The organism is Streptomyces solicavernae (assembly GCF_029968095.1).
Lineage (GTDB): Bacteria > Actinomycetota > Actinomycetes > Streptomycetales > Streptomycetaceae > Streptomyces > Streptomyces solicavernae.
The window spans coordinates 1-57,671 of sequence record NZ_JASCIR010000023.1; the positions used below are offsets into that span (position 1 = coordinate 1).

The following is a 57,671-nucleotide window of genomic DNA, read 5'->3' on the forward strand; positions in this document are numbered from 1 at the left end:
CCCCCCCCGGGCCGGCCTACGGCACCCGCACGGCCGTACGTTCTTCAGGGTGCGGGTTGGTCATGTCGGCGGTGCGTCGGCGCCGTTGCCGGTGTGTTTCCCCGGCAACTGACCGGCTCAGACCGCCGAATGAACGACGTCCTTCTCCTCCGCGAAGTGGCAGGCCGACTCGTGCGCCGCCGGAGTGTCCGAGCTCTTGAACCGCTCGGGCACCGCGAGCAGCGGCACCTCGCTGGCGCACTTGTCCTGCGCCTTCCAGCAGCGCGTACGGAACCGGCAGCCCGAGGGCGGGTTGGCCGGCGAGGGGACGTCCCCGGTGAGGATGATCCGCTCCCGGCCCTGGCGCGCCTCCGGGTCCGGCACCGGCACCGCGGAGAGCAGCGCCTGCGTGTACGGGTGCGTCGGGTGGTCGTAGATCTGCGTGTCCGTGCCGATCTCCGCCATCTTGCCGAGGTACATCACGCCGACCCGGTCGGAGATGTGCCGCACGATGGACAGGTCGTGCGCGATGAAGAGGTACGACAGGTTGAACTCGTCCTGCAGCTTCTCCATCAGGTTCACCACCTGCGCCTGCACCGACACGTCGAGCGCGGAGACCGGCTCGTCGCAGATGATGATCTCCGGGTTGAGCGCGAGGCCGCGGGCGATGCCGATGCGCTGGCGCTGGCCGCCGGAGAACTGGTGCGGATAGCGGTTGATGTACTCCGGGTTGAGGCCCACGACGTCCAGGAGCTCCTGGACCTTGCGGCGGCGTTCGCCCTTCGGGGCGGCCTCCGGGTGGATGTCGAAGGGCTCCCCGATGATGTCGCCGACCGTCATCCGCGGGTTCAGCGAGGTGTACGGGTCCTGGAACACCATCTGGATGTTGCGGCGCACGGCCTTGAGCGCGCGGCCCGACAGGCGGGTGATGTCCTGGCCCTTGTAGAACACCTCGCCGGAGGTGGCCGTTTCCAGCAGCATCAGCAGCTTGGCGACGGTGGACTTGCCGCAGCCGGACTCGCCCACGATGCCCAGGGTCTCGCCCTGGTACAGGTCGAAGGAGATCCCGTCGACGGCCTTGACCGCGCCGATCTGCCGCTTGAAGAGGATGCCCTGGGTCAGCGGGAAGTGCTTCACCAGGTTGCGCACCTGCAGGATCGGCTCGCCCCGCTCGACCGGCGCCTGGATCGCCTCGACCGACTCGGTCCCGGTGGCGGCGTCGGCCCCCTCCACCTCGGAGACGTTGGGCGTGGCGTCCACCGGCTCGCCCTTGTTCAGCTCAGCCATGGATCGTCTCCTTCCAGAAGTGGCAGGCGCTGCCGCGGCCGGCGATCTCGCCGCCGCCCTGCTCGGTCACCTGATGCAGGACCGGCAGATCCGTACGGCAGATGTCGTCCGCCTTCGGGCAGCGCGGGTTGAAGGCGCAGCCGGACGGGATGCGCGTCAGGTTGGGCGGCAGGCCCTTGATCGCGTACAGCTCCTGGCCCTTCTGGTCCAGGCGCGGGATCGAGTCGAGCAGGCCACGCGTGTACGGGTGCGCCGGGCGCGCGTACAGCTCGTGCACCGGCGCCGTCTCCACGATCCGGCCCGCGTACATCACGGCGATCTTGTCGGCGACGTCCGCGACGACGCCCAGGTCGTGGGTGATGAGGATCAAGCCCATGTTGTACTCGCGCTGCAGCTCGGCCAGCAGGTCCATGACCTGCGCCTGGACCGTCACGTCGAGGGCCGTCGTCGGCTCGTCCGCGATGATCAGGTCCGGTTCGAGGGCGAGCGCCATGGCGATCATGATGCGCTGGCGCATGCCGCCGGAGAACTGGTGCGGGTAGTCGTTCACCCGCTGCTTCGCCGCCGGGATACGCACCCGGTCCATCAGCTCGATGGACTTGGCCTTGGCCTCCTTGCGGCTCAGGCCCTGGTGGACGCGGAACATCTCGCCGAGCTGGTAGCCCACCGAGAGCACCGGGTTGAGGGCGGACAGCGCGTCCTGGAAGATCATGGCGATCTTCGCGCCGCGGATTCTGCGGCGCTCCTCCGGGGACATCTTCAGCATGTCCTGACCCTTGAAAAGGATCTCGCCCTTCGGGATCTTGCCGGGCGGCATGTCGATGATGCCCATGACGGCCTGGGCCGAGACGGACTTTCCGGAGCCGGACTCGCCGAGCACGGCGAGCGTCTCGCCCGGTTTCACCGAGTAGTTGACGCCGTTCACGGCCTTGGCGACGCCGTCCCGGGTGTGGAACTCCACGTGCAGGTCGCGCACTTCGAGCAGCGGCGTGTTCGCGTCGCCGGGGCCGTGCGGCCCGGGGACGTCCGCGGTTTTGTCGAGGATGGTCAACGTACGCCCTCCTAGCGCATCTTGGGGTCGAGGGCGTTGCGGACCGCATCGCCGAACATCAGGAACGCGAGCACACACAGCGACACCAGGATCGAGGGCATGAGCAGCGTGTGCGGAGCGATGCGCAGCTGGTCCTTGGCGGTCGACACGTCCACACCCCAGGAGATCGTGGGCGCGGAGATGCCGATGCCGAGGAACGACAGCGTGGCCTCGGCCGCGATGTAGCCGCCGAGCGCGATGCTCGCGACCACGATCACCGGGGCCGCCGCGTTGGGCACGATGTGCTTGAGCAGGATCCGAGTTGTGGAGGCGCCCAGGGCCTTGGCCGCCGTCACGTAGTCGGACTGCTTGACGGTCATCACCGCACCGCGCGAGACGCGGGCGATCTGGGTCCAGCCGAGGAAGGCGAGGGCCAGGACGACGACCCACACCGAGCGGTTCGGGAAGGTGGTCAGGATGACCATGGCGCCGAGCAGGAACGGGATGGCGAAGAACACGTCCGTGAGCCGCGAGAGCAGCGCGTCCACCCAGCCGCCGAAGTACCCGGCGAGCATGCCGACGAGGCTGCCGAAGAGGGTGACGAGCAGGGTCACGCAGATGGCCACGGTGAGCGAGGTGCGGGTGCCGTAGACCATGCGGGCCCAGATCGAGCGGCCCTGCACGTCATAGCCGAGCCAGTCCGCCTGGAAGACGTGTGCGAAGTGCGGTGTCTGCAGGTACCGGTTGGCGGGGTCTCCGCTGCTCGGATTTGCGACGTCGGTGAACAGCCCCGGCGCGACCGCCATCGCGACCAGGAACACGATGAGCGCCGCGGAGATGACGAAGAGCGGGTTGCGCCGCAGGTCGTACCAGGCGTCCGACCACAGGCTGCGCGCCTTCTCGGGCTTCGGCTCGCCGGGCGCGGCGGTGTCGGGCGGCGTGGCGTCCTTGACGGTGAGTGCCTCAGGCATAACGAATCCTCGGGTCCAGGACCGCGTAGAGCAGGTCGACGATCAGGCTGGCGGCGAGGTAGACGAGCACGAGCAGCGTGACGATGCCGACGACCGTCGATCCTTCGCGGCGGATGAGCGCCTGGAAGACCGTGCGGCCCACGCCCTGCACGTTGAAGACGCCCTCGGTGACGACGGCGCCGGCCATCAGGGTGCCGATCTCGACGCCGAGGAAGGTGACCACGGGGATCATCGAGTTGCGGACCAGGTGGACGCCGATCACCCGGTGGCGCGGCAGGCCCTTGGCGATGGCGGTACGGACATAGTCGGCGCGCAGATTCTCGGCGACGGACGTACGGGTCAGCCGGGTGACGTACGCCAGGGAGAGCGCGGCCAGGACGATCGCCGGGAGCAGCAACTGCCCGTAGTTCGTGGAGTCCTGGACGTTCGGCTCGGTCCAGCCGAGCTGGAAGGCGAAGACGTACTGCGCGAAGTAGCCGAGGACGAACGACGGCACCGAGACCAGCAGCAGCGCCACGAACAGCAGCGTCCGGTCGGTCACCGTGTTGGGACGGAGCCCGGCGATGACGCCGAGCGGGATGCCCACGGCGACCAGGAAGACGAACGAGAAGAGGGCCAGCCGGACGGTGACCGGGAACGCGTCCGCGATCACGTCGGCGACGGGACGCTGACTGGCGATCTGGGTGCCGAAGTCACCCTGGAACAGGCCGGTCAGATAGTCCCAGTACTGAACCATGAACGGCTGGTCGAGGCCGAGGTTCTGCTTGATCTGCGCGACCTGGACGGGGTCGATGTGCTGCTCCCCGAAGAGCGCTTTCACGGGATCGCCGGGCAGCGCGAACATCATCGAGAAGATCAGGAAGGTTGACCCGATAAAAACCGGGATCATCTGGAGCAGTCGCCGTGCGACATAACGCCCCATGTAGCGCCTCCGTGTGGGGGTTGCTACCCGGAAGGGCCGCCCTCCCAACGGGAGGGCGGCCCTTCCGGGGTGCCCTGCGTGGCGGTGCGTGTGTCCGCGCCACCACCGGGCGACGGCCGAGAGGGTTTCAGGCCCGAAGGCCCCGGGGTTACTTGACGGTGATGTCGGTCATGATGAAGTCGCCGCGGAAGTCGAGCTCCACGTTGTCGACATTCTTGCTGTGACCGCCGTTCGCCGCGTAGTACCAGAGCGGGATCGCCGGCATCTTCTCGACGAGGGCCTTCTCCGCCTCCTGGTAGGCCTTGATGGACTCTTCCAGGGTCTTGGCGTGGTCGCCCTTCTTGAAGAGCGCGTCGATCTCCTTGTCCCGGAACTGACCGTCGTTGGCCTCGGCGGTGGAGCCGTAGAGGTCGTGCATGAAGTTGACGTTCAGCGGGTAGTCCGCGACCCAGCCACCCCGGTAGAAGCTCTTGACCTTGTTGTTGTCACGAGCGTCCAGGGCGGTCTGGAAGTCCGGCTTGGCGTCCGCCACGCACTTGATGTCGGTGGCGTTGTTGATGGAGTTGCAGACCGCCGTCACCCACTCCTTGTGGCCGCCGTCGGCGTTGTACTGGATCCACATCTTGCCGCCGGGAAGGCCGCCGCCCTCCTTGATGAGCTGCTTGGCCTTCTTCGGGTTGTACGTGAAGACGTCCGTGTCGAGCGACTGGCCGCCCTTGACGCTCTTCGGCGCGAAGCCCTCGGCCGGGACGCGGGAGCCCTGCAGCGTCTTCTCGGTGATGGTCTTCCGGTCGATGGCCATCGAGATGCCCTGGATGACCTTGGGGTCGATGTCCTTCAGTTCCTTGTTGTAGAACGTCGGGACGATCGACTGGACGGCCGCGTACGGCTCGTTGATCGCGCGGTCGCCGAGGTCCGAGTTCAGCTTCGGCAGGTCCTTCGGGCCGACCTGGCGGATCAGGTCCAGGTTGCCGGAGAGCAGGTCCTGGTAGGCCGCCTCAAGCGTGGTGTAGTTCTTGAAGAGGATGCCCTTGTTCTTGGCCTTGTTCGGACCCTTGTAGTCCTTGTAGGCCGAGACCTTGATGAGCTTGTTGTGGTCCCACTTCTCGAACTTGTAGGGGCCGTTGCCGATCGGCTTCTGGCCGAACGCCTTCGGGTCCTTGTAGAAGGCCTTCGGGAGCGCGGCGAAGGTGTAGTAGCCGAGCTTGTAGTTCCAGTACGGAATGCCCTCGGTCAGCTCGACGGTGAAGGTGTTGTCGTCGACGACCTTCAGGCCGGACATCTTGTCGCTGGTGGGCTTGGCGCCCTCCTTGGACGGGTGGACGTCCTCGTAGCCCTCGATGCCCTCGAACCAGAAGGAGTTCTGCTGGTTGTTCTCGATGTTGGCGTACCAGTTCCACGCGTCCACATAGGACTTCGCGGTGACCGTCTCGCCGTTGTGGAACTTCCAGTCCGGCTTGATCTTGATGGTCCAGGTCTTGTTGCCGTTCGACGGCTCGATCGACTCGGCATGGGCCATCACCATGTTGCCCTGCTTGTCGAACTCGGCGAGGTTGGTGAACACCGCCTGAATGACGTACGAGCCGAGCTGCTCATTGGTGTTGGCCGGGATCAGCGGCTTCTGCGGCTCACCGACGTCTACCGAGATGTATCCCTCGGGCTGGCCCCCCGTCGTGCTGTCACCGCCGTCGCCACCGCCGCAGGCGGTCGCGGTCAGGGCGACGACAATGGCACCGGCGACCCATTTGGCGCTCTTGGCACCGCGCATGGGTTCCTCCTCATGAGTCCACTTTGTTCACTGCAAGAGAGGGCACGCGACGTCCCACCGACACCCCTGACGGCGAGAGTTGAGTGCCCCAGTGTGCTCGTGAGCCGGCGCTCCCCACAGCGCGTGACCCATTGACCCGAGCTCTTCGCGCTCAACTATTAGCCATGGGCTCCTACCCGGCCACACCCTTTAGGTCTCGGTTCGATCACACCTGACGTGTACATCTTCCGAAATCTGGACAAACCGATCCGATATAGATGGCCGCGAAACGGACTCGTTACCCATCTATCGGTCAGCGATGTCCGGAATCCGGACGACTGGTGAGACAAAACCAGTTGCGCGTACGGGCATCCGCCCCGCAGCGTTCAAGGCGCGTAGATCCTTGGCACGGGCAACGCCCCTGCACAGCCACGGACAACACCCCCGCCAGCCACGGAAAACACCCCCGAAAACGCCGACTGGCCCGACTCTACGCCCAGTTGGGGCGCGGAGACGGGCCAGTTGCGGGAACGGTCAGTTGTGCTTGGCGCGGGAGGCGGCGCGGGCGCGCTCGGTCTTGTCCAGGTTGACCTTGCGGATCCGGACGGCCTCCGGGGTGACCTCGACGCACTCGTCGTCGCGGCAGAACTCCAGGGACTGCTCCAGGGAGAGCTTGCGGGCCGGCACCACGTTCTCGGTGGTGTCCGCGGAAGCCGCACGCATGTTGGTGAGCTTCTTCTCCTTGGTGATGTTCACGTCCATGTCGTCGGCGCGGGAGTTCTCGCCGACGATCATGCCCTCGTACACCTCGGTGCCGGGCTCGGTGAACAGGACGCCGCGCTCCTGCAGGTTGATCATCGCGAACGGCGTGACCGAACCGGCGCGGTCGGCGACGAGCGAACCGTTGTTACGGGTCGTCAGGGTGCCGAACCACGGCTCGTGGCCCTCGTGGATGGAGTGCGCGATACCCGTACCGCGGGTGTTGGTGAGGAACTCCGTACGGAAGCCGATCAGGCCGCGGGACGGGACGACGAACTCCATGCGGACCCAGCCGGAGCCGTGGTTGGACATGTTGTCCATGCGGCCCTTGCGGACACCCATGAGCTGGGTGACGGCGCCCATGTGCTCCTCGGGCACGTCGATCGTCATGCGCTCGACCGGCTCGTGCGTCTTGCCGTCGATCTCCTGCGTGACCACCTGCGGCTTGCCGATGGTCAGCTCGAAGCCTTCGCGGCGCATGGTCTCGACGAGGATCGCCAGGGCCAGCTCGCCGCGGCCCTGCACCTCCCAGGCGTCGGGGCGCTCGGTGTCCAGGACGCGGAGGCTGACGTTACCGATCAGCTCGCGGTCCAGGCGGTCCTTGACCTGGCGGGCGGTGACCTTGCGGTCCTTGACGGCGGCCTTGGCGTCCGCGCCCTTGCCGGTGCCGCCGCGGCCGACCAGCGGCGAGGTGTTCGTACCGATGGTCATGGAGATCGCGGGCTCGTCGACCGTGATCAGCGGCAGCGCGACCGGGTTCTCCGGGTCGGCCAGGGTCTCGCCGATCATGATGTCCGGGATACCGGCGACGGCGCAGATGTCACCGGGGCCGGCCACCTCGGCGGGCTTGCGGGTGAGCGCCTCGGTCATCATCAGCTCGGAGATGCGGACGTTGGTGATCGAGCCGTCGCGCTTCATCCAGGCCACGGTCTGGCCCTTGCGCAGCTCGCCCTGCTCGACGCGGAGCAGCGCGATACGGCCGAGGAAGTTGTCGGCGTCGAGGTTGGTGACGTGGGCCTGCAGCGGGGCGGCGTCGTCGTACTCGGGGGCGGGGACGTGCTCCAGGAGCGTGGAGAAGAACGGCTCCAGGCTGGTGGAGTCCGCGGGGACGGTGCCGTCGTCCGGCTTGGTCAGCGAGGCGATGCCGTCACGGCCGCAGGCGTAGACGATCGGGAACTCGATCTGGTCCTCGTCCGCGTCCAGGTCCAGGAACAGGTCGTACGTCTCGTTGACGACCTCGTCGATCCGGGAGTCCGGGCGGTCCGTCTTGTTGATGCAGAGGATGACGGGCAGCCGCTGCATCAGGGCCTTGCGGAGCACGAAGCGCGTCTGCGGCAGCGGGCCCTCGGAGGCGTCGACGAGCAGCACGACCGCGTCGACCATCGACAGGCCGCGCTCGACCTCGCCACCGAAGTCGGCGTGGCCGGGGGTGTCGATGATGTTGATCGTGATCGGGTCGCCACCGTCCTTGGGGTGGTACTTGACCGCGGTGTTCTTCGCGAGAATGGTGATGCCCTTCTCGCGCTCCAGGTCGTTGGAGTCCATGACCCGGTCGTCGACGGAGTCGAGCTGGTGCGCGGCGAAGGCACCCGCCTGCTTGAGCATGGCGTCGACGATGGTCGTCTTGCCGTGGTCGACGTGGGCGACGATGGCGACGTTACGAATGTCGTGGCGCGTGGGCATACTTGCGGCGCTTCTCCCGGGAAGAGTGGTCGGCTGGCGCGTACGGTCCGGTACACGAGCCCTGCCGGGCTGGACACGCCACGGCCTTACCCCATCCTACGGTGACCTCGGGGAAGCGGCACGGGCGGGGCCCGGAGGCCGGCCGCTGCCGCTCCTCCGGGCCCCGCCCGACCTGCCTACTTGTCCTTCTCGGGCCCCTTGTTCTTCTCGGGCCCCTTGGCCTTCTCGGGCCCCTTGTTCTTCTCGGGCTCCTTGGCCTTCTCGGGCCCCTTGTTCTTCTCGGGCCCCTTGCCCGCGGCCCCTCGCTTGAGGAAGCCGATGTCCTCGTAGTCCGGCGACTCGAAGCCGAAGGCCCCGGCGTTCGCGAGGTTCGGCCGGGCCGCGTACAGCTGCGGCCGCTGGTAGAGCGGGATGGAACCGGCCGCGGCCCAGATCCGGGCGTCGGCCTTGCGCACCAGCTCGCGCGCCTTCACCTCGTCCAGCTCGGACACGGCCTGCTCGAAGAGCTGGTCGATGTGGTCGGTGCCGACGCGGGTGTAGTTCTGCTCGACGTTGAGCGAGCCGTCGGCCGCGGGCACCGGCTTGGCGAAGATCGGCCGGCCGTCGGTGGCCGGGTACGCGGAGGCGGGCCAGGAGTAGAGCGCCAGGTCGTACTGGCCGGAGGCGATGTGGTCCTTGAAGTAGCTGTCGTCGTCGACCTTCTCGATCTCCGTACGGACGCCGATCTTCTCCAGCATCCGGGAGATCTTCTCGCCGACGGTGCGCAGCGCCTCCGAGCCGGGGCCGGAGGGCAGGACGAAGCGGAGGGTGAGGGCCTTGCCGTCCTTGGCGAGCGGGCCGGAGGCGGGCTTGGCGCCGGAACCCTTGGCGCCTTCCTTGCCCTTCTTCTTGCCCTTCTCCTCGTCACCCTTGCCCTTTTTGTCCTTCTCCTTGGCGTCCTTGTCCTTGCCGCCCTTGTCCTTATTCTTCTCCTTGGAGTCTTTCCCCTTAGATTCTTTCTCCTTGGAGCCTTTCTTCTTGGAGTCCTTCTCCTTGGCTTCTTCCTCCTTGGAGTCCTTCTTCTCGGCCTTCTCGGCCTTCTCGTCCTTCGGGGCCGCCGTGCCCTTCGGGGCGTACGCGCCCGGGACTGCGTCCCTGCTCTTCGCCTGCTGCCGGTCCTCGGTGTCGCCCGGCTTGTCGTCCTGGCCGACGATGTACGTGCCGTCGCCGGACTCGGCGTCCTTCTCGGACTTGTCCTTCTTCTTGGCGGCCTCGGAGTCCGCGCTCTTCTCCTCGATCGCACCGCCCCGCTCCCAGCCCGCGTCGGCGAGCAGCGCCTGGGCCTCGGCGGTGTCCTGCTTGCCGAGGACCTTGCTGTTGTCGGCGTACGCGTACTGCCCGGCGAGCGCGAGGTGGCTGCCGACCGGCTCGGCGGGCAGGCCGAGCGGCTTCAGCACGGTCTCGGCGATCTCCTTGCGGTCGATGGCGCGGGCCACGGCACGGCGGACCCGCTCATCGGCGAGGGGGCCCTCGGCGCCGTTCAGGGCGAGCTGGGTGTAGGCCGGTTCGAGGGACTTGCGGACCCTGAAGGCGCGCAGGCCGTTCTGCTGCTCCGCGTACCGCTTGATCGCCTTGCGGTTCTTCTCGCGGGCCTCGATCTCTTCCTCCGCCTCCTCCTCGCCCTTCGCGCCGTGCGCGATCGCCCAGGAGCGCAGCGCCTGCGCGGGCGTGCGGTCGGCGCCGGGGCCGTGGGCGAGCGGGCCCTTGGACCCGGACTCGCGGCGGGCGAGCTCGATCCGCTCGGCGTCGGCGGCGCCGATCTCGGCCAGGTCGACCTTGCCCGCGGCGAGCGCCTCGGCCCGCTTCGCGCGCGGTACGGCGCGGAAGACCAGCTTCTCCAGCTTGGCGGTCTCACCCCACCAGCGCGGGTTGCGGACCAGCGTCATCTCGCCCGCCTTGCGGTCCGTCTTCGCGATGCTGAACGGCCCGGCCGACACCTTGAGCTTGGTGCGCGCCCCGTCGTTGAAGCTGTCCGGTGTCCCCATGACCTGCTTCGGGTACAGCGGCGAGAACAGCGAGCGCCAGTCCGCGTACGGCTTGGCGAAGGTGACCCGCACCTCCAGGTCGTTGGCGCCGCGCTCGACCTTCTCGATGCGGTCGTAGCCGGCGTTGCGGGCGGTCCAGTACGCGTTGTCCTTGCCGGAGAGCGCGCGCCACTGGGCGGCGAAGTCGGCGGCGCCGATCTCGCGGCCGTCGCTCCAGACCGCCTGCTGGTTGAGCTTGTAGAGCACGACCTGCTTGGGCTCGCGCTCGATGATCTCGGCCTTCTCCAGGAAGTCCGGGTCGGCCTGCGGGCGGCCTTTCTCGTCGAGCGTGAACATCGACGGGAGTACGGCACCGGCGACCCGTCTGGTGGCCGGACTCGCGTCCGCCTGGAAGGTGTTGAGGGTCTGCGGCAGTGCGTCCACGGCCCAGGTGACCTCGCCCCCGTCGGCGACCAGGTCGCGAGCGGCGGGCGCGATGTCCTGGGCGGCGGCGGGGGCGACGGACTCGTCGCCCGAGCCGCAGCCGGCCAGGGCGGGCACGGCGAGGACTCCCGTGGTGAGGAGGGCGGCAGCTCTGCGGACATGACGCTTTCTGACGCCGGCCGAATCGATTCGGGCCATGGCTTGGTACCTCCGGGGCTCGCCCGGCCGCCCGAATCCGGTTTGGGCCGGGTTTGTTCACGTTTGGCGGTATAAGGAGTTGATCACACCTATCTCCCCCACTGAAGGTGACCGGCGCGCGCCCGCGCCACAGACACGACGACACGCCGCCCGAAGGCCACCCGCCCGGCCCAACGCCGCCCCGCCGGTCGACGGTGACGCATACCTACGGGGCGTAACGTCAGAGAAAAGCGCAAGGGACCGGCCACTCGTCGCACCGAAGCGTTCAATCCGCGCGTATCCCTTCACAACCCAGGATGTGACGCGCGACACTCGCAGGCGCATGAGCGTGCCACCGCACCACCGCGGAAGTGAGGGCAACCATGTCTCTTCAAGACGATCTGAAAGCGGCCCAGCGCTGTCTGGACGAGCTCGGACGCTCCGTCGACAGCCTGGAGCAGCACGTAGGCGACACACTCGACGTACGCCGGGTGCGGGCGGACACCGACCATCTGCGCGCCAGCCTCGCCCAGCTCCGCGAGGCCGCACCGGCCGAGGGGCCCGTCGCCCAGCCCGAGGTGATCCGGATCCCGGACAAGCCGTACGACGACTCCCTCTGGTCGGACGTGGACGACGAGGGCCTGGGCGCGAAGGACCGGCACGCACCCTGACACCGGGCTGAACCCTGACACCGGGCTGCACCCTGACACCGGGCTGCATCCTGACACCGGGCCGCACCCTGACACCGGGCCGCACCCTTGACGGCGGCACCCACCCGTCCCCCACCGACGACCGGTAGCTCTCCCCACTGGAGATCCGTTGGCCACTGGCACCGAACCCGACCTCGATCCCGCGGGCGGTGTGCGCGGCGCCTCGCGTGCCGCGATCACCGCCCCGCATCTGCGCACCGACCGCTGGTGGCTGTCGCCCGCCCTGACCGCCGCCGGGCTGCTCGCCTTCGTCGTCTACTCGACCTGGCGGGCCTTCGCCAACGCGGACTACTACGCCGCCCCCTATGTCTCGCCGTTCTACTCGCCGTGCCTGGCGGAGAACTGCGTACCGATGAAGGGCGGGCCCAACTGGGAGATCTTCGGCAGCTGGTGGGGGCTCTCGCCCGCGCTGCTGATCCTGATCTTCCCGCTCGGCTTCCGGCTGACCTGCTACTACTACCGCAAGGCGTACTACCGGGGCTTCTGGGCCTCGCCGCCCGCCTGCGCGGTGGCCGAGCCGCACAAGAACTACAGCGGTGAGACGCGGTTCCCGCTGATCCTGCAGAACATCCACCGGTACTTCTTCTACGCGGCCGTCCCGGTCGCCGCGATCCTCACGTACGACACCGTCCTCGCCTTCCGGGACGCGTCCTACGCGTGGGGGCACATGGGGCTCGGGACGCTCGTCTTTCTCGTCAACATCGGGCTGATCTGGGCGTACACGCTGTCCTGCCACTCCTGCCGGCACATCGTCGGCGGCAAGCTGAAGCACTTCTCGAAGCATCCGGTGCGGTACCGGATGTGGCAGTGGGTGGGCAGGCTCAACGCCCGCCATATGCAGCTGGCCTGGGCCTCGTTGATCAGCGTGGCCGCCGCCGACCTGTACGTGTACCTGCTCGCCACCGGCGCCTTCGCCGATCCGCGGTTCTTCTAGGAAGGGTGCCCCGATGACTCAGGTGGAGCGGCAGCAGTGGGACGTGGTCGTGGTGGGCGCGGGCGGCGCCGGGCTGCGGGCCGCGATCGAGGCGCGCGAGCAGGGGGCGCGTACGGCCGTGATCTGCAAGTCGCTGTTCGGCAAGGCGCACACGGTGATGGCCGAGGGCGGCATCGCGGCGGCCATGGCCAACGCCAACGAGCACGACGGCTGGCAGGTGCACTTCCGGGACACGATGCGCGGCGGCAAGTTCCTCAACCAGTGGCGGATGGCCGAGCTGCACGCGCAGGAAGCCCCGGACCGCGTCTGGGAGCTGGAGACCTGGGGCGCGCTCTTCGACCGGACGGCGGACGGCCGGATCTCGCAGCGGAACTTCGGCGGCCACGAGTACCCGCGCCTCGCGCACGTCGGCGACCGTACGGGACTTGAGCTGATCCGCACCCTCCAGCAGAAGACCGTCGCGCTGCAGCAGGAGGACTTCCGGGAGAGAGGGGACTACGAGAGCGGGTTGAAGGTCTTCCAGGAGTGCACCGTCACGCGGATCCTGAAGGACGAGGACGGGCGCGTGTCCGGGGTGTTCTGCTACGAGCGGGAGTCCGGGCGGTTCTTCGTCATCGAGGCGCCCGCCGTGGTGATCTCGACCGGCGGCATCGGCAAGTCCTTCAAGGTGACGTCCAACTCGTGGGAGTACACGGGCGACGGCCACGCCCTGGCCCTGCTCGCGGGCGCCCCGCTGCTCAACATGGAGTTCGTGCAGTTCCATCCGACGGGCATGGTCTGGCCGCCGTCCGTCAAGGGCATCCTGGTCACCGAGTCGGTGCGCGGCGACGGCGGGGTGCTCCGGAACTCCGAGGGCAAGCGGTTCATGTTCGACTACATCCCGGACGTGTTCAAGGAGAAGTACGCGGAGACGGAGGCCGAGGGCGACCGCTGGTACGACGACCCCGACCACAACCGCCGCCCGCCCGAACTCCTCCCCCGCGACGAAGTCGCCCGCGCCATCAACGCCGAGGTCAAGGCGGGCCGGGGCTCGCCGCACGGCGGGGTGTTCCTGGACGTGTCGACGCGGATGCCCGCCGAGGTGATCCGGCGCCGGCTGCCTTCCATGTACCACCAGTTCAAGGAGCTGGCCGACGTCGACATCACCGCCGAGGCGATGGAGGTCGGCCCGACCTGCCACTACGTCATGGGGGGCATCGCGGTCGACTCGGACTCGGCGGCGGCGCGCGGGGTACCGGGGCTCTACGCGGCCGGTGAGGTCGCCGGCGGCATGCACGGCTCCAACCGGCTCGGCGGCAACTCGCTGTCCGACCTGCTTGTGTTCGGGCGGCGGGCCGGACTGCACGCCGCGCAGTACGCGGGCGGGCTCGGCGAGGGCGGGCGGCCCGCCGTGGACGAGGACCAGGTGGACGCGGCGGCGGCCGAGGCGCTGCGGCCGTTCTCGGCGGAGGGGCCGGTCGAGGGCGAACCCGACGAGGGCCGGCCGCCGGAGAACCCGTACACCCTGCACCAGGAGCTGCAGCAGACCATGAACGACCTGGTCGGGATCATCCGCCGGGAGCCCGAGATGGGGCAGGCCCTGGAGAAGCTGGGCGAACTGCGGGTGCGGGCGCGGCGGGCCGGGGTCGAGGGGCACCGGCAGTTCAACCCGGGCTGGCACCTCGCGCTCGACCTGCGGAACATGCTGCTCGTCTCGGAGTGCATCGCACGGGCCGCCCTGGAGCGCACCGAGTCGCGCGGCGGCCACACCCGCGAGGACTGGCCGGAGATGGACCGGCAGTGGCGCCGCGCCAACCTGCTCTGCCGGCTCGCCGACCCGACCGGCAATCTCGCGGCCACCGACCCGGTGCGCGGCCAGATCCGCCTGTCCCGGGAGGAGACCGAACCCGTCCGTCCCGACCTGCTCGCCCTCTTCGAGAAGGAGGAGCTGGTCAAGTACCTCAGCGAAGAGGAGCTTCACGAGTGAGTTCGTACGAAGCGGGCTTCAGGGTCTGGCGCGGGGACACCGAGGGCGGTGGCCTGGAGGACTTCAAGGTCGAGGTCCACGACGGCGAGGTCGTGCTCGACATCATCCACCGGCTGCAGGCCACGCAGGCCCCCGATCTGGCCGTGCGCTGGAACTGCAAGGCGGGCAAGTGCGGTTCGTGCTCGGCGGAGGTCAACGGGCGGCCGCGGCTGATGTGCATGACGCGGATGTCGGTGTTCACCCGGGACGAGGTCATCACGGTGACACCGCTGCGGGCGTTCCCGGTCGTACGGGACCTGGTGACGGACGTCGGCTTCAACTACACGAAGGCGCGGGAGGTCCCGGCGTTCGTCCCGCCTTCGGACCTGGGGCCCGGCGAGTACCGGATGATGCAGGAGGACGTGGACCGCTCGCAGGAGTTCCGCAAGTGCATCGAGTGCTTCCTGTGCCAGGACACCTGCCATGTGGTGCGCGACCACGAGGAGAACAAGGGCGCGTTCGCCGGTCCGCGGTTCCTGATGCGGGTCGCCGAGCTGGACATGCACCCGCTGGACGCCGCCGACGCCGAGGGCCTGGACCGCAAGACGACGGCCCAGGACGAACACGGCCTCGGCTACTGCAACATCACCAAGTGCTGTACGGAGGTGTGTCCGGAGCAGATCCGGATCACCGACAACGCGCTGATCCCGCTGAAGGAGCGGGCCGCCGACCGCAAGTACGACCCGCTGGTGTGGCTGGGCAACACGATCCGGCGGCGCGGGCGCTGAGCTCCGGGCCCGTTGGGCCCGGTCGCAACCAGGCATAACGGGACATACGCTCCCCCATGTGACGCCTTCCCGTTCGCTGCCCCGCAGGGCGATCGTCGCGGCAGCGCTCGCCGCGACAGCGCTCGCGGCGTTCGGCCTGCTGCTCCTGCCCCCGCAGGGGAACGCGCGCGCCGACGACCCGGTCAGGCTCTTTGGCGACGGGCGGATCACCGACGAGGTGGGCGCGCTCGGCGACCGCGCGGGCGCCGTCGAGCAGGCGCTCGACCGGCTCCACGACGACCGCGGCGTGCAGCTCTTCGTCGTGTACGTACGGGACTTCTCCGGCCGCTCCGCGCGGAGCTGGGCCGACGCGACGGCACAGCGCAACGGCCTCGGCGCGGACGACGCGCTGCTGGCCGTCGCCACCGGGGACCGGCAGTACGCCACCTCCGTCGGCCAGGGCTCCCCCCTCACCGACGCCGGGCTGCGGGAGGTCTCCCGTACCGCGATCGTGCCCGCGCTGCGGCAGAACGACTGGGCGGGCGCCGCGATCGGGGCGGCCGACGGCTACCGGGCCGTGCTCGCCGGGCAGCCCGTGCCCGCCCCGCGGATCACGCCCGGCCCGGCCGACCCCGGCGCCGAGTCGGTCGCCGGGGACGTGGTCCTGCCGATCGTCGTGGTGGGGGGCGTGGGGGCGCTCGCGGCGTATGCACACACCCGGCGGAAGCGGCGGGCCACCACCCGCACCACCCCGCACGGCGACGAGCCCACCCCGCCGCCGACGCCGCCGACGCCGCCGACGCCGCCGGACAGGCCCTAGCCCAGCCCTAGCCCCCAATGCCGGGTCACCGGCATTGGCCCTGGCCCTGGCCTTAGAACATGCTCAGCAACGCCTCCACCGAAGGTTCCTCCGTCGGCCCCCCGTCCGGCAACGGCAGTTCGAACCAGACCGTCTTGCCGCGCGGGGTGCGGCGGGAGCCCCAGCCGGCGCTGAGGAGGCCGACCAGTTGGAGGCCGCGGCCGCCCTCGTCCGTGTCGCGGGCGCGGCGGCGGCGGGGCTGGACCAGGCCCGCGTCCCAGACCTCGCAGACCAGGCTGCGGTCGAGGAGGAGGCGGAGCCTGATCTCGCCCTCGCCGTACCGGAGTGCGTTGGTGACCAGCTCGCTGACCAGCAATTCCGTGGTGTCGACGAGAGGTTCGAGGTCCCAGGCGAGCAGCTGGGCGCGGGCGTACTCGCGGGCGCGGCCGACGGAGCGGGGTTCGCGCGGCAGCGTCCAGTCGCCGACGGACTCGCCGGGCAGGCCCTGCACGCGAGCCATGAGGAGCGCGATGTCGTCCTCGCCGTGGTGGGTGTCGAGGGCGCCCAGGACGTGGTCGCAGGCGTCTTCGAGGGAGCGGGGCTCGTCGGGACCGCCGTCCGCCGGGGCGGTGATCGCGTCGCGGAAGGCGCGCAGTCCGTCGTCGAGCGGATGGTCGCGGGACTCCACGAGGCCGTCGGTGTAGAGGGCGAGCAGGGCGCCCTCGGGGAGTTCGACCTCGACCTCCTCGAAGGGTTCGCCGCCGACGCCGAGCGGCATCCCGGGCGGCACCTCCAGCATCAGCGCCGGCTCGCCGGGTTCGACCAGGACGGGCGGCAGATGGCCCGCGTTGGCGAACGTGCAGCGCCGGGTGACCGGGTCGTAGACCGCGTACACGCAGGTCGCGAGGTACACCTCGGACGGGTCGACGTCGCGGCCCTGCAGCGCGCGGCGGGTGGACTGCGGGGACTGCGGCGGGCGCAGCTGGTTCCCGGCGGTGTGGGCGGGGTTGCCGAGGCCGCGGGCGATCTCGTCGAGGGCGGAGAGGACTTCGGCGGGTTCGAGGTCGAGCAGCGCCAACGTCCGTACGGCCGTACGGAGTTCGCCCATGGCGACGGCGGCGCGCAGGCCGCGGCCCATCACGTCCCCGACGACGAGCGCGGTGCGGTGTCCCGGCAGCTCGATGACGTCGAACCAGTCGCCGCCGACCTCGGTCTGGGCGTTGCCGGGCAGATAGCGGCAGGCGATGTCGAGGCCGGACGCCTCGGGGTCGCCGGGCGGGAGCAGGGAGCGCTGCAGGATGAGGGCGCGCTCGTGCTCTCTTCGGTACAGGCGGGCGTTGTCGATGCAGACGGCGGCGCGGGCGGCGAGTTCCACGGCGAGGGCGCGGTCGCGTTCGCCGAAGGGTTCGCTGCCCTTGGCCCGGGAGAAGCGGGCGAGTCCTACGACGGTGTCGTGGGCGACCATCGGCACGGCGAGCGTGGACTGCACCAGGCCGTTCGCGTCGCCGCCGGAGAGGGTGACGGGGCGGGCGGTGCGCAGGGCGTCCGCGCAGGGCGAGTTGAAGGGGTAGCGGTGCACGGCGCCGACGGTGACGGGGGCGGCCCCGGCGTCGGCGAGGGGGGCGTCGGACACCGCGCTGGCGAAGGCGACGCGGCGCAGTTCCGCCGACCCGTCGGCCAGGCTGCTCACCTCCCCGGACTCCTCGCCGTCGAGGAGGCCCTGGTAGAGGTCGACGGAGGCGAGGTCGCAGAAGACGGGGACGGAGACGTCGAGGAGTTCGCGTGCGGTGGTCTCCAGGTCGAGGGAGTTGCCGATGCGGGCGCCGGCCTCGTTGAGGAGGGCGAGGTTGCGGCGGGCGTGGGCGGCCTCGCGGGCGGCGGCGTGTCTGCGGGTGACGTCGGTGCCGAGTCCGGCGATTCCGATGGGGCGGCCGGTGCCGCTGTGCACGCGGTAGAGGTTGATGGACCAGTGCCGGCGGTCGCCGCCGGATCCGGGTGCGGGGCCGACGAGCTGCATGTCCGTCACGGACTCGCCGGTCTCCAGGACGTGCCGCAGCGCGGCCTGCATCCGCTCGGCCTCCTGCCGGGGCAGGTAGTCGTGGACGGTGCGGCCGCGGTGCTCGTCCGCCGGGCCGCCGAAGACGGCCGCGAAGCGGCGGTTGGCGCGCTGCACCTTGAGGTCGGTGCCGAAGAGCAGGAAGCCGAACGGTGATTGGCCGAAAATGGCCTGGGATGCGGCGAGGTCGGTCTCGATCCTGCGCAGGGCCCGTACGTCGACGACGATGCAGAGGGCGGCCCGGTCGCCGTGCTCGGTCTCGGTGGGCATCACGTAGACCTCGGCGATGCCGTCCAGCGCGCGGTCGCCGGGCGTCCGGAAGTCGCTGGGCGTCTGGAAGTCGCCGGGCGTCCGGAAGTCGCCGGGCGTCCGGAAGTCGCTGGGCGTCTGGAAGTCGCCGGGCGTCCGGAAGTCGCCGGGCGTCCGGAAGGGGACGGCGCCCGTCCACTCACGGCCGTCGAGTATCTCTGCGACCTTGCGGTGGCCGCGTTCTCGCAGGTCGGTGGGGACGAACGCCTCGATCGGGTCCTTGCCGACGGCTTCGCTCGCGGGGACTCCGAAGAGCTGTTCGGCGCGCAGCGACCACTGGTCGATGAGCCCGTCGGGGCCGATGGAGAAGGACGCGACCTTGATGTAGTCGTAGATCGAACCGGGCGGGCTCGACTGCCAGGTGATGTCGCCGGGGGTTCCGGGGGTGCCGGAATTGCCGGGCTTGCCGGGCGTGCCGGGGGTGGCTCCGGCGGCGGCCGGGGGTGTCCCGCCGCTCCGCTGCTCGGGCGTCCGCGCCCTGGCTGGTATCTCGCTCAACGCGACCGTCCCCTCCAGCTCACCGCCACCGACCAGGACCGTCGGACGGCTTGCCCGCAGTATCCAGCACTACGGCCGCACGCAACACCGCGTTCACATCTCCAGTCCGTCCCGGCATATTCCGGCCGTGTGCCGTCGGGCGGTTCGAGGAGATCGGCTCTCCCTCACCTTCTAACCCGGCAAGGACAGCTCGAACCACACGGTCTTGCCCGTCCTGCCCTGGCGCGTACCCCAGCGCCGCGCGGAACAGGCCACCAACTGCAGCCCGCGTCCGCCCTCGTCATCGGGTTCGGCGCTGCGCTCCCGGGGCGGGTCGGGCAGCGGGTCGGACACCTCCACCAGGAGCGGCGCCGAGCCGTTCACAGGTCGTACGAGGCGTACGCCGATGGGTCCGGTGGCGTGCCGCAGGGAGTTGGTGACGAGCTCGCTGACCAGCAGCACGGTCATGTCGCCGACGTCGTCGAGCCCCCAGGCGTCGAGCTGTTTGCGCACGCGGGCGCGGGCGTGACGGACGGCTCCGGGGTCGGCGGGAAAGTGCCACTCGGCGCGCTCGGCCCAGTCGGCGCGGTCGCCGTCGGTGTCGATCACGCCGATCACTTCCAAAGACCTGGGGGGAAGGTGGCTGAACCCGTCCGAACCCGTCCGAACCCGTCCGGTTTCGTGGGGTTAATCAGCACATACCCGATATCAAGTGGGCCCTACCGCATGCGCGGGCGCACGGTGGCACGAACGGCGTAGGAGTTCCGCGCCCGACCCCCTCGCGCGCCCCCTCTGCACGCGGCGCGGCGGATCAGCGCGGTGCGGCGGATCAGCGCGGTGCGGGTCCGTGGCGTGCGGGTCGTGCCGTGCGGGTCCAGCGCCCCGCCGGTCAGCGCTGCGCCGATCAGCGCTGCGCCGGTCAGCGCCGCGCCGCCTGCCAGCGGGCCGCCTCGGTCACGGCCGGGCGGTCGTGCTCCAGCCAGTCGACGTCCCAGAGCTGGTCGGGCGCGAGCCAGCGGAGCGCGTCGTGGTCCTCCAGGGGGCGTACGTCGTCGGGGTGTGCGGCGACGAGTTGGGCGGCCCAGACCCGCAGGGCGTACCCGGGCCGGGCGAGGGGCCATTCGCCGGGGAGCCGCGCCAGGAGTTCGACCTCGACGCCGAGTTCCTCGCGCAGTTCGCGTACGAGGGCCTGCTCGGGGCGTTCGCCGGGTTCGACCTTGCCGCCGGGGAGTTCCCAGCGGCCGGCGAGGTGGGCGGGGGCGCTGCGCCGGGCGGCGAGCAGGCGCCCTTCCGCGTAGAGGGCGCCGCCGACGACGAGGGTGCGATCCGTCATGCGCCGGAGCCTACGCACACGTCGGCGCGGCCGACCTCGGTGGCGTCACGTCGCCTTCCGTCCGAGCCGCTCGATCCAGTACAGCCGCTCGTGGCCGCGCACCTCCAGGCTGTCGGCGACTCGCTGGGCCTCCGACCTGGTGGCGTACCGGCCGACGCGGTAGCGGTTGCCGTTGTCGTCCTGGCGTATGACGTGCCACGGGAGCATCGCGCTGCCGTCGTTCATCGCACTCCTCCCCCGGCCGCCGGCCGCCGCCGTCTCCCGTCCACTGACGCAACCCCATGATGCATATGCCCGAGCGTACGCCCCGACTTCACCCAGCGGATACGGAACAGCACAAAGAGATACACAATCGGCCAGGACCGGACCAACGCCGAGGGGGCGCACGGTTGGCGTGCGCCCCCAACGCCCGTACGTGTACGGTCACTTCACCGGCAGGCGGTACGCGACGCGGTACCGGTCGGCGTGCATCACCACGTCGGCCGTCTCGACGGGGCGGCCGGAGGCGAAGTACGTGCGCTCGACGACGAGGACGCCATGGCCGGGGACGCCGCCGAGGGCGAGGAGTTCCTCGGCGAGGCCGGGGCGGGCGCCGACCTCCTCGGCGACGTTGTCGACGATCACGTCGATCGCGGCCATCCGCTCGACCACGCCGCAGCCGCCGAGCGGGCCCTCCTCGGGGAGCATGACCGGCGTGCGGCCCGTGATCGCCAGGGGCTCCCAGGAGGTGGAGAGCATCATGGCCTCACCGGCGTCCCGGAAGACGTACTTCGTCCGCATGACGCGGTCGCCCGGCTTGATCGCGAGGCGTTCGGCGATCTCCGGCCCCGCCTCGAACTGTTCGCTGCGGGACTCCCAGGTGCCGCGCACCCCGGCCTCCGCCTGCTCCTGCCGGAAGGGCGTGGAACCGCTCGACCGGTACGCGGAGCGGGCGACGCGGCGCGGCACCGGGCGCTCGCGCACATAGGTGCCGGAGCCGGAGCGGCCCTCGACCAGGCCCTCGGCCATCAGGACCTTGCGGGCCTCCAGGGCGACGGTGTCCGAGACCCCGTACTCCTCGCGGATCCGCGCCTGCGAGGGCAGCCGGGTGTGGGGCGGGAGCGCGCCGTTGACGATCTGCCTGCGAAGATCGTCGGCAACGCGCAGATACGCCGGCTGCTCACCGATTGTCACGAGCCACTCCCATCAGGTTGACAGACAGCAACAGCCTGACAACCCTCGGTTGAGAACCGCAACCTTAGGCCACGGAATCACCCGAAGTGATGACTTGTCTTGACGCGCACGGCCCACCCGCGACTCCCGGCGCGCTCACACCTCGGCGCCCGCGCCGGGGTTGCCGTCAAGACCACCCGTAGAACCGGAACCGCCACCGGAACCGCCACCGGAACCGCCACCGGCCCCACCACCGGACCGACCGCCGGAACCGCCATCGGCCCCGGACCCGGACCCGGCCCCCGCCCCGTCCCGCATCGAGCCGGTCAGTTTGCCACCGTCCTCGGCGCCGACCAGGCAGGTCACGGTGCGGTCGCCGAGGGACCAGCTCTGGGAGGTCGGGTAGTAGAAGTAGTCGTACACATCGCCGGGGAGGGCCGACGGGTCGTCGAAATAGCCCTCGGCAAGGGTGGCGCAGCGCTCCTCGGCGACCCGGGCCATGCGGCCCACGCCCGGGTAACTCCCGTCGTCCAGGCGGAAGTTGCCGTACGCCTCGCCGTCGTGCGGCTGCTCGCAGTCGACGAGTTCGACGTCGTACGTCTCGCCCTCCAGCTTGCCCGTCGGCGAGTCGAAGCAGTCCCCGACCGCGAGGGTGAACGCCGAGCGGTCGTCCCGCGACTCCTCGGCCGCACCCGTGAAGCCCTGCCAGAAGCTCGACGCCCAGCCGAGTGAGAGGCCGAGCACGATGAAGGCCGTGCCGACCGAGGAAAGCGTCACACCCGCGACCGCCATACCCTTGCCGCGCTGCCCGTTCCGCCTGATCTGCGACAGCGCGACGATCCCGAGAACCAGCCCGAGCGGCGGCAGGAAGCACAGAATGCCGAGCACCATCGAGGCGATCGCGAGCCCGTTGGTCGACGGCGGCCGCGGGGGCTGCGCGTAAGGCGCGTACGGCCCGTGCGGCGCGTACGGGGAAGGCGGCTGCGGGCCGTGAGGCGGCGGAGGAAGGGCCACGGGTACGGTGCTCCTGGTCGGGCGATCATGGGAACGACTGCTCGAATCGTACGTCGGGGGTCTGACACTCGGGGGCGGCAGAGCGCGGGAGAGGTCCGTACCGACGGCGCGTGGCCCCGGACCTCCGCCAACAGGCGGTGATCCGGGGCCACTTCGAGCAGGCACACCCTGCTGCGTTGCTGCGTTGCTGTGTTGCTGTGTTGCCGCGTTGGGGCGTTACCGCGTTACTGCAGTTACTGCGTTACTGCGTTACTGCGTTGCTAGAACTGCAGCGCCCAGGAGTCGATCTTCCCGGTGTCGTAGTACGCGTTGTCACTGACCCGCAGCTTCCACGTGCCGCCCGCCGTCTCGGACGAGGCGTTCACCGTGTACGTGGTGTTGATGTCGTTCGCGCTGCCGCCTGTGCCGTAGCCCTTGAGCGTGTACGCGGTGCCGTCCGGCGCGATCAGCTGGACGCGCAGGTCGCCGATGTAGGTGTGGCTGATGTTCACCGACACCTGCAGGTCGGCCGGGGCCTTGTCCGCGACCCCGCTCACCGGGAGCGGAGCGTCGACCGTCGCGTTGTCCCGGATCGGGTAGTCCGTGGTGTTCTCGAACCGCTCGCCGCCCGGCGGCGGGGTGTCGCCCGAGCCGACGTTCAGGAGGCGGTTGGGCGAGCCGGAGCCGGGGCTGCCGACGACGCCCGTGCTGGCGGCCGCGACCAGGCCGTCCCGCACCTGCGCCGGAGTGGCCGAGGCGTGCTCCGCGAGGTAGAGCGCCGCCGCGCCCGCGACGTGCGGCGCCGCCATCGACGTACCGGAGATCGTGTTCGTCGCCGTGTCGCTGGTGTTCCAGGTCGACGTGATGGACGAGCCCGGCGCGAAGATGTCGAGGACGCTGCCGTAGTTCGAGTAGTACGCCTTGCCGTCGGTGCTGGTGGTGGCGCCGACCGTGATGCCCTCGGTGACGCGTGCCGGGGAACGGGTCGAGGCGTCCACGGACTCGTTGCCGGCCGCGAGCGAGTACGTGACGCCGGAGGCGATGGAGTTGCGGACGGCCGCGTCGAGGGCCGGGTCCGCGCCGCCGCCGAGGCTCATGTTGGCCACGGCCGGCTTGACGGCGTTCTTCGTGACCCAGTCAATGCCCGCGACGACGCCCGCCGTCGTGCCCGAGCCCTGGTCGTTGAGGACCCGTACGCCGACGATCTTCGCCTTCTTGGCGACACCGTGCGCCGTACCGGCGACCGTGCCTGCCACATGCGTGCCGTGGCCGTTGCCGTCCTGCGCGGTGTTGTCGTTGTCGACCGCGTCGTAGCCGTACGAGGCACGGCCGCCGAAGTCGCTGTGGCTGATGCGGACACCGGTGTCGATGATGTACGCCGTCACACCCTCGCCGGCCTTGTCCGGGTAGGTGTAACTCTGGTCCAGGGGAAGGGAGTTCTGGTCGATGCGGTCCAGGCCCCAGGACGGCGGGTTCGGCTGCGTGGCGTCGATGGTGAAGGTCCGGTTCTGGACCACCGAGGCCACCGCCGGATCGGCGGCGAGCCGCTGCGCCTCGGCCTTGCTCGCCTCGACCTCGTAGCCGTTGAGGGCGGCGGTGTACGTGCGCTCGATCGTCGCGCCGTGCTCCTTCGCGACGCTCCTGCCCTTCGCCGAACTCGACTTCGCCTCGCTCTTCTTGAGCGTCACGATGTAGCTGTCCGCGATCGCGCCGGGGGCGCCGGCGTTCTCGATGGTGCCCACTCGGGCGTCGGCCGCTCCCGCCTGGGGAGCGGCGACGACGCCGAGCGCGAGGGCCGCGACGGCAAGGCCGGTGGTGCCTGCGAATCTTCGCCGTGCGGTTCTCTTCAGTGCCATCTGAGGGATCCTCCTCGTCGATGGTGCGCTGGTGGGGGTGGTGGTACGGAGGTGCACGCGGAAGCACGACGACCCCGAACCGAACCGTTCGTTCCGTTCGTGACGGGCCGGTCGCCGTCGAAAGATTGACTGATCCATAGGAATCGCACAAGAGGCCGTACCACACGTAACAGTGCGGCCTTGCCCCGACCGTGACGACCAGTCACCCGACAAATCCGATACCCGACCTCGTACGGCTTCCCGGCCTAAAGTCGGCTCATGATGTCTCTGCCGGACTTCGTCTGCCCCGCGGACGGCACCCGGGTGCGCGCGGGCTCGCTCGCCTGGTGCTGCCCGGTCTGCCGCGGACCGCTCGACCTGGACTTCCACCCGACGCCCACGGACCTCAAGGCGCTCGCCGGACGGGTCAACTCGCTCTGGCGGTACGCGGGTTCACTGCCGCTCGCGGAGCCCGAGGTCAGCCTCGGGGAGGGCCGCACGCCGCTCGTCGAGCTCACCGGGACGGTCACGGCGAAGCTGGACTTCCTGATGCCGACGCTCTCCTTCAAGGACCGCGGCGCCGTCCTCCTCGCCGAGCTGGCCCGCCGCCTCGCCCCCGAGCGGGTCGTCGCCGACAGCAGCGGCAACGCGGGCACGTCCGTCGCCGCGTACACCGCCCGCGCGGGGCTCGACTGCACGGTGTACGTACCCGCCACCACCTCGCCGAAGAAGCTGGAGCAGATCCGGGCGCACGGCGCGCACGTCGAGACGGTCCCCGGCGACCGCGAGGCCACGGCGCTCGCGGCCCGCGCGGCGGCCGACGAACCCGGCACGTTCTACGCCTCGCACGTGCACAACCCGTACTTCCTGCACGGCACGAAGACCTACGTCCTGGAACTCTGGGAAGACCTCGGCGGCCGCCTGCCCGACGTCCTGGTCGTGCCCGTCGGCAACGGCACGCTGCTCCTCGGCGCCGCGCTCGCCCTGCGCGAGCTGCACTCCGCCGGCCAGATCGGCCGCTTCCCGGCGCTGTACGGGGTGCAGTCCGCGGCCGTCGCGCCGGTCGCCGCGGCGTGGGCGGAGGGCGCGGCGGGCCTTGCGGCCGAGCCGTTCCCGTCGCGGCCCACGTACGCGGAGGGCATCGCGATCCCCCGCCCGCCGCGCGCCCGCCAGATCCTCGCCGCGGTACGCCAGTTCGGCGGCGGCTTCCTCACGGTCCCGGACCCGGCGATCGCCTCCGCTCAACAGGACCTGGCCGAGCGCGGCCTGTTCGTCGAGTCGACGGCGGCGGTGTGCTGGGCGGCGGTACGGGGAGGGCGGTTCGGGGAACGGTCGGTGGTGGTGCCGTTGTGCGGGGCGGGGGCGAAGACGGGGCTGGCCAGTGGGCCTACGTGGGCGTGAGGGCGTGGTCGGTGGCTCGGGTGCCGGCTTTCGGCAACACAGCGGCGGCCCACCCCGATTCCCGTTGGGGCGGACCGCCGTACCGTGTGCCGATTCCCTACGCCGGGCCGTCGAAGTGACCCGAGGCAGCAGCAGCGGCGAACGCCGTCACGGCCTCGCGCTGCAGCAGCAGTGCGGGCCCGTTCGGGTTCTTGCTGTCGCGGAGCGCGGCCATCTCGTCGTCGACGATCGCGGCCTCGATGCACTGTGCGCCCGTGTCTGAGTAGCTGGACTTCCACCACGACACAGGCAGGGTCGCGGAGTCGCCTACAACACGCTTCATGCGTTCTTCCTTATCTCTGTGATCAGTTCCGCGGATGCCTCGACCGAGAGCGCCGCGGAGGTAAGCCGTTGCCATGCGTCCCGGTGCGCGACGACCTGCTCCCGTTCCTCGACGTAGAGGGCCGAGGTCAGTCCCTCGGTGTGGACGACGTCGAGATCAGCATGGGGGCCGAACCCCAGAAGCGTGAAACTGCCCAACTGCCCGACGTGCAGCGGTGCTGTCGAGGGCAGGACCTGAATGTTGACGTTCGGCCTCTTCCCCATGGACAGCAGTCGGCCAAGCTGTTCATCCATCACGCCCGGGCCCTCGGATGTGGACCGTAGTGCGCCCTCGGCGATGATCGTCCAGAGGTCGAGCGGGTCCTCGCGCGTGAGCACCGATTGACGGCCGAGTCGCACCTCGACCAGTGCATCGACGCGCGCCCCGACAGCCTCAGACATCGCCGTCGCCCTGATGATCTCCCGCGCGTACTCGGCGGTGTGGAGCAGGCCCGGGATCGCTCCGAGTTGCCACGACGACACCGAGACAGCCTCGGCTTCAAGGCTGATCAGGTCCTCATACACCGGTGTGAGTACACCCCGGTAGGAGTGCCACCAGCCACGTTGCGCACCCTCCTTCGTGAGAGTGACCAGGGCAGCGCGCAGTTCGGCGCTCACCTCGCGGCCAAGCGCGGCGTACAGATCGAGGATCGCCTCGACGTCCGCGGCTTTGGCGGCACTACGGGCCGTCTCGATCCTCGACAGCTTCGAGTGGATGAACCGCCCCTCGGATCGCTCAGCGACGTCTTCGAGGGTGAGTTCGCCACGCAGGGCGCGCAACTTCGCACCAAGTCGACGACGGCGCACGGTAGGCGCACTCACGAGTTTCCCTCCCTGTTCGGCGTCTGCGCGCCAGTCTGCCTTGACCCGTCATCGCCTGTCACCTGGCTAGATACCACGCGACCAAACCTTCCTACAACATTATGCAAATTCCTACGATTGAGTAGACAGGCTTGCATGGTGCGTAGCGAGAGGAGCACTCTAGGAGAGAGGGATGCGAAGCACCCACGCTTGCGGGATCAATTGCCATGCAAGTTCCGGGACTTGACCGTGAGGGGACATACATGACCGAGCACCAAACGCCCGCCGAAACGGCACCCATGCGCCGCAACTCGGCCCGTGGCCACTTGCGTTACTGCCAAGCAAGCCCCAATCAGCCAGCGCAGCAAGGAAATTCGTACGTCGGTACCTGGCATACGCCGATCCGGGAGCATCCGAGGACCACGTCTATGCGGTCACTGTCGTGATGAGCGAACTGGTCACGAACGCAGTTCGCTACGGCACCGAACCAGGTGACTCCGTACGAATCACCATCGACGTCACCGCCCGCCGCACCCGGGTAGAGGTGCACGACGCCGTACGGCGCTACCCGCGCCCCCGCCCCGAGTCCCGCACCCGCGAGCGCGGGCGCGGCCTGGTCGTCCTCAACGCGCTGTGCCCCGGCGCGTGGGGCGTCACCGACAGGCCGTTCGGCAAGGCGGTGTGGGCGGAGGTCACCGCATGACCGCACCCACCCCGACCGCGCTGCACCATCACGCGGTCGGCCATGCCCAACGATCGAAGTCTCTTCGGCGCCGACGCGAGATCTCCAACGAACCCGGGGCTGTTCACTGTCGACTCCATGGCAGAGATGGGCAGGTGTCCCGCCTCTCTGAACGTGAGGCAGAGAAGCACTCTGACCTGGGATGTCTCAGATTGATCGAGTCTTCGGGTGCCCACCTGTCCCGCTCAGGGCGAGGCACCTCCGGTGTCCCATTGCTGTGCTATCCAAGGAAAGTGACGACTTCCAAGATCTCCAGTAGGCCCTTCGACGCGGTGCTGTGCGACCTCGACAACGTCATCCGCTTCTACGACACAACGGAGCTGGCAAGCCTCGAACGCAGTGCGGGGCTCGCAGAGGGGACGACCGAAAGCGTGGCATACGCACCGGAGATAGACCTGCCACTACTGCTCGGCGAGATCGCCAAGGAGCAGTGGGTACAGGCTGTCGTGGCCGGCCTCGCAGGGCAGGTGCCGGAGACCCAGGCGCGTGAGCTGGGGACAGCGCTCTCCCAAGCGCCATTCTGGGCGGACGACGTCGTGGTCGCCATGCTTCGGGAGGTGCAGGCGCACGTGCCATTGGTGCTGGTGACCAATGCGACCGTGGAGCTGGAGGACGACCTGGCTTCGCTGGGACTGGCAGATTTCGCCGACCACGTCGTCAGCAGTGCCCGGGTGGGGGTGGCCAAGCCGGACCGGAAGATCTATGAGATCGCGGCCAGTCAGGTGGGCGTTGCCATGCACCGGTGCCTCTTTGTGGACGACCGGCTTGAGAACGTCGAAGCCGCAGTCGGGCTTGGAATGACCGGCCTGCACTATCGCGAACCTGCCGATCTCCGTGAGCCCTTGGGCGTCTTGCTGGACAAATGAGCCCCGCGCCTACGAGCCCGCCCCCGGCAACGCCTCCCGCACCACCTCCGCCAGATGCCGGGCCCTGCGGTCCGACAGCTGCTCGATCTGCGTACGGCAGCTGAACCCGTCCGCCAACACCACCGCGCCCTCCGGCGCCGCCCGCAGCGCCGGGAGCAGTGCCTGCTCGCCCACCTGGACCGACACGTCGTAATGCCCCCGCTCGAAGCCGAAGTTGCCGGCCAGGCCGCAGCAGCCGGAGTCGAGGCGGCCGCTGTCGACGCCGATGCGGGCGAGGACCCGGTCGTCGGCGGCGCTGCCGAGCGTGGCGTGCTGGTGGCAGTGGGTCTGGGTGAGGGCTGTGGCGTCGAGGCGGGCGAACGGGGCGTTGGGGGCGTGGCGGTCCAGGAGTTCGGCGAAGGTCAGGGTCTGCTCGGCGGCGCGCCGGGCCCGGTCGTCCCCGGCGAGGAGTTCCGTACCGTCGCTGCGGAACAGGGATGTGCAGCTGGGTTCGAGGCCGATCAGCGGGATCCCCTGCCGCAGAAACGGGTCCACGGCGGACAGCGTGCGGCCCAACCGGGCGCGTGCCGCGTCGAGTTGGCCCGTCGTCAGCCACGTAAGGCCGCAGCACAGGCCGTCCGGCGGCAGCAACACCTCGAAGCCCGCGCTCTCCAGGACCTCCACCGCGGCCCGCCCCACCTCGGGCGTGAAGTACTCCGTGAAGGTGTCGGGCCAGAGCAGGACCTGTTGACGGTCGCCGGGCACCGTGGCGCGGCCCTCGAACCACGTCCGGAACCGCTGCGTCGCGAAGCGCGGCACCGCGCGCTGCGGTGCGATCCCGCCCGCCCGTTTGAGGAGTGCCGCCGCGGCCCGGTTCTGTGTCACCGCGTTCGCCAGGCGTGGGGCCTTCCCCGCGAGCCGGGCCCAGACCGGCAGACGCCCCAGGGAGTAGTGCGTGACGGGGCGCACGCGGCCGCGGTAGTGCTGGTGCAGGAACTCCGACTTGTACGTGGCCATGTCGACGCCGACCGGGCAGTCGCTCTTGCAGCCCTTGCAGGACAGGCACAGGTCGAGGGATTCGCGCACCTCTCCCGAGCGCCAGCCGTCCGTGACGACCTCGCCCTGGACCATCTCGTACAGCACGCGGGCGCGGCCGCGCGTGGAGTCCTTCTCGTCGCGCGTGGCGCGGTAGCTCGGGCACATCACGCCGCCGGAGGACGTACGGCACTTGGCGATGCCGACGCAGCGGCGCAGGGCCCGGCTCAGGTCGCCGTCGTCCTCGGCGAGGGCGAGGGTGGTCGTGAGCGGGAGTTGCGGGCGGTGGCCGGGGCGGATGCGGAGGCGTTCGTCGGCGGGGCGGGGGTGGACGAGGATGCCGGGGTTGAGGCGGTTCTCCGGGTCCCACACGTCCTTGAAGTCGGCGAACGCGGCCATCGCCTCGGGGCTGTAGACCAGCGGCAGGAACTCGGCGCGGGCCTGCCCGTCCCCGTGCTCCCCGGAGAGCGTGCCGCCGTGCGAGGCCACGAGCCGGGCGGCCTCCGTCATGAACGCCCGGAAGGTGCGCAGCCCTTCGGGCGTCTCGTGGTCGAAGTCGATCCTGATGTGCACGCAGCCCTCGCCGAAGTGCCCGTACGGCGTGCCCTGGAGCCCGTGCCGGGCGAGCAGCGCGTCCAGGTCCCGGAGGTAGTCGCCGAGGTGTTCGACGGGTACGGCGGAGTCCTCCCAGCCCGGCCAGGCCTCGGAGCCGTCCGGGGCGCGGGTGGCGAGGCCCGAGCTGTCCTCGCGGATCCGCCAGAGCGCGGCCTGCTCGGCGGGGTCGGCGACCAGGCGGACGGCGAGCGCGCCGGTGTCGCGGGCCAGCGCGGCCGCCAACTCCTCGTCGGCGCGCGGCACTTCGTCAGCATCGTCATCGGGGTACCCGAACTCGCAGAGCAGCCAGCCCCGGCCCTCCGGGAGCAGCTTCTCCGGTTCGGCGTCGGGGACGTTGCGGCGCAGCGCCGCCACCTGGTCGCCGCCCAGGCCCTCGCAGGCGATCGGCCGGTGCTCCAGGACGTGCCGGGCCGCGTCGCCCGCCGCGGGCAGGTCGGCGAAGCCGAGGGCGACGAGGGTGCGGCGGGCGGGCAGCGGGACGAGCCGGACGGTGGCGGCGAGAACCACCGCGCAGGTGCCCTCCGTGCCGACGAGCACGGCGGCCGGGTCGAAGCCGCGCTCGGGGAGGAGGTGTTCCAGGCTGTAGCCCGACACCTGGCGGCGGAAGCGCCCGAACTCGGTACGCAGGAGCGCCAGATGGGCGTCCCGGAGGTCGCGCAGGCGGGCGTGGATCTCGCCGCGCCGGCCGCCCCCCTCGATGACCTGGAGCAGTTCGTCCTCGGTGAGCTTGCGCAGGGTCATGCGGTGCCCGTCGTACGTCACCACGTCGAGGTCGACGACGTTGTCCGCCGTGCGGCCCCAGGCGACCGAGTGGGTGCCGCAGGCGTTGTTGCCGATCATGCCGCCGACCGTGCAGCGCGCGTGCGTCGACGGGTCGGGCCCGAAGCGCAGTCCGTACGGGCGGAGCGCCCGCTGCAGGTCGTCCAGGACCACGCCGGGCTCCACGCGCGCGGTGCGGGCCTGAGGGTCGATGCCGAGCACGGCGCCGAGGTGGCGCGAGGTGTCGACGACGACGCCGTCCCCGACGGCCTGCCCGGCGATCGAGGTGCCCGCACCGCGCAGGGTCACGGCCACGCCGTACCGGTGGCAGACCGCGAGCGTGCCGACCAGCTCGTCGGTGGAGCCGGGCAGCACGACGGCGGCCGGGACCTGCCGGTACGTGGAGGCGTCCTGCGCGTACTCGGCGCGGCGGCGCGCACCGAACGCCACCTCGCCGCTCACGACGACGGCCCGCAGGTCCCGTTCCAGCCGTGCCAGGGTCCGCGGGACGGGGGTGTCGGTGCGGTCGGTGCGCGGCGCGGCGGGGATGGACATGCGGGCTCAACTCCTCTTCGTACGCGGGAACTTGATGCGAAGGTACGCTCCGGGCCTCAGCCGCCCAGGACCGCGTCCACCGACTCCCGCCACAGGCGCAGCCCCTCCGCGACCTCGCCCTCGGTCACCACGAGCGGCGGGATCATCCGGACGACCTGGCCCTGCGTGCCGCAGGTGAGCAGGAGCAGGCCGCGCTCCCCGGCGGCCGCGTGCACCGCGGCGGCGGTCGCGCCGTCCGGCTCGCCGTCGGCGTCGGTGAACTCGGTGCCCGCCATCAGGCCGAGCCCGCGCACGTCGCCGACGCCCCGGCGGCCCTCGCCCGCCGGGTGCGCGGCGGCCACCTCGCGCAGGCCGGAGAAGAGTTCGGCGCCGCGCGTGGCGGCGTTCTCGACGAGCTTCTCGCCCTGGATGACGTCGAGCGTGGCGATCGCGGCCGCGCAGGCGACGGCGTTCCCGCCGTAGGTGCCGCCCTGCGAGCCCGGCCAGGACTTCGCCATCAGGGCCTGCGGGGCGGCGATCGCGGACAGCGGGAAGCCGCTGGCCAGGCCCTTCGCGGTGACGACGATGTCGGGCCTGCCGCCGAAGTGGTCGTGGCCCCAGAACTTGCCGGTGCGGCCGAAGCCGGTCTGCACCTCGTCCAGGATGAGCAGGATGCCGTGCCGGTCGGCGCGCTCCCGCAAGCCCTGCAGGAAGGCCGTGTTGGCCGGTACGTACCCGCCCTCGCCGAGGACCGGCTCGACGATGAACGCGGCCGTGTCGGCGGGCGCCGTGACCGAGGCGAGCAGCTGGTCCAGCTCGCGCAGCGCGAAGCGGGTCGCGGTCTGCTCGTCCCAGCCGTAGTGGAAGGCGTTCGGGAACGGGGCGAGGGCCACGCCGGGCATCAGCGGCCCGTACCCGGAGCGGAACTTGGTGGCCGAGGTCGTCATCGACGCGGCGGCCATCGTGCGCCCGTGGAAGCCGCCCTGGAAGGCGACGATGTTGGGCCGCCCGGTGGCCTGCTTGGCCAGGCGCATGGCCGCCTCGACCGCCTCCGAGCCGGAGTTGACGTAGAACAGCGAGTCGAGCCCGGCGGGCAGTACCTCGCCGAGGCGCTCGGTCAGGGTGAGCAGCGGCTGGTGCAGCACCGTCGTGTACTGGCCGTGCACCAGCTTGCCGACCTGCTCCTGCGCGGCGGCGACCACGCGCGGGTGGCAGTGCCCGGTGCTGGTGACGCCGATCCCGGCGGTGAAGTCCAGGTGGGCGCGCCCGGATTCGTCGTAGAGGTGGGAGCCCTCGCCGCGTACGGCCAGGACCTGTGTTGCCTGCTTCAGGACGGGGGACAGGGCACTCATGGGATGTCTCCTCGGGCGCGATCTGAACGGTTGCCGGAGCTCTCGGGCCTGCGTCTCCCAGGCCCGCCGCCACGGCTCTCGGGCTGTTCACAGGACTGTCGACTCATCGTAGGATTGTCAACAACCTGCACGCATGCAAGCATGCCATTTCCAACGCTGTCCATAGGCGAGTTGAGCGGGAGTACGCGTGAGCACTTCTTGGACGGAACACGAGCGGGCCGTCGTCGACGCCGTGCCCGACGGCCTCCTCATCGGCGGGAGCTGGCGCCCGGCCGCGTCGGGGGCCCGGTTCCCGGTGGAGGACCCGGCGCTCGCCCGCGAGCTGCGCACCGTCGCGGACGCGGGCGCTCAGGACGCGCGCGCGGCGGCCGATGCGGCGGGCGCGGCACAGGAGGCCTGGGCGGCGACGGCGCCGCGCGAGCGCAGCGAGATCCTGCGCCGGGCGTACGGACTGCTGCTTGAGCGGCAGGACGACCTCGCGCTCCTGATGACCCTGGAGATGGGCAAGCCGCTGGCCGAGGCGAAGGGCGAGGTGGCGTACGCCGCGGAGTTCTTCCGCTGGTTCGCCGAGGAGGCCGTCCGCGTCGACGGCGGGTACCGGACCTCGCCCGACGGCAGGGACCGCTTCCTGGTGATGCGCCGCCCGGTCGGCCCGGTGCTGCTGATCACGCCGTGGAACTTCCCGCTCGCGATGGGCACCCGGAAGATCGGTCCGGCGGTCGCCGCGGGCTGCACGATGGTGGTCAAGCCCGCCGAGCAGACCCCGCTGTCGCTGCTCGCGCTGGCCGGGATTCTGCGCGAGGCGGGGCTGCCGGACGGGGTGCTGAACGTCCTGACGACGAGCCGCCCCGGCGAGGTGGTCGAGCCGCTGCTGCGTGGCGGGATCATCCGGAAGCTGTCGTTCACGGGATCGACGGCGGTCGGGCGGCTGCTCCTCGAACAGTCCGCCGAGCAGGTCCTGCGGGTCTCCCTGGAACTCGGCGGCAACGCCCCGTTCCTGGTCTTCGAGGACGCCGACCTGGACCGGGCGGTGGAGGGCGCCCTCGCCGCCAAGATGCGCAACATGGGCGAGGCGTGCACGGCCGCCAACCGCCTGTACGTCCACGAGAGCGTCGCCGGCCCCTTCGCCGACCGCCTCGCCGCCCGCATGGGCGCCCTCACCGTGGGCCGCGGCACCGATCCGGGCGTGGACGTCGGCCCGCTGATCGACGCGGACGGCCGCGCGAAGGTCGACGAGCTGGTGGAGGACGCGGTGGGGCGCGGCGCGAAGACCCTGGTCGGCGGCGAACACGCCCCGGGCGACGGGTACTTCTACCGGCCCACCGTGCTCGCCGGGGTCCCCGCGGACGCGGCGATGCTGCGCCAGGAGATCTTCGGCCCCGTGGCCCCGGTGCTGACGTTCTCCGACGAGGACGAGGCGGTCGCCGCCGCCAACGACACCCCGTACGGCCTGGTCAGTTACGTCTTCACGCGGAACCTGGAGCGGGCGTTCCGGGTGAGCGAGCGCCTGGACACCGGGATGGTCGGCCTCAACAAGGGCGTGGTGTCCAACCCGGCCGCGCCGTTCGGCGGGGTCAAGCAGTCCGGGCTCGGCCGCGAGGGCGGCAGCGAGGGCATCGCCGAGTTCCTGGAGACGCGCTACCTCGCCATGCCGCTGACCTGAGGCCCTGCCCCGCCTTGGCCCCTGCCCCGCCTCGGCCCGCACCGCCTTGCCCCGTACCGCCTCTCGCACCGGAGGGTCCGCATGCCCCGCTACATCGAGGTCTCGCTGCCCAAGCGCGGCGTCACCTGCACCGCCCTGCTCCTCGACGACAAGGCCCCGGTCACCTGCGCGGCGGTGTGGAACGCGCTGCCCCTCGGCGGCGACGTCTACCACGCCAAGTACGCCCGCAACGAGATCTACGCCCTGGTCCCCCCGTTCGCCCCGCAGGAGCCCCCGCTGGAGAACCCGACGATCACCCCGATCCCCGGCGACCTCTGCTACTTCACGTTCACGGACACGCAGCTGAACACCTCCTCGTACGGCTACGAGGCGGCGGCCGATCAGCAGGGCGGGCAGGCCGCGCACGCCGACCGCGCCACCGTCGTGGACCTCGCCCTGTTCTACGAGCGCAACAACCTGCTGATCAACGGCGACCAGGGCTGGGTGCCCGGCATCGTCTGGGGCACGGTCGTGGACGGACTGGACCGGATGGCGGAGGCCTGCCAGGACCTGTGGCGGGCGGGCGCGCTCGGCGAGTCGCTGCAGTTCCGCAGGGCCTGAGCACAGGTGAAGGGGCGGGCCGTCCGGCCCGCCCCTTCACCTGTGATGTCTCACTGTGCCATCACTTCTCGGAGGGGACACGTCCCGGGGGTCAGCCCACCGGGTCCGTGCTCACCACGCCCTCCCGCAGCAGCTCCTGCTGCAGCAGATGCGCGGCCCGCAGGACCAGCGCGTCCCCGTGCCGCGCCGCCACCAGCTGCGCGCCCACCGGCAGCCCCTCGTCCGTCGTCCCGCACGGCACGCTGGCAGCGGGCTGCTGCGTCAGGTTGAACGGGTACGAGAACGGCGTCCACCCCGTCCACCGCGCGAGGCCGCTGCCCTGAGGGACCTCGACGCCCGCCGCGAACGCCGGGACCGGGACGGCCGGCGTGAGCAGCAGGTCGTACGTCTCGTGGAAGGCGCCCATCAGGACGCCGAGCGCCATCCGGGTGTCCACCGCGCCCAGGTAGTCGAGCGCGCTCTTCTCCGCGCCCTGAGCGACGATCTCCTGAAGGCCCGGGTCGAGCCGGGCGCGCTGCTCCGGCCCCAGCCGCTCCACGACCTTCGCCGCGCCGGTGAACCACAGCGTGTGGTACGCGTCCACCGGGTCCTCGAACTCCGGTGCGGCTTCCACGACTTCGGCCCCGAGCCCGGCGAGCAGCTTCGCGACCCGCGCCACCCGCGCCGCGACCTGCGGGTCGACCTCGGCGCCCGCGAGCGTCGGCGCGTACGCGATGCGCAGGCCCGCGAGCGAGTCGGCTTCGAGTGCGGCCCGGAAACTGCCTTCGGGGGCGGCCAGTTGGGACCAGTCGCGACTGTCCGCCCCGCACACCACGTCCATCAGGAGCGCCGCGTCGGCGACGGTCCGCGTCATCGGGCCCGCGTGCGCGAGCGTGCCGAACGGGCTCGCGGGGAACAGCGGGATCCGCCCGTACGTCGGCTTCATGCCGAAGATGCCGCAGAACGCCGCCGGGATGCGCACCGAGCCGCCGCCGTCCGTGCCCACCGAAAGGGGGCCCATCCCGGCCGCGACCGCCGCCGCGCTGCCGCCCGAGGAGCCGCCCGAGGTCCGGGTCGGGTCCCAGGGGTTGCGGGTCACGCCGGTCAGTGGGTTGTCGGTGACGCCCTTCCAGCCGAACTCCGGCGTCGTCGTCTTGCCCACGAACACCGCGCCGTGCTCCCGCAGCCGCGCCACACACGGCGCGTCCGCCTCCCACGGCTGCTCGGCGGCGATGCTCAGCGAACCGCGCAGGGTCGGCCAGCCCCGGGTCAGGAACAGGTCCTTGATGGACGTGGGCACGCCGTCCAGGAGGCCGAGCGGCTGCCCGCGCCGCCACCGCTCGGCGCTCTGTCCGGCCTGCGCGAGCGCGGCGTCCCGGTCGACCAGGCAGTACGCGTTGATCCTCGGGTCGGCCTCCGCGATCCGGTCGAGCACGGCCTGAGTCGCGGTGACCGGGGACAGCTCGCCGGACGCGTACCCCGCAAGGAGCTCGGTCGCGGTGAGCGCCGCGGGGCCGGCCGCCGAACCGCCGGGCACACCTCCGCCGGGCCCGCTTCCGCCGGGCATCCGGGCTTCTTCCTGCACGTTCGTCATCGGAGCGCTCCTTCGGCCTCGGCGGTCGCGGCGTACGGGACGTAGCCCAGCTTCTTGTCGACGACGTTGCGGAGCGGGCGGCCCGCGCGCCAGCGGCCGAAGTTGTCGACGAAGACCGCCGCGAGGTCGTCCAGCCAGGTCGTGGTGTCCGCCGACATGTGCGGCGAGACCAGGAGGCCGGGCGCGTCCCACAGCGGGCTGCCGTCGGTCAGCGGCTCCTCGCGGAACACGTCGAGTGCGGCCCCGGCCAACTGCCGGGCGCGCAGGGCCGCCAGGAGGTCGTCCTCGACGACGAGGGGGCCGCGCCCGACATTCAGGAAGCGGGCGCCGCGCTTCATCAGGGCGAAGGCGCGGGCGTCGAACATGTCCCGGGTCTGGTCGGTGAGCGGGGCCGCGCTCACCACCCAGTCGGCCTCCGGGAGCAGCGCGTCGAGCTCGGCGAAGGCGTGCACGCGGCCGACCTCCGGGTCGTCCGCGCGCGCCGTCCGGCCGACCAGGGCGACGCGCAGGCCGAGCGCGCCGAGGGTGCGTGCCGTGGCCCGGCCGATGGGACCGCCGCCGACGACGACGGCGCGGGTGCCGCCGACGCGCTCGGTGACCCGGTGCTCCCAGACCCGGCGCCGCTGCCGCTCGTACGTACCGGCGAAGTCCTTGGCGAGGGCGAGGACCTGGCCCGCCACGTACTCGGCGATGGGCTGCTCGAAGACGCCGCGGGCGTTGGTGAGGACGGTGTCCGATTCGACCAGGGCGGGGAACATCAGCCGGTCCACGCCCGCGCTCGCCGTGTGCACCCAGCGCGGCCCGCCCTCGCGCGGCCAGGCGGCGGGCAGCGCGTCGGTGGCGAAGTCCCAGACCAGCAGGGCGTCCGCGGCGGGCAGTTCGGCGGCGAGCCGGTCCTCGGTGACGATCCGCAACTCGGCCCGCCCGTCGAGGGGTTCGAGGCCGGGCGGCGGTTCACCCGAGAGGACCAGGACGCGCGGAGTGGTGCTGTCGGTCATGCGGCGGGCCGCCCTTCGGATTTCGCGGTACGACGGGCCCCCTCGCCGGGGATTGACACGCTAGGCGGCCGATCTTTAGATTGTCAACAATCTACCGTTCTGTTTGGCTGTACAGAAGCCGCAGTCAGGTCACGAACAGCCCGCCGCATCCGCCGCCCGCCGGAGCGCGGATTGTGGAATGTCGAACACCGCATGCCGAATGCCGAACACCGCATGTCGAATGTCGAATGTCGACAATTTTCTCCTCGTCTCGTCGACAGCGGGCTAGACTCCCCCGCGCGAAAGGAAATCGAACCCATGCCTGACCGGACCACCTGTGTCGGATTCCTGTACCCGGGCTTCTCCGCCGAGGACGACTACCCCCGCCTCGAAGGACTCCTCGGCGACGGCACCCGGCTCCCGCTGGTGCACACGGACATGGGCGAGGACGCGCACCGCGTGGACGCCCTCCTGGAGATGGGCTCCACGCACCGCCTCGCCGACGGCCTCACGGAACTCTCCCGGCACCGCCCCGACGCCGTCGTCTGGGCCTGTACGAGCGCCAGCTTCATCTACGGCCCCGACGGCGCCCGCCGCCAGGTCGAGGAGCTCGCCGGGGCCGCCGGGCTCCCCGTGACCCGCGCGTCCTCGACGTCCTTCGCCTTCGCCCACGCCGTCCAGGCGCTCGGCGTCCGCCGGCTCGCGATCGCGGCGACCTACCCGGACGACGTCGCCGGGTACTTCGTACGGTTCCTCGAAGCCGCGGGGGCCGAGGTCGTCCAGGTGTCCGGCCGAGGCATCATCACGGCCGCCGAGGTCGGCACGCTGAGCCGCGACCAGGTGCTGGACCTCGCCCTGTCCAACGACCACCCGGACGCGGAGGCGGTCCTGCTGCCGGACACGGCCCTGCACACCGTCGCGTACCTCGACGAGCTTGAGCAGGCCCTCGGCAAGCCGGTGCTCACCGCCAACCAGGTCTCCGCCTGGGAGGGGCTGCGCCTGGCCGGCGACGCGGAGCCGCGCGCGGGTCTCGGGGCGCTGTTCCTGCTGGCGCACCATCCCCGTATCACCGCCGGCGCGGCCTGACCGGCCGCGCCCCGACCAAGGACGAACCGAAGATGGCGGAAGTGAAGAGTCTGCGGCCCGTCAAACGGGAGCCCGCGTCCCTCGCGATCGCGTCCCAGCTGACCCAGGCCATCATGGACGGCAGCCTGCCGCCCGGACACCAGCTCGGCGAGGCCGAGCTCGCGGCCCAACTCGGCGTCAGCCGGGGGCCGTTGCGGGAGGCGATGCAGCGGCTCGTGCAGCAGGGCATCGCGGTCAGCGAGCCGCACCGCGGCGTCTTCGTCACCAAGCTCGACGAGGACGACGTACGCGACATCTACTTCACCCGCTCCGCCATGGAGGCCGCCGCCTGCCGTCTCGTCCTGCGGCAGGACCCGCAGCGCACCGCCGACCGCCTCGCCAAGGCCCACCGGGCGATGGCGACGGCGGCGCGCCGCGGCAACATGGCCCACCTCGGCGCCGCCGACATGGAGTTGCACCAGATCCTGGTCGCCGAGTCCGGCAGCCGCCGGCTCGCCCGGATCGCGGAGACCCTGTTCGTCGAGACCCGCATGTGCCTGTCGGCCCTCACTCACCGCCACCCCGACCCGCAGGCCATGGTCGAGGAGCACGCCGCCCTCATCGAGGCCCTCCGCGCCGCGGACGAGCCCCGCCTGCTGACGCTGCTTGAGGCGCATATGCAGGATGCGGTGGAGCGGTTGACGGGCGGGGAGGGTACGGCGGAGTAGCCGTACGGCTGCTCATGGCCCGACCCCTCGCTGCGGTCGGGCCATCGTGCCCTTCGCGGTCGAACTCGACCTCCACGAGCTGGACCCACCCTCCGAACACACGCAACGGCACATCTGAAAATCAGATCCCCTACCCCGAAAAGATCTGTTGGACAGGCTTTCCGGCTCGGGCCAAGGATGTTCACGCGGTAGCGCGCAACCGTCACCTCGATGAACTACCGCCCGAGTGGAGGCTGAAGTGCCGAGTGAAGAGACCGAAGTCGTCGTCGTCGGGGCCGGTCAGGCCGGCGTAGCGATGAGCGAGCACCTGGGGGCCCACGGCATACCGCACGTCGTCCTGGAGCGGCACCGCATCGCCGAGCGGTGGCGGTCGGAGCGCTGGGACTCGCTGGTGGCGAACGGGCCCGCCTGGCACGACCGGTTCCCCGGCCTGGAGTTCACCGACGTCCACCCCGACGCCTTCGCCTCGAAGGAACAGGTCGCCGACTACTTCGTCGCGTACGCCGAGAAGATCGGCGCCCCCGTCCGGTGCGGCGTCGAGGTGACGAAGGTACGCAAGCACGCGGGGCGCCCCGGGTTCCGGGTCGAGACGAGCGACGGGGCGATCGACGCCCGCTTCGTGGTGGCCGCCACCGGACCGTTCCAGCGGCCCGTGATCCCGCCGGTCGTGCCGGCCGGCGCCGGGCCCGTGCAGATCCACTCCAGCGCGTACCGCAATCCGGGCCAACTGCCCGAAGGGGCCGTGCTCGTGGTCGGCGCCGGGTCGTCCGGCGTGCAGATCGCCGACGAACTGCGCCGGTCCGGGCGGCAGGTGTTCCTCTCCGTCGGCCCGCACGACCGGCCGCCCCGGCAGTACCGCGGCCGGGACTTCTGCTGGTGGCTCGGCGTGCTCGGCCTGTGGGACCTGGACACGCCCCCGCAGGGCGCCGCCCACGTCACGATCGCGGTCAGCGGCGCCCGCGGCGGCCACACCGTGGACTTCCGCGCCCTGGCCGCCGGCGGCATCGAACTCGTCGGCATGACCACCGCGTACGAGGACGGCGTACTGCGCTTCGCGTCCGACCTCGCGGAGAACATCGCGCTCGGCGACGAGAAGTACCTCGACCTGCTGCGCGCCGCCGACGCCTACGTCGAGCGCAACGGCCTCGACCTGCCCGAGGAGCCCGAGGCGCACGTCCTCGGCCCCGACCCGGCCTGCGTGACCGAGCCGCGGCGCGCCCTGGACCTGGCCGGGGCGGGCGTGACCTCGATCGTCTGGGCCACCGGCTTCGCCGCCGACTACGGCTGGCTGGACGTCGCCGCCTTCGACGCGAACGGCCGCCCCGACCAGCGCCGCGGCGTCTCCGCCGAGCCCGGCGTGTACTTCGTGGGCCTGCCCTGGCTGTCCCGGCGCGGGTCGAGCTTCATCTGGGGCGCCTGGCACGACGCCAAGTACATCGCCGACCACATCACGACCCGGCGCGGCTACCTCGCGTACGGAACCGAGGACCGAGGATGACTGAGGAGCAGCAAGCCATGACCTCCCCGAACGCACCCGTCACCGCCGGCGGGCACACCCGGATCCGCCCCTTCAACACCCGCGACACGTACCCCGAGCAGAGCCTCGACAACGACCTCTGCCAGGCCGTCGTCGCCGGGGACACGGTGTACGTACGCGGGCAGATCGGCCAGGACCTCGACACCAGCGAGTCCGTCGGGATCGGTGACGCAGAGGCGCAGGCCGAGCGGGCCATGGCGAACATCAAGATGCTGCTCGAAGAGTCCGGCAGCCGGATGGAACACCTGGTCAAGCTGACGATCTATCTGATCGACCCGCGGTACCGGGAGGCCGTCTACCGCACGGTCGGGCGCTGGACGAAGGGCGTCCACCCGATCTCCACCGGCCTGGTCGTCTCCGCGCTCGCCCGCCCGGAGTGGCTGTGCGAGATCGACGCGGTCGCCGTGATCCCGAAGGCCGCACAGGACTCCAAGACCTCGAAGGCCGCACAGGACTCGCAGTACTCGCAGTACTCGCAGGACTCGCAGTACTCGCAGGACTCGAAGGACTCGAAGGAGGAGCAGGCATGACGTTCTCCCTGGTGGTACGGGACGGCGGGCGGTTCGGCATCGCGGCGAGCTCGTCCAGCCCCGCGGTGGCGGCGCGCGTGGTCCATCTCCGGCCCGGCACCGGCGCGGCGACCTCGCAGAACGTCACCGACCCGACGCTCGGCCCGGATCTGCTGGACGCACTCGCGGAGCACGGCGACGCGGAGCGTGCCCTGGCCGCCGTCACGGGCGCCGCGCGCAACGAGAAGACCATCGCCTACCGGCAGTTGACCGTCCTCGGGCGCTCCGGTCCCGGCTTCGCGTACAGCGGTGCGCAGACCCTGGGCACCCACGCCTCGGCCACGGCGGACGGCGCGGTGGCGGCGGGCAACATGCTGTCCGGCGCGCACATCCCCCGCGTACTGCTCGACGCGTACGCGGCGGCCGAGGGCGAGCTGGAGGAACGTCTCGTCGCCGCCATGAAGGCCGCGCTCGCGGCCGGGGGCGAGGAGGGGCCGGTGTACTCGGCGGGCCTCGCGGTCGTCGCGGACGCCGGCTGGCGCGTGACCGACCTGCGCGTCGACTGGGCGGACGACCCGCTCGACCGGCTCGGCGAACTCGTCGACGTCTGGCTGCCGCAGCGCGACGACTATGTGCGGCGCGGGCTGGACCCGGCGTCGGCTCCCTCGTACGGCGTGCCGGGGGACGAGTGATGGCCGCGGAGCGGATGAAGCAGGCCGCGCGGGCGGCCGTCGAACAGCGGACGCATCAACTCATCGGTCTCTCACAGCAGTTGCACGCCGACCCGGAGACCGCGTGGGAGGAGCACCGGGCGGCCGCGGCCGTGCCCGAGCTGCTCGACCGGGCCGGGTTCGACGTCACCTCGGCGTATCTCGGCCTGGACACGGCGTTCCACGCCCGCTTCGGCAGCGGGCCGGTGCGGATCGCGCTGTGCGCGGAGTACGACGCGCTGCCGGGCCTCGGCCACGCCTGCGGGCACAACCTGATCGCCGCGAGCTCGGTCGGCGCGGCGCTCGGCCTGGCCGCCGTGGCCGACGAGGCCGGGCTGACCGTCGAGGTGTACGGCACACCGGCCGAGGAGGGCGGCGGCGGCAAGATCGAGCTCCTTGAGCGGGGCGCGTTCGCCGGGGTGGACCTGGCGATGATGGTGCACCCGGCGCCGGTCGACGTGGCCGAGGCCCGCCCGTTCGCGGTCAGCCACTCGAAGGTTTCGTACACCGGGAAGTCCGCGCACGCCGCCGCCTACCCGGAGGCGGGGGTCAACGCGGCCGACGCGTTCACCGTCGCGCAGGTCGCCATCGGCCTGCTCCGGCAGCAGCTCCCGGCCTCGGCGCGGGTGCACGGCGTGGTGACGCACGCCGGGGACGCCCCGAACGCCATCCCCGAGCACGCGTCCGGACGTTGGTACGTACGGGCCGAAACCCTCGCGGAACTCGCCGAGCTGGAGCCGCGCGTCATGCGGGCCTTCGAGGCGGGCGCCCTCGCGACCGGCTGCGAGCTCGCCATCGAACCGGAGAGCAAGCCGTACGCGGAGTTCCGCGCGGACGAGGCGGCGCTCGCGCACTACCGCGCCAACGCCACAGCCCTGGGGCGGGAGTTCGCGCCGCCCGGCCAGGCGGCCCGGATGAACCGCGCCTCCACCGACATGGGCAACGTGTCGCAGGTGGTCCCGGCCATCCACCCGTACATCGGCATCGGCTCCCTGCCCGCCACCAACCACCAGCGGGAGTTCGCGGCCCACTGCGTCGGCGGCCGGGCGGAGCGGGCGCTGCTCGACGGGGCGGTGGCGCTGGCCTGGACCGGCGTGGACCGGGGGGCGGTGTCGTGACCACCCGCTTCCGTACCGAGTACGACATGCTCGGCGCCGTAGAGGTCCCCGTGAACGCCTACTACGGGGCGCACACCACGCGAGCCGTCGCCAACTTCCCCCTCACCGGCGAGACCCTGGCCGACCGCCCGCACCTGGTCCGCGCCCTCGCCGCCGTCAAGGCCGCCGCCGCGCGGGCCAACGCCGACCTCGGCGCCCTCGAACCCGCGCTCGCCGAGGCCGTCACGCGGGCCTGCGCCGAGGTCGAACAGGGCGCGCTGCACGACCAGTTCGTCGTCGACCTGATCCAGGGCGGCGCCGGCACCTCGACCAACATGAACGCCAACGAGGTGCTCGCCAACCGCGCCCTGGAACTCCTCGGGCACCCCCGTGCCGCGTACGAGGTGCTGCATCCCCTGGACCACGTCAACCTCGGGCAGTCCACCAACGACGTGTACCCGACCGCCGTGAAGCTGGCCCTGGACGCGCACATCGGCGAACTGCTGGCCGCCCTGGCGCAGTTGGGCGAGGCGTTCGCCGCGAAGGCCGCCGAGTTCGCGGACGTACTGAAGATGGGGCGCACCCAGCTGCAGGACGCCGTACCGATGACGCTCGGCCAGGAGTTCGGGGCGTTCGCGGCCACGCTCGCCGAGGACCGGGACCGGCTGGCCGAGGCCCGGGTGCTGCTTCACGAGCTGAACCTCGGCGGCACGGCGATCGGCACGGGCCTCAACGCCCGCCCCGGCTACCGGGAGCGCGCGGTCGGCCACCTGCGCCGCCGCACCGGCATCCCCACGCTCGTCTCGGCGCCGGACCTGGTCGAGGCCACCCAGGACGTGGGGGTGTTCGTGCAGCTGTCCGGAGTGCTCAAGCGGATCGCCGTGAAGCTGTCGAAGATCTGCAACGATCTGCGGCTGCTCTCCTCGGGCCCGCAGGCCGGGTTCGGCGAGATCGTGCTGCCCGCGCGGCAGGCCGGGTCGTCGATCATGCCGGGCAAGGTCAACCCGGTGATCCCGGAGGCGGTCAACCAGATCGCGTTCGAGGTCATCGGGTACGACGTGACGGTCACCCTCGCCGCCGAGGGCGGACAGCTCCAGCTCAACGCCTTCGAACCGGTCATCCACCGCGCCCTGAGCGCGGGCCTCGACCACCTCACCGCGGGCGTCACCGTCCTCACCGAACACTGCGTGCGCGGCATCACCGCCGACCGGGACCGGCTCGCGGCGACCGTCGCCGCCTCCACCGGACTCGTCACCGCGCTCGGCCCCGCACTCGGCCACGAGACCGCCTGCGCCCTGGCGCTTGAGGCCCACCACACCGGAAGACCCGCGCTCGACCTGATCCGCGAGCGCGCCCTGCTGACCGAGGCGGAGCTGGCCGAACTGACCAGTCCCGCCGCGCTGACCGGCCTGCCCGTGCGCTGAAGAGCACGGCAACCGGCGGCACCCGCCCTCAGCTCCGCTTCTCCACCCATCCACAAGGAGGCGTGCAATGCCTACCTCTCACACCGGCGCCACGACGACCGACTCCCGGACAGCAACAGCCGGGGCCGGGGTCGAGGCGGCCACGGACGTGGTCACCCTGCGCAGGAGCGTCGCCGCGGGTGCCGTCGGCGTGTTCGTCCACTGGTTCGACTGGGCCGCGTACGCGTATCTCGCGGGCACCGTCGCGACCGTGTTCTTCCCCGCCGGGGACCGTACGACCGGACTGCTCGCGGTGTTCGGCGTGTTCGCCGTGTCCTTCGGCATCCGGCCGATCGGCGCCCTGGTCTTCGGCCCGCTCGGCGACAGGATCGGCCGCAAGCGCACGCTGTCCCTGGTCATCTTCACCATGTCGGGCGCCACCCTGGCGATCGGCCTGCTCCCCGGCTACCACTCGATCGGCATAGCCGCACCGATCCTGCTGGTCGTGCTGCGCCTGGTGCAGGGCTTCGCGGCGGGCGGCGAGTTCGGCAGCGCGGCGAGCTTCCTCGCGGAGAGCGCGCCGCGCCGCCGCCGGGGCTTCGGCGTGGGCTGGCTGGAGGTCGGCTCACTGCTCGGCTTCCTGGCCGGTTCGTTCGTCTTCCTGCTGCTGTCCACCGGGCTCGACGAGGCCCAGCTCACCGCCTGGGGCTGGCGCATCCCGTTCCTGATCGCCGCGCCACTCGGCGTCATCGGCTTCGTCATCCGCAACAAGATCGAGGACACCCCGGAGTACCGCGCCCTCGAAGCGAACGACACCGTCCCGCGCTCCCCCGCCCGCGAGCTCCTCCGCTCCCACCGCCGCCAACTCCTCCAGGCGGCGGGCCTGATGGCGGCCATGCACGTCCCGTTCTACGCCGTACTCACGTACCTGGTGACGTACTCGACCGACCACCTCGGCCACTCCGCCGACAGCGCGGCCCTGCTCTCCACGGTCATCTCGCTGCTCGGCCTGGCGCTGGTGCCGCTGTTCGGCGCGCTCTCCGACAAGGTGGGCCGCAAGCCGGTGTTCGTCGGCGCGACGGCCGCGCTCCTGGTCGTGGCCACCCCCGCCTTCCTGCTGATGCGTACGGGGACGGCCGGGACGTGGATCGCGGGGCTGCTGCTCGGGGTGATCCTGGCGGCGATCCTCGGTACGTACGCGGTGTGGTCGGCGGAGATCTTCCCGACGCGGACCCGGCAGAGCGGCCTGTCGATCGCGTACAACGTCACGGCCGCGCTGTTCGCCGGGACGGTGCCGTACCTGATGACGGTGCTGATCTCGGCGACGGGCAGCACGCTGGTGCCGGGCCCGTACCTGATGGTGTTCGCGGCGGGCGGTCTGGTCGCGGCGCTGTCCCTGAAGGAGACGGCGGGTTCGCCGCTGCTGCACGCGGAGGACGTGGCGACGGCGGCGCCCGGCCGGGGGTAGCCCCTTAGGGTCGGGCCCGGGCAGGGTTCACCGGGCAGGGTGCACCGGGCAGGAAGGCACGAGGTGTTCTCGCATGACGTCACCGTCACCGTCACCGCTGGGGTCGCCGGGGTCACCGGGGTCACCGGGGTCACCGGGGTCACCGGGGTCACCGGGGTCACCGGGGTCACTGGGGCCACTGGGGCCACTGGGGTTCACCCTCGTACAGCTCCGCTACTTCCTGGTCACCGCCGAGCGCGGCTCGGTCACGGAGGCCTCGGTGGAGCTGCACATCGCGCAGTCCGCGGTGTCCGCCGCCATCCACAACCTGGAGCGCGACCTGCAGGTGCAGCTGTTCATCCGGCGGCGCGGCCGGGGCCTGACCCTGACGCCCGCCGGGGAACGCCTGCGCCAGCAGGGGCGTGACCTGCTCTCGCGCGCCCGCGAAGTGGAGCGGGAGGCGCGGGGCGACGGCGAGACGGTGTCGGGCCCGGTCTCGGTCGGCTGCTTCGTCACCCTCTCCCCGTACTACCTGCCCGCCCTGTTCAGCGAGTGCACGCGGCGCTTCCCGGGCATCGAGATCGACGTGTTCGAGGCGGAGACGGACCAGCTGGTGCACGCCCTGGCCACGGGCCGCATCGACTTCGCCCTCACGTACGACCTGGGCCTGTCGACCGAGCCGGAGGTGCGCAGCGAGACTCTCGCGCGGGCCCCTGCGTACGTGATCGTCGCGGCCGGGCATCCGCTGGCCGGCCGGGACAGCGTGGAGCTGGCCGAGCTGTCGGCGGAGCCGCTGGTCCTGCTGGACCTGCCGCACAGCCGCGACTACTTCCGCTCCCTGGTCGCGGCCACCGGCACGGCCCCCGACGTCCGCTACCGCACCCAGTCGTACGAAACGGTCCGCTCGCTGGTCGCACGGGGCCTCGGGTACTCCGTCCTGAACCAGCGCCCGGCGACGAGTGAGACGTACGGCGGCGGAGAGGTGGTGGAGCTGGAGCTCCGGGGCGCGGGACCGGCGTTGGAGGTCAGGCTGGCCACGCTGGAGGGGGTGGCGCAGTCCGCGCGGGCGCGGGCGGTGATGGGGGTGCTGCGGGATGTGGCGCCGGGCCAGGCGCCCTGAAACGGGTGGCGGGACACCCGAAAACCAGCGCCGCAGGCTTTGACCCCTGAGGTCACAGGGACGGGCAACCCGTGACCGCCCGCGCGTGCGCAAGGACCAGCTCCCGCGCCCGCTCCGGCCGCACCGCAGCGTTATGGCTGACGATGTGCAGGCCGTACCCGTCCTCCAGCGCCACCAGCCCATGCGCCAGATCCTGCGCCGACGCGGCCAGCGTGAACGCCCCCGTCGCCGCCCCCACCTCAAGCGCCGTCGCGTACAGCCCGACCTCCCGCGCGAACAGCGACGTCATCAGCTCGGCATGCCCGGGGCTGCGGCCCGCACGCCGGTGCAGCTGGTACAGCAGCCCGTGCTCGGAGTCCTCCGCACTGCCCGGCAGCCCGCTGTCGACCAGCGCGCGCAGCCGCGCCGCCGGCTCCCCCGCGGGCGCCTCGTCGTACGCCCGCTGCCGTGACGCCAGGAAGCTCTCCACCGCGCCGCGGTGCACCTCCAGGACGAGGTCGTCCAGCTCCGGGTAGTAATACAGGACCGAGCCCTGCGAGACGCCCGCCGCGTCCGCGATGTCCTTGATCCGCAGCCCTTCGAGGCCGCGCTCCGTGATCGCCTGCCCCGCCGCGGAGACGAGGGCCTGCCTGCGCGCCGTCTGGTTGCGCGGTCTGCCGACTCTGCTCATGACCATGGATTCTCTGCTACTCGGTCCATCTTCGGCAAGAAGTTCCGTCCCGGAGCATTGACGACTCCGTCACCTATTGTTTGAATCTCATCTCAAAGAACTCCGGACGTGCGCCGTTCTCCCGCCGTCCCGACGCGCCCCTGATCCGGGGCCACCCCGGCCCTCCGGCGCCCTCGCCACACCTCTGAACCACCTCTGACGCACCTCTGACGCACCTCTGACAACACCTCTGACAACACCTCCCGCACACCCCTGACGCACCCTCAACGCAAGTGAAGGCACCCGCATGACGACGTACTCGCACTGGCGGCAGCGCGCCGCCGAGCTCGTCCCCCGCACCCGCCTCTTCCTCGACGGCACCTGGACCGACCCCTCGGCCGGCGCCGACCCGTGGCTGCCCACCGTGAACCCCGCCACCGGCAAGACCACCGCCCACGTCGCGATCGCCGGGCCCCCCGACGTCGACCGGGCCGTGACCGCCGCCCGTACCGCGTTCGAGGACGGCCGCTGGTCCCGTACCGCCCCCGCCGAACGCAAACGCGTCCTCCTCGAACTCGCCCGCCTGATCGAGGCGCACGGCGAGGAGCTGGCCCTCTGCGACACCCTCGACATGGGCAAGCCGATCGCCGAGTCGTACGGCACCGACGTGCCCGGCGCCGCGGGCTGCTTCGCCTGGTACGCGGAGGCCCTGGACAAGCTGTACGACGAGGTCGCCCCGGCCCCGCCCGGCAACCTCGCCCTGGTCCGCCGCGCCCCGCTGGGTGTCGTGGGCGCGGTGGTGCCGTGGAACTTCCCCCTGGACATCGCAAGCTGGAAGGTCGCGCCCGCGCTCGCGGCCGGCAACAGCGTCGTACTGAAACCGGCCGAGCAGTCCCCGCAGTCGGCGCTGCTGCTCGCCGAGCTGGCCGCGCGGGCAGGCCTTCCGGACGGCGTCCTGAACGTCGTGACCGGCCCCGGCGAGATCACCGGGCGCGCCCTCGGCCTGCACCCGGACGTCGACTGCCTGGCGTTCACCGGCTCCACGGCCGTCGCCAAGCGCTTCCTCGGCTACGCCGCCGAGTCCAACATGAAGCAGGTCTGGCCCGAGGCAGGCGGCAAGAGCCCCAACCTGGTCTTCGCCGACGCCGATCTGGACGCCGCCGCCGAGCGCGCCGCCTGGGGCTTCGCGTACAACGCCGGGCAGGTGTGCTCGTCCAACACCCGGCTGCTCGTGGAGAGTTCGATCGCCGAGGAGTTCGCCGCCCGGGTCGCCGAGCATGCCCGCGCCTGGCTGCCGGGCGACCCGCTCGACCCGGCCACGCGGCTCGGCCCGCTGGTCGACGAGGCGCAGGCGGAGCGCGTCCGCGCCGCGGTGGCGTCCTCCGGCGGGACGGTCCTGTGCGGCGGTACGCGGCCCGGCCGCGAGGGCGCGTACGTCGACCCGGCCGTGGTCACCGGGCTCGCGCCCGACGCCCCGCTGGTACGGGAGGAGCTGTTCGGTCCCGTCCTCGCCGTGCTGCCGTTCCGCGACGAGGCGGAGGCGGTCCGGCTCGCGAACGACTCCGCGTACGGCCTGGCCGCGTCCGTGTGGACCCGGGACCTGAGCCGCGCCCACCGCGTCGCCGACGCGCTGCACGCCGGGACCGTCTCCGTCAACACCGTGGACGCGCTCAGCCCGTTCACCCCGTTCGGCGGCTTCAAGCAGTCCGGCCACGGCCGCGACCTCTCGCTGCACTCCTTCGACAAGTACACGGGCCTCAAGACCACGTGGATCTCGTACGACTCCTGAGACCTGACCGGCCCACGCCAGCGGTTCGCTCACGAAAGGCACAACCATGACCCTCGACGCCGCCGAACTCGCCCGCCTCGACCGGGCGCACATCATCCACCCCTACCTCCCGGGCACCGCGACCGAGCGCGTCGTGATGACCGAGGGCGCGGGCTGCCGCCTCACCGACACCGAGGGCCGCAGCTACCTGGACGCCACCGGCGGACTGTGGCTCGCCCAGATCGGCCACGGCCGCACGGACCTCGCCGACGTGGCGCACGAGCAGATGAAGAAGCTGGAGTACTTCACCAGCTTCTGGGACTTCTCCAACGAGCGCGCCATCGAACTGGCCTCAAGGCTCGCCGAGTTGGCGCCGGACCCGCTGAACCACGTGTACTACACGTCCGGCGGTTCGGAGGGCGTCGAGGCCGCGATCAAGATGGCCCGCTACTACCACCACCGCCGCGGCGAGAGCAGCCGCACCTGGATCCTGGCCCGCAGCAAGGCGTACCACGGCGTCGGCTACGGCGGCAGCTCCGCCGCCGGGTTCCCGCTGTACCAGGAGGGCTTCGCCCCGATGGTGCCGCACGTCTCGCACCTCACCCCGCCGTGGCCTTACCGCACCGAGCTGTACGGGGACCAGGCTGCGACACCACAAGACGTCACGGACTTCCTCATCCGCGAGCTGGAGGAGCGCATCGCGGAGATCGGCCCGGGGAACATCGCGGCGATGGTCGGCGAGCCGATCATGGGCGTCGGCGGCATGCTCGTACCGCCCGCCGACTACTGGCCGCGCGTGCGCGAGGTCCTGGACCGGCACGGCATCCTGCTGATCTTCGACGAGGTCGTCACCGCGTACGGGCGCGTCGGCGAGTGGTTCGCCGCCCAGTACTTCGACACCACCCCCGACATCATCGTCACCGCCAAGGGCATCACCTCCGGGTACGTACCGCTCGGCGCGCTGCTCGTCGGGGACCACGTCGCGGAGGCGCTGCTGCGCGAGCAGGGCTTCCCGATGGGCTACACGTACAACGGCCACCCGGTCGCCACCGCCGTAGCGCTTGCCAACCTGGACGTCATCGAGAAGGAGGGCCTGCTCGCCCGCGCCACCGCCATGGGCGCCTTCCTGCACGCCGAACTTCAGTCCCAGCTGGGCGAGTTGGAGGTCGTGGGCGAGGTGCGCTCGGTGGGCATGATGCTCGCCGTCGAGCTGGTCGCCGACAAGGCCACCCGCGAGCCGCTGCCCCTCGACCCGGAGCGGATGCCGCACGACGTGATCCGACGCGAGACCGGCGTCATCGTCCGCGACTCCGCGCACAGCCTGGTCCTCTCCCCGCCGCTGATCATGACCGAGGCGGAGGCGAAGGAGGCGGCGGGGGCGCTGCGCGGCGTCCTGGAGCGCACGGAGCCGAACGGCCGGATCCGCCAGGCCTGACCGCACGGGGAGGCCCGTTCCCCCGCCAGGCCTGACCGCACGGGGAGGCCCGTTCCCCCGCCGGGCCTGACCGCACGGGGAGGCCCGTCCCCCCGCCGGGCCTCCCCTCCACCCCGTACCGGCACAGATGCACCCCTCGTACCGGCACAGATCCCCCCGTACCCGCACAGACACGCACGCACCCGCACGCAGTCCCCGCAGTCCGCAGTCCCCCGACTCCCGCCCTAGGAACTGCCCGTGTCCACCAAGCTCTCCTCCCCCGAACTCCCGGCGCCCGAGGCCACCCCGGGCCTGCGGCGCAGCCTCCGCCGCTTCGACATCACCGCCATGGCCGTGGCCGCGGTGATCTCCTTCGACACCGTCGGACAGATCGCCACCGGCGGCGGTGAGGCCGCCACCTGGACGGCGGCCATCGCCCTGTTCTTCCTGCTCCCGTACGCCCTGCTGTTCGCCGAGACGGGTGCCGCGTTCCCGCAGGAGGGCGGCCCGTACATGTGGGTCAAGCTCGCCCTCGGCCGGCCCGCCGCCGCGCTCACCACCCTCTTCTACTGGGTCACCAACCCGATCTGGCTGGGCGGCTCCCTCGTCTTCCTGGCCGCCGAGACGTGGGACGGCTTCGTGTTCCCGCTGGGCTCGGGCACGTTCGCCGACTACGCGTTCAAAATCGTCTTCGTCTGGGCGGCCATCCTCACCGCGGTCGTCTCCCTCAGCCGCGGCAAGTGGATCACCACGGCCGGGGCGATCGTGAAGGTCCTCTCCCTCGCCCTGTTCACGCTCACGGCCGTCGCGTACGGAGCCCAGCACGGCTTCCAGGGCCTCACCGACGCCGACTTCACCCCGACCACGGCCGGGTTCCTCGCCCTCGTACCGATCCTGCTGTTCGCGTACGTCGGCTTCGAGGCGCCCAACGCGGCGGGCGAGGAGATGCACGACCCGCAGCGCGACGTGCCCGCCGCGCTCGGCCGCTCGGCGACCATCGCGGCCTGCTGCTACCTGCTCCCGGTCCTGGCGCTGCTCGCCGTCGTCCCGGCCGGGAAGGTCACCGGCGTCGGAGGCTTCATGGAGGGCGCGCGGCTCGTCTTCGGTGTGTACGGCGCCGCGGCCGGACCGCTCCTCACGCTCACCGCGGTCATGTTCGTCTTCGCGCTCCTCACCCAGGGCAGCGCCTGGATGATCGTCAGCGACCGCATGCAGGCCATGGCCGCGGCCGACGGCGGCTTCTTCTCCCGCGCCCTCGGCGCCTTCCACCCGAGGCTCGGCACGCCGGTCCGCACAAACCTGCTGTCCGGCGCTGTGGCCACGGTCTTCATGCTGGCGGCGATGCAACTGGCGGACGGCGACGCGGCGGCGGTGTTCACGGTCGTCCTCACGGTGGCGGTGACGACGCTGCTGCTGTCCTACCTGGTGGTGATCCCCGCCCTGGTCGTCCTCCGGCTGCGCCGCCCGGAGGTACCGCGCCCGTACCAAGTCCCGTTCGGCAACCGGGGGTTCGTGGCCTGTGCGGTGCTCGTGTACGCGTGGATCCTGATCGGCTCCTGGTCGGCCCTGTTCCCCGGCGTCCTGGAGGGCCTGTTCGGCATCGACTACGTCTTCACCGAGGTCTGGGGCGTCTCCCGCCTCGCCTTCGAGACGTTCACCCTGGGTACGGTCGCGCTGCTCCTGCTCGTCGGGGCGGTGGGGCTGGGGGTGGCGGCGCGGGAGAACAAGAAGCGGGAGAAAAGGAACAGGGTGACCGAATAGCTGGCGTCACGAGAGCGAGGACGCCCTGCCGTGCGGTGGATTAACTTAGGGACGACCGCCCGCCACCTCGCCCCCTGATAGGTTCCCGTATGTCTGGCCGCCTGCTCGAACTACATGTGGAGAACTTCCGCAGTCTGCGCGAAGTGACCGTTCCCCTGGGACCCTTGACCGTCCTGGTCGGGCCGAACGCCACCGGCAAGTCGAACCTTCTGGAAGTCTTCGACTTCCTCGCCGACGTCATCCGTACGGACCTCCAGCCCGCACTCGACTCCCGGGACGGTTTCAGCGAGGTCGCGTTCTGGGGCGGGCCCAAGCCCCCGACCACCCTGCGTATCGGACTCAAGTCGACGTGGACGACACACGCACACGAGAACAGCCCCGACGAATACGAACTCACCATCCGCCGCCGCGTGTTGAAGTCGGGCGCGGACAGTCTCTCGCGCAGCGAGTCGTTCCGGTTCAAGCGCACTCAAGGGCGCGGCCGTCGCATCACCATCTCGGGAGAGTCCGCGGAGGTCGTCGACACAAAAGCGGGCAAGTTGGACGACAGCGGCAGCTTCGGTATCCAGCGGCTGAGCAGCGGGCTGTCGACACTGCCGCGCCTGGCGAGTTCCGACGGCGGCGAGGAAGTCTCCCGCTTCGCTCAACAGCTCTCCTCCTTCCGGGTGTTCGACGTGGACGTCGCCGCGGCCCGTCGCCCGTACCGGACACGTCGGGGTTCCCGCTTCGTCGGCCTGTCCCCGCAAGCGGACAACCTCGCCGAGTTCCTGATGTACCTCCGCTCGGACGACGACGAGGCCTGGCGGTCCCTCGTCGCCGACGCCCGTACCGTCCTGCCCCAGCTGGAGGACATCGAGTTCGCCACCCTCGGCGGCGCCTCCGACCAGGTCACCGTCCTGCTCCGGGAGCTCGGCCTGCGCCGGCCGACACCGCTGGCCTTCGCCTCGTACGGCACCGTCAGATTCCTGGGCCTGCTCGCACTGCTCTACGACCCCCACCCCCCGGCGCTGACCTGCATCGAAGAGATCGACCACGGCCTGCACCCCCAGGCCCTGTCCCTGATCGTGGAGCGGCTGCGCGAAGCTTCGAGCCGCAGCCAGTTCCTGGTCGCCACGCACTCGCCGGCCCTGGTCGACCGGCTCCGCCCCGAGGAGATCGTGATCTGCGAGCGCGATGACGCAGGCGCCTCCATCATCCCGGCGCTCACGGTCGACGAGGTCGAGGCGATCGTCGAGGAGAGCGGCGACCAGCCCTTGGGCGACCTGTGGTTCTCCGGCGTGCTCGGCGGCGACCTCACCGGAGGTGAGATGTGAGCCGCCGGGGGGCAGCCGGAGCGGGGCGTGGGGTGATCGTCCTGGCAGGTGAGGACGAGAACGACTGCAAGATCCTCGCCGAAGTCGTCCGGGCCCACCATCCGGGGCTCGGAGACGCCAAGATCGTACGCATCAACGATCCCGTCCGGCTGAAGAAGAAGACGGGAGGGGATCTGGAGAGCAGCGTGCGCAGCCTGGTGGGGAAGGCCAAGGGCAAGGCCCTCCAACAGCGGGGCCGACTCGTCGCCTTCGCCGTCCATGAGGACCTGGACGGCTACACCGACGACCGGTACCGGTCGGTCCGCAGGACCGTCACCGCCGAGCTGAACCGTCAGTGCCCGGCCGACTCGGCGTACGCGCTCGCCGCGTGGGAGTCCGAGGGGTGGCTGCTCCTCTTCCCGGACGCGTTCCCGCATGTCCGGCCCAAGTGGAAGATTCCCGCGCAGCTACGCGGCAAGAACACGGGGCTGATCGACGACCCGAAGGGCAAGCTGCGGCACACCCTGAAGTCGCCGCCCTTCCGTGAGAGCGACGGCCCGCTCATCGCCCAGGAAGCAGCGAAACGGGGCCTGCTGACGGCTCCCGTGGGCCAGAACCGCTCCCACGCCGACTTCCTCGCCGACCTCGGTAACTGGTCCCGTGGTTCGTGACACGCGCGCTGACCAGGCCGCCGCCGCATCGCTGACTCAGTCTTGGCCCAGGTCGAGGAACGTCCACCGGGCCTGGGGTCGCGCACCGCTGAGCCACATCCCGCAGTTCTGCAGTACTACCGGGCTGGAGGTGATGTGCTGGGAACCGGTGTTGAGGTCGCGCAGGAACCGGTCCATCGGGCCGCGTCGCATCGCTGCCGTGCCCGCCCAGCGGTGGACCGTGCGACCCACGTCGAGGGCGGTCGTCGTCGCGTGGTTGAGCGTGAGGCGCAGCAGGGTGTCCTGGTCCGGGGTCGGCAACTCGCCTGCGTCCAGGGTGGCTTCGATGTCCTGCCACACCTCCATGGCCCAGGCCCGGGCCGCCCGGAGCCCGGCCTCCGCGGTCGCGTACTCCGCGTGGAACTGGGAGGTGTCGACGGGGGCGTTACGGGTGCCGGTGCGGGCGGCGGCGACCGACCTCAGCTCGTCGAGCAGGCGCCGCCCCACCCCGAAGGCCCAGCCGGTGTGCCCGAGCGCGGACAGGTTGACCAGGCCCAGGCGGTAGACCGCGCCGCCGTTGGCCGGGGTGGTTGTGGTGGCGGGGTAGGTGTGCGTCGCCGGGACGTACACGTCGTCGCAGTGGTAGTCGACGCTGTACGTGGCGCGCAGCCCGAGCACGTCCCAGTTGCCGTCGAGGACCACCTCGGACCTGGGCATCGCCAGGACCCGCAGCTCCCCCGTGCCCTCGACCTGGATCGCGCTGTGGATGTGGGAGGCGTGCGCCATGCCGGAGGCGAACTGCCAGGCGCCGCTGACGAGATAGCCGCCGTCCACCGGGACGGCCCGGCCGGGACGGGTGCCCTGCCCGGCCAGCAACGCGTGCTTCCCGGTCGCGACATCGGGGAACAGCTCCGCCGCCGCGACCGGTCCGAGGTAGGCCGCGGTGGTGGCGGTCATCACCTGCAGCGCCTGCATCGTCCAGCCGGCGGCCGCGTCGTGGTGGCTGACCTGCTCGACCATCTCGATCAGCTGGCGCGGTGAGAACTCGTAGCCGCCGAGGCTCTTCGGCAGCTCGGCCCGGACGATCCCGGCGTCGAGCAGGGCCCGCACGGTGTCCTCGGTGTGCCGTCCGCGCTCCTCGGCCGGGCCCGCCTCCGCGTCGAGGGCCGGGCCGAGCTCCGCTATCCGGTGGAGCACTGCGGGAAACTCCGGGCTGATGTGCAGTTCGGTGTGCTGTCCCGTGTGCAGTTCGGTTTGCGGTTCGGTGTGCGGTTCGGTGTGCGGTTCGGTGCGCTGTCCCGGGTGCAGCCCGGTGTGCGGTTCGGTGTGCGGTTCGGTGCGCTGTCCCGGGTGCAGCCCGGTGTGCGGATCGGTTTGCGGTTCGGTGTGCTGTCCGGGCGTGGGCGTCATGAAGGGGCACTCCTTGCTGTCGAGTCCGAGTCCGAGTCCGAGTCGAGGTCGAGGCCTAGGCGAGATCAACTCTGCGCATTCTGGGGTCAGTTGAGTGCCCCACTCGGGTCGGACACGCTCAACTGGCGTGTCACGTAGGTCATATGCTGACTGTGGCCCGCCTCGATCCAGCGCCCCGGCGTGCCCGTGCCCGCACTTCCGGACTGCCGGGCGCAGGCGTCGAGCCAACGGTCGCCGTCGCTGAAGTGCGGGCCGCGGAAGTCCATCGTCTCGACGAGGCGCAGGGCGAGCGAGCGGACGCGCTCCGCCCGATCCGGCCCGCCCGTCGGCGCCTTGGCCAGGAGGAACGTGCGCTCCGTCGTGTACCGCAGCAGGCCCCACGCCGGGCCGCCCCCGCGCTCCGTCGGCTGGTCCGCGCCGCCGACGTGCTGCGCCCCGTAGTCGCCGTACACCGGCCGCAGTGCGTCGGGACCGGCAACGTGCAGGACCAGGTGCCGGACGTCCCAGTCGAAGCGGTGCGGTTCGGTCACCTCGCCGACCGGGACGTCGCTCAGGTCCGGGGGCAGCGAACCGGCGATGAGCGCGACCGTCCGCCACCGGTGCAGCCCGCCGAGCAACTCCAGGGCGCGCACGGCCCACTTGTCGGCCCGGTGGTGCTCGTCCGTGACGGCGCCCAGGTCGAGGAGGAGGTCGAGCGGCCCGGCCCCGGCCTCCCGTACGCGCCGGGCCAGCTCCCGTACCGCCTCGGCCTGACGCTCGTCCGGCAGACCGGGCAGGAGTACGCGCACGCCCAGGCCGTTGCCGCTCGCGCGGGCCGTCCGTGCCGTGGCGTCCTGCTGCCACTCCGGCCGCTCGACGCCCGTCACCGGCCGCAGCGGGCTGCCGGGCAGATGGTTCCACAGCTCCCCCGCCACCGGCCCCGCCTCGTCCTCCACGTGGAAGGCGTCCACCCAGGCCGGGAGCGCCCCTTGCGCCCGCATGATGTCGACCGTACGGCGCCGCACATGCGCGGCGAGGGCCACCGGGTCCCGGTCGTACAGGACCTCCGGCCGGTGGCCGAGGAGTCGTTCGGGGCCCGTTCGCGGCGGTACGGTCCAGACGGGCGCGGTGACCGCCCGGATCCACGGCTTCAGCCCGGCGTACGCCGCGAGCGCGCTGCTCCGGGCCGGCAGCACGGGCACGTAGAGCGGTGGGGGCGTGTGCCGTGGTGCGGGCGTGTGCAGCGGTATGGAGTCGGCCATCGCGAACAGCCCCCGTCTTCCCCGCGAGAACGTCCCGTCCTGATCGCAGAGTCGCCCGGGACAGTCGATGACGAAAGGGGGCGTCCGGGGCGAGGGGTCATATCTCGCCACTTCGACCACCCGGCGCACGGAAGCTCGGCGGCTGGTGCCTGGTACCCCAGCGCCTCGTACCCGGTACCCCGGCGCCCCCGGCGCCGTTAGCATCGGCCGATGGGCGCGATGATCCGGGGAGCCAGTCTGCGCGGCTTCGCACGGCTCGTGACGGAGCTCGGCGGCGACCCCGAGGAGTTCCTCGACCGGT

Annotated in this window: 47 protein-coding genes and 1 pseudogene (1 of these 48 running past the window's edge); 25 read left to right on the forward strand and 23 right to left on the reverse strand. The window is 71.3% G+C overall.

Annotated elements, in window-relative coordinates; all coding sequences use genetic code 11:
- Nucleotides 1-117: 117 nt before the first annotated feature.
- From QIS99_RS23100 to QIS99_RS23130, 7 genes are all read right to left on the reverse strand, one after another.
- On the reverse strand, nt 118-1,266 hold the full coding sequence (locus QIS99_RS23100) for an ABC transporter ATP-binding protein (RefSeq protein ID WP_282515519.1): 1,149 nt from the start codon (nt 1,264-1,266) through the stop codon (nt 118-120).
- The gene (locus tag QIS99_RS23105; RefSeq protein WP_282515520.1) at nt 1,259-2,317 is read right to left on the reverse strand and encodes an ABC transporter ATP-binding protein; all 1,059 of its coding nucleotides are present in this window, start codon (nt 2,315-2,317) and stop codon (nt 1,259-1,261) included. Before QIS99_RS23105 ends, QIS99_RS23100 begins: the two co-directional genes overlap by 8 nt.
- 11 nt (nt 2,318-2,328) lie before the next feature.
- On the reverse strand, nt 2,329-3,267 hold the full coding sequence (locus tag QIS99_RS23110) for an ABC transporter permease (protein ID WP_282515521.1): 939 nt from the start codon (nt 3,265-3,267) through the stop codon (nt 2,329-2,331).
- Nucleotides 3,260-4,189, reverse strand: coding sequence for an ABC transporter permease (locus QIS99_RS23115; protein ID WP_282515522.1), 930 nt, complete (start codon nt 4,187-4,189; stop codon nt 3,260-3,262). The genes QIS99_RS23110 and QIS99_RS23115 overlap by 8 nt, the downstream gene beginning before the upstream one ends.
- Before the next feature lie 148 nt (nt 4,190-4,337).
- Nucleotides 4,338-5,957 carry a peptide ABC transporter substrate-binding protein gene (locus tag QIS99_RS23120; RefSeq protein ID WP_282515523.1) on the reverse strand — a complete coding sequence of 540 codons (1,620 nt, stop codon included), beginning with the start codon at nt 5,955-5,957 and terminating at the stop codon, nt 4,338-4,340.
- A 513-nt stretch (nt 5,958-6,470) separates the two neighbouring features.
- On the reverse strand, nt 6,471-8,378 hold the full coding sequence (gene typA / locus QIS99_RS23125; RefSeq protein ID WP_282515524.1) for a translational GTPase TypA: 1,908 nt from the start codon (nt 8,376-8,378) through the stop codon (nt 6,471-6,473).
- A 176-nt stretch (nt 8,379-8,554) separates the two neighbouring features.
- A complete protein-coding gene (locus QIS99_RS23130; protein ID WP_282515525.1) occupies nt 8,555-11,023 on the reverse strand; it encodes an ABC transporter family substrate-binding protein in 2,469 nt (822 codons plus the stop codon).
- 362 nt (nt 11,024-11,385) lie between these two features.
- On the opposite strand from QIS99_RS23130, the gene QIS99_RS23135 reads away from it, so the two are divergent.
- The 5 genes and pseudogenes from QIS99_RS23135 to QIS99_RS23155 form a co-directional block, all read left to right on the forward strand.
- A complete protein-coding gene (locus tag QIS99_RS23135; protein ID WP_282515526.1) occupies nt 11,386-11,673 on the forward strand; it encodes a hypothetical protein in 288 nt (95 codons plus the stop codon).
- A gap of 148 nt (nt 11,674-11,821) precedes the next feature.
- Nucleotides 11,822-12,646 carry a hypothetical protein gene (locus QIS99_RS23140; protein ID WP_282515527.1) on the forward strand — a complete coding sequence of 275 codons (825 nt, stop codon included), beginning with the start codon at nt 11,822-11,824 and terminating at the stop codon, nt 12,644-12,646.
- Nucleotides 12,647-12,659: 13 nt separating this feature from the next.
- Nucleotides 12,660-14,612, forward strand: coding sequence for a fumarate reductase/succinate dehydrogenase flavoprotein subunit (locus QIS99_RS23145; protein WP_282515528.1), 1,953 nt, complete (start codon nt 12,660-12,662; stop codon nt 14,610-14,612).
- On the forward strand, nt 14,609-15,379 hold the full coding sequence (locus QIS99_RS23150) for a succinate dehydrogenase/fumarate reductase iron-sulfur subunit (RefSeq protein WP_282515529.1): 771 nt from the start codon (nt 14,609-14,611) through the stop codon (nt 15,377-15,379). Before QIS99_RS23145 ends, QIS99_RS23150 begins: the two co-directional genes overlap by 4 nt.
- Before the next feature lie 91 nt (nt 15,380-15,470).
- Nucleotides 15,471-16,154: pseudogene (locus QIS99_RS23155) on the forward strand (TPM domain-containing protein); the annotation flags it as partial.
- Nucleotides 16,155-16,230: 76 nt separating this feature from the next.
- Here QIS99_RS23155 and QIS99_RS23160 read toward each other — a convergent pair.
- The 7 genes from QIS99_RS23160 to QIS99_RS23190 form a co-directional block, all read right to left on the reverse strand.
- Entirely contained in the window at nt 16,231-19,020 is a 2,790-nt protein-coding gene (locus QIS99_RS23160; RefSeq protein WP_282515530.1) for a SpoIIE family protein phosphatase, read from the reverse strand.
- Between the two features lie 171 nt (nt 19,021-19,191).
- The gene (locus QIS99_RS23165) at nt 19,192-19,617 is read right to left on the reverse strand and encodes an ATP-binding protein (RefSeq protein ID WP_282515531.1); all 426 of its coding nucleotides are present in this window, start codon (nt 19,615-19,617) and stop codon (nt 19,192-19,194) included.
- Between the two features lie 301 nt (nt 19,618-19,918).
- Nucleotides 19,919-20,332 carry a (deoxy)nucleoside triphosphate pyrophosphohydrolase gene (locus tag QIS99_RS23170; RefSeq protein WP_282515532.1) on the reverse strand — a complete coding sequence of 138 codons (414 nt, stop codon included), beginning with the start codon at nt 20,330-20,332 and terminating at the stop codon, nt 19,919-19,921.
- A 45-nt stretch (nt 20,333-20,377) separates the two neighbouring features.
- A complete protein-coding gene (locus QIS99_RS23175; protein WP_282515533.1) occupies nt 20,378-20,557 on the reverse strand; it encodes an SPOR domain-containing protein in 180 nt (59 codons plus the stop codon).
- Between the two features lie 198 nt (nt 20,558-20,755).
- Entirely contained in the window at nt 20,756-21,505 is a 750-nt protein-coding gene (locus tag QIS99_RS23180) for a GntR family transcriptional regulator (RefSeq protein ID WP_282515534.1), read from the reverse strand.
- A 135-nt stretch (nt 21,506-21,640) separates the two neighbouring features.
- Nucleotides 21,641-22,498 carry a DUF4190 domain-containing protein gene (locus QIS99_RS23185; RefSeq protein ID WP_282515535.1) on the reverse strand — a complete coding sequence of 286 codons (858 nt, stop codon included), beginning with the start codon at nt 22,496-22,498 and terminating at the stop codon, nt 21,641-21,643.
- A 260-nt stretch (nt 22,499-22,758) separates the two neighbouring features.
- The gene (locus QIS99_RS23190) at nt 22,759-24,333 is read right to left on the reverse strand and encodes a S8 family peptidase (protein ID WP_282515536.1); all 1,575 of its coding nucleotides are present in this window, start codon (nt 24,331-24,333) and stop codon (nt 22,759-22,761) included.
- A 258-nt stretch (nt 24,334-24,591) separates the two neighbouring features.
- Here QIS99_RS23190 and QIS99_RS23195 point away from each other — a divergent pair, with 258 nt between their 5' ends.
- Nucleotides 24,592-25,713: a pyridoxal-phosphate dependent enzyme gene (locus QIS99_RS23195; protein WP_282515537.1), complete on the forward strand. Its 1,122-nt coding sequence runs from the start codon at nt 24,592-24,594 to the stop codon at nt 25,711-25,713.
- A gap of 97 nt (nt 25,714-25,810) precedes the next feature.
- Here QIS99_RS23195 and QIS99_RS23200 read toward each other — a convergent pair whose 3' ends face one another.
- A complete protein-coding gene (locus tag QIS99_RS23200) occupies nt 25,811-26,035 on the reverse strand; it encodes a DUF397 domain-containing protein (RefSeq protein WP_282515538.1) in 225 nt (74 codons plus the stop codon).
- Nucleotides 26,032-26,895 carry a helix-turn-helix domain-containing protein gene (locus QIS99_RS23205; RefSeq protein ID WP_282515539.1) on the reverse strand — a complete coding sequence of 288 codons (864 nt, stop codon included), beginning with the start codon at nt 26,893-26,895 and terminating at the stop codon, nt 26,032-26,034. Before QIS99_RS23205 ends, QIS99_RS23200 begins: the two co-directional genes overlap by 4 nt.
- Nucleotides 26,896-27,133: 238 nt before the next feature.
- Between QIS99_RS23205 and QIS99_RS23210 the strand changes: the two genes are divergently transcribed.
- Both QIS99_RS23210 and QIS99_RS23215 read left to right on the forward strand, forming a co-directional pair.
- Entirely contained in the window at nt 27,134-27,577 is a 444-nt protein-coding gene (locus QIS99_RS23210; RefSeq protein WP_408909615.1) for an ATP-binding protein, read from the forward strand.
- A 272-nt stretch (nt 27,578-27,849) separates the two neighbouring features.
- Entirely contained in the window at nt 27,850-28,482 is a 633-nt protein-coding gene (locus tag QIS99_RS23215) for an HAD family hydrolase (RefSeq protein ID WP_282515540.1), read from the forward strand.
- Nucleotides 28,483-28,491: 9 nt separating this feature from the next.
- Here the strand turns inward: QIS99_RS23215 and QIS99_RS23220 are convergent, their stop codons facing one another.
- Together QIS99_RS23220 and QIS99_RS23225 are read right to left on the reverse strand one after the other, a co-directional pair.
- Nucleotides 28,492-31,425, reverse strand: a complete 2,934-nt coding sequence (locus QIS99_RS23220; RefSeq protein ID WP_282515541.1) for an FAD-binding and (Fe-S)-binding domain-containing protein — start codon at nt 31,423-31,425, stop codon at nt 28,492-28,494.
- A gap of 56 nt (nt 31,426-31,481) precedes the next feature.
- Complete coding sequence (locus QIS99_RS23225; protein WP_282515542.1) at nt 31,482-32,756, reverse strand: aspartate aminotransferase family protein; 1,275 nt, start codon at nt 32,754-32,756, stop codon at nt 31,482-31,484.
- Nucleotides 32,757-32,943: 187 nt separating this feature from the next.
- Here QIS99_RS23225 and QIS99_RS23230 point away from each other — a divergent pair, with 187 nt between their 5' ends.
- Both QIS99_RS23230 and QIS99_RS23235 read left to right on the forward strand, forming a co-directional pair.
- On the forward strand, nt 32,944-34,419 hold the full coding sequence (locus QIS99_RS23230) for an NAD-dependent succinate-semialdehyde dehydrogenase (RefSeq protein WP_282515543.1): 1,476 nt from the start codon (nt 32,944-32,946) through the stop codon (nt 34,417-34,419).
- An 81-nt stretch (nt 34,420-34,500) separates the two neighbouring features.
- The gene (locus QIS99_RS23235) at nt 34,501-35,019 is read left to right on the forward strand and encodes a DUF3830 family protein (protein WP_282515544.1); all 519 of its coding nucleotides are present in this window, start codon (nt 34,501-34,503) and stop codon (nt 35,017-35,019) included.
- Nucleotides 35,020-35,110: 91 nt separating this feature from the next.
- On the opposite strand, the gene QIS99_RS23240 is transcribed toward QIS99_RS23235, so the two are convergent.
- On the reverse strand, nt 35,111-36,592 hold the full coding sequence (locus tag QIS99_RS23240) for an amidase (protein ID WP_282515545.1): 1,482 nt from the start codon (nt 36,590-36,592) through the stop codon (nt 35,111-35,113).
- Nucleotides 36,589-37,590, reverse strand: coding sequence for a D-2-hydroxyacid dehydrogenase (locus QIS99_RS23245; RefSeq protein ID WP_282515546.1), 1,002 nt, complete (start codon nt 37,588-37,590; stop codon nt 36,589-36,591). The genes QIS99_RS23240 and QIS99_RS23245 overlap by 4 nt, the downstream gene beginning before the upstream one ends.
- A gap of 297 nt (nt 37,591-37,887) precedes the next feature.
- Between QIS99_RS23245 and QIS99_RS23250 the strand changes: the two genes are divergently transcribed.
- The 9 genes from QIS99_RS23250 (at nt 37,888) to QIS99_RS23290 (ending at nt 47,185) form a co-directional block, all read left to right on the forward strand.
- Nucleotides 37,888-38,655, forward strand: a complete 768-nt coding sequence (locus tag QIS99_RS23250) for a maleate cis-trans isomerase family protein (RefSeq protein ID WP_282515547.1) — start codon at nt 37,888-37,890, stop codon at nt 38,653-38,655.
- Nucleotides 38,656-38,687: 32 nt separating this feature from the next.
- Nucleotides 38,688-39,362 carry a GntR family transcriptional regulator gene (locus QIS99_RS23255; RefSeq protein WP_282515548.1) on the forward strand — a complete coding sequence of 225 codons (675 nt, stop codon included), beginning with the start codon at nt 38,688-38,690 and terminating at the stop codon, nt 39,360-39,362.
- Nucleotides 39,363-39,600: 238 nt separating this feature from the next.
- The gene (locus tag QIS99_RS23260; RefSeq protein ID WP_282515549.1) at nt 39,601-40,860 is read left to right on the forward strand and encodes a flavin-containing monooxygenase; all 1,260 of its coding nucleotides are present in this window, start codon (nt 39,601-39,603) and stop codon (nt 40,858-40,860) included.
- Nucleotides 40,861-40,877: 17 nt separating this feature from the next.
- A complete protein-coding gene (locus QIS99_RS23265) occupies nt 40,878-41,429 on the forward strand; it encodes a RidA family protein (RefSeq protein ID WP_282515550.1) in 552 nt (183 codons plus the stop codon).
- Entirely contained in the window at nt 41,426-42,100 is a 675-nt protein-coding gene (locus tag QIS99_RS23270; RefSeq protein ID WP_282515551.1) for a DUF1028 domain-containing protein, read from the forward strand. Before QIS99_RS23265 ends, QIS99_RS23270 begins: the two co-directional genes overlap by 4 nt.
- Entirely contained in the window at nt 42,100-43,236 is a 1,137-nt protein-coding gene (locus QIS99_RS23275) for a M20 family metallopeptidase (protein ID WP_282515552.1), read from the forward strand. The genes QIS99_RS23270 and QIS99_RS23275 overlap by 1 nt, the downstream gene beginning before the upstream one ends.
- Entirely contained in the window at nt 43,233-44,639 is a 1,407-nt protein-coding gene (locus tag QIS99_RS23280; RefSeq protein WP_282515553.1) for an aspartate ammonia-lyase, read from the forward strand. The genes QIS99_RS23275 and QIS99_RS23280 overlap by 4 nt, the downstream gene beginning before the upstream one ends.
- A gap of 67 nt (nt 44,640-44,706) precedes the next feature.
- Nucleotides 44,707-46,086, forward strand: coding sequence for an MFS transporter (locus tag QIS99_RS23285; RefSeq protein WP_282515554.1), 1,380 nt, complete (start codon nt 44,707-44,709; stop codon nt 46,084-46,086).
- Between the two features lie 73 nt (nt 46,087-46,159).
- Nucleotides 46,160-47,185, forward strand: a complete 1,026-nt coding sequence (locus QIS99_RS23290) for a LysR family transcriptional regulator (RefSeq protein WP_282515555.1) — start codon at nt 46,160-46,162, stop codon at nt 47,183-47,185.
- Nucleotides 47,186-47,237: 52 nt separating this feature from the next.
- Here QIS99_RS23290 and QIS99_RS23295 read toward each other — a convergent pair whose 3' ends face one another.
- Nucleotides 47,238-47,855 (reverse strand): TetR/AcrR family transcriptional regulator, encoded by a 618-nt coding sequence (locus QIS99_RS23295; RefSeq protein WP_282515556.1) that lies wholly within the window; start codon nt 47,853-47,855, stop codon nt 47,238-47,240.
- Nucleotides 47,856-48,141: 286 nt separating this feature from the next.
- Here QIS99_RS23295 and QIS99_RS23300 point away from each other — a divergent pair, with 286 nt between their 5' ends.
- The 5 genes from QIS99_RS23300 (at nt 48,142) to QIS99_RS23320 (ending at nt 54,740) form a co-directional block, all read left to right on the forward strand.
- Complete coding sequence (locus QIS99_RS23300) at nt 48,142-49,623, forward strand: aldehyde dehydrogenase (protein WP_282515557.1); 1,482 nt, start codon at nt 48,142-48,144, stop codon at nt 49,621-49,623.
- A gap of 46 nt (nt 49,624-49,669) precedes the next feature.
- Nucleotides 49,670-51,037, forward strand: a complete 1,368-nt coding sequence (locus QIS99_RS23305) for an aminotransferase family protein (protein WP_282515558.1) — start codon at nt 49,670-49,672, stop codon at nt 51,035-51,037.
- 237 nt (nt 51,038-51,274) lie between these two features.
- Nucleotides 51,275-52,777 carry an APC family permease gene (locus QIS99_RS23310; protein ID WP_282515559.1) on the forward strand — a complete coding sequence of 501 codons (1,503 nt, stop codon included), beginning with the start codon at nt 51,275-51,277 and terminating at the stop codon, nt 52,775-52,777.
- Between the two features lie 89 nt (nt 52,778-52,866).
- Nucleotides 52,867-54,090 carry an AAA family ATPase gene (locus tag QIS99_RS23315; protein ID WP_282515560.1) on the forward strand — a complete coding sequence of 408 codons (1,224 nt, stop codon included), beginning with the start codon at nt 52,867-52,869 and terminating at the stop codon, nt 54,088-54,090.
- 32 nt (nt 54,091-54,122) lie between these two features.
- A complete protein-coding gene (locus QIS99_RS23320) occupies nt 54,123-54,740 on the forward strand; it encodes a hypothetical protein (RefSeq protein ID WP_282515561.1) in 618 nt (205 codons plus the stop codon).
- A gap of 36 nt (nt 54,741-54,776) precedes the next feature.
- On the opposite strand, the gene QIS99_RS23325 is transcribed toward QIS99_RS23320, so the two are convergent.
- A complete protein-coding gene (locus QIS99_RS23325) occupies nt 54,777-56,129 on the reverse strand; it encodes an acyl-CoA dehydrogenase family protein (protein WP_282515562.1) in 1,353 nt (450 codons plus the stop codon).
- 86 nt (nt 56,130-56,215) lie between these two features.
- Entirely contained in the window at nt 56,216-57,370 is a 1,155-nt protein-coding gene (locus tag QIS99_RS23330; protein ID WP_282515563.1) for a beta family protein, read from the reverse strand.
- Nucleotides 57,371-57,580: 210 nt separating this feature from the next.
- On the opposite strand from QIS99_RS23330, the gene QIS99_RS23335 reads away from it, so the two are divergent.
- A protein-coding gene (locus tag QIS99_RS23335) for an AraC family transcriptional regulator (RefSeq protein ID WP_282515564.1) crosses the window boundary here: on the forward strand, nt 57,581-57,671 show its beginning. The gene runs 947 nt beyond the window's last position; 91 of the gene's 1,038 nt are visible here — the first part of the coding sequence; the start codon lies at nt 57,581-57,583; its stop codon lies beyond the right edge, outside the window.

Excerpts from the sequence above, each read along its gene's own strand:
- QIS99_RS23100 (WP_282515519.1), bottom strand. The coding sequence starts at position 1,266 with ATGGCTGAGCTGAACAAGGGCGAGCCGGTGGACGCCACGCCCAACGTC.
- QIS99_RS23110 (WP_282515521.1), bottom strand. The coding sequence starts at position 3,267 with ATGCCTGAGGCACTCACCGTCAAGGACGCCACGCCGCCCGACACCGCC.
- QIS99_RS23115 (WP_282515522.1), bottom strand. The coding sequence starts at position 4,189 with ATGGGGCGTTATGTCGCACGGCGACTGCTCCAGATGATCCCGGTTTTT.
- QIS99_RS23120 (WP_282515523.1), bottom strand. The coding sequence starts at position 5,957 with ATGCGCGGTGCCAAGAGCGCCAAATGGGTCGCCGGTGCCATTGTCGTC.
- typA (WP_282515524.1), bottom strand. The coding sequence starts at position 8,378 with ATGCCCACGCGCCACGACATTCGTAACGTCGCCATCGTCGCCCACGTC.
- QIS99_RS23130 (WP_282515525.1), bottom strand. The coding sequence starts at position 11,023 with ATGGCCCGAATCGATTCGGCCGGCGTCAGAAAGCGTCATGTCCGCAGA.
- QIS99_RS23135 (WP_282515526.1), top strand. The coding sequence starts at position 11,386 with ATGTCTCTTCAAGACGATCTGAAAGCGGCCCAGCGCTGTCTGGACGAG.
- QIS99_RS23145 (WP_282515528.1), top strand. The coding sequence starts at position 12,660 with ATGACTCAGGTGGAGCGGCAGCAGTGGGACGTGGTCGTGGTGGGCGCG.
- QIS99_RS23170 (WP_282515532.1), bottom strand. The coding sequence starts at position 20,332 with ATGACGGATCGCACCCTCGTCGTCGGCGGCGCCCTCTACGCGGAAGGG.
- QIS99_RS23175 (WP_282515533.1), bottom strand. The coding sequence starts at position 20,557 with ATGAACGACGGCAGCGCGATGCTCCCGTGGCACGTCATACGCCAGGAC.
- QIS99_RS23190 (WP_282515536.1), bottom strand. The coding sequence starts at position 24,333 with ATGGCACTGAAGAGAACCGCACGGCGAAGATTCGCAGGCACCACCGGC.
- QIS99_RS23195 (WP_282515537.1), top strand. The coding sequence starts at position 24,592 with ATGATGTCTCTGCCGGACTTCGTCTGCCCCGCGGACGGCACCCGGGTG.
- QIS99_RS23200 (WP_282515538.1), bottom strand. The coding sequence starts at position 26,035 with ATGAAGCGTGTTGTAGGCGACTCCGCGACCCTGCCTGTGTCGTGGTGG.
- QIS99_RS23220 (WP_282515541.1), bottom strand. The coding sequence starts at position 31,425 with ATGTCCATCCCCGCCGCGCCGCGCACCGACCGCACCGACACCCCCGTC.
- QIS99_RS23225 (WP_282515542.1), bottom strand. The coding sequence starts at position 32,756 with ATGAGTGCCCTGTCCCCCGTCCTGAAGCAGGCAACACAGGTCCTGGCC.
- QIS99_RS23235 (WP_282515544.1), top strand. The coding sequence starts at position 34,501 with ATGCCCCGCTACATCGAGGTCTCGCTGCCCAAGCGCGGCGTCACCTGC.
- QIS99_RS23240 (WP_282515545.1), bottom strand. The coding sequence starts at position 36,592 with ATGACGAACGTGCAGGAAGAAGCCCGGATGCCCGGCGGAAGCGGGCCC.
- QIS99_RS23245 (WP_282515546.1), bottom strand. The coding sequence starts at position 37,590 with ATGACCGACAGCACCACTCCGCGCGTCCTGGTCCTCTCGGGTGAACCG.
- QIS99_RS23250 (WP_282515547.1), top strand. The coding sequence starts at position 37,888 with ATGCCTGACCGGACCACCTGTGTCGGATTCCTGTACCCGGGCTTCTCC.
- QIS99_RS23255 (WP_282515548.1), top strand. The coding sequence starts at position 38,688 with ATGGCGGAAGTGAAGAGTCTGCGGCCCGTCAAACGGGAGCCCGCGTCC.
- QIS99_RS23265 (WP_282515550.1), top strand. The coding sequence starts at position 40,878 with ATGACCTCCCCGAACGCACCCGTCACCGCCGGCGGGCACACCCGGATC.
- QIS99_RS23270 (WP_282515551.1), top strand. The coding sequence starts at position 41,426 with ATGACGTTCTCCCTGGTGGTACGGGACGGCGGGCGGTTCGGCATCGCG.
- QIS99_RS23275 (WP_282515552.1), top strand. The coding sequence starts at position 42,100 with ATGGCCGCGGAGCGGATGAAGCAGGCCGCGCGGGCGGCCGTCGAACAG.
- QIS99_RS23285 (WP_282515554.1), top strand. The coding sequence starts at position 44,707 with ATGCCTACCTCTCACACCGGCGCCACGACGACCGACTCCCGGACAGCA.
- QIS99_RS23290 (WP_282515555.1), top strand. The coding sequence starts at position 46,160 with ATGACGTCACCGTCACCGTCACCGCTGGGGTCGCCGGGGTCACCGGGG.
- QIS99_RS23295 (WP_282515556.1), bottom strand. The coding sequence starts at position 47,855 with ATGAGCAGAGTCGGCAGACCGCGCAACCAGACGGCGCGCAGGCAGGCC.
- QIS99_RS23300 (WP_282515557.1), top strand. The coding sequence starts at position 48,142 with ATGACGACGTACTCGCACTGGCGGCAGCGCGCCGCCGAGCTCGTCCCC.
- QIS99_RS23305 (WP_282515558.1), top strand. The coding sequence starts at position 49,670 with ATGACCCTCGACGCCGCCGAACTCGCCCGCCTCGACCGGGCGCACATC.
- QIS99_RS23315 (WP_282515560.1), top strand. The coding sequence starts at position 52,867 with ATGTCTGGCCGCCTGCTCGAACTACATGTGGAGAACTTCCGCAGTCTG.
- QIS99_RS23325 (WP_282515562.1), bottom strand. The coding sequence starts at position 56,129 with ATGACGCCCACGCCCGGACAGCACACCGAACCGCAAACCGATCCGCAC.
- QIS99_RS23330 (WP_282515563.1), bottom strand. The coding sequence starts at position 57,370 with ATGGCCGACTCCATACCGCTGCACACGCCCGCACCACGGCACACGCCC.